This is a genomic window from Pseudomonas sp. HUK17, from assembly GCF_001566765.1.
Genome location: NZ_LSMW01000014.1, coordinates 113955 through 169560, shown reverse-complemented (window position 1 = coordinate 169560; position 55606 = coordinate 113955). Strand labels below are relative to the sequence as shown.

The following is a 55606-nucleotide window of genomic DNA, read 5'->3' as shown; positions in this document are numbered from 1 at the left end:
GAGGAGCGCTGGGTCAGACTCTAGTCTGGGGTAGGATGCTGGGATCATCCCGCGTGAGGATTGTCCCTTTTCCATGACCACACTCTCCGGCGACGGCCTCACCCCGGTCCGGCGCATGAAGCTCATCGCGCTGCTGCTGCTGTTCCTGGCGGCGGCGCTCTACTGCCTGGCCACCGCCCTGGAGGCCCGCCACCCGGCCTGGGGCTACGCCGCCGCCTTCGCCGAGGCGGCCATGGTCGGGGCCATCGCCGACTGGTTCGCGGTGACCGCGCTGTTCCGCCATCCGCTGGGCCTGCCGATTCCCCATACCGCCATCATCCCGCGCAACAAGGCCGGGGTCGGGCGCAAGCTGTCGGACTTCATCTGCCTGCACTTCCTCGCCACGCCCCAGGTGCTGGCCAAGCTGGAAGAACTGGACGCGGCCGGACGCCTGGCCGGCTGGTTGCGCCAGCCGGACAACGCCGCCGCGGTGGCCAGCCAGGCCACTGGTGTCGCCCGCTACTCCCTGGAAGCCCTGCGCGAGGTGCGGGTGCAGGCCTTCATCCGCCGGGTGGCGGTGGAGCGGCTGCAACGCCTGGACGTGGCGGCGCTGTCCGGCGAATTGCTCGACATGCTGACCGCCGACGACCGTCACCAGGCGGTGCTCGACGAGGTGCTGCAGGAGATCGACCGGCTGTTGCAGGACGAGGACACCCAGGCGCTGATCGCCCGCACCATCGGCGGCGAGTTGCGCACCCTCAAGTACCTGGGGCTGGACGAGCGGGTCGGGCGCTGGTCGGCGATCAAGGTGGTGCAGGCGGTGTCGCGCCTGATCGGCGAGATCAGCCACGACCGCGAACACGAGTTACGCCGTCACTTCGATGGCTATCTGGTCGGCTTCATCGAGCGCCTCAAAGAGGACCCGGCCTTTCGCCTGCGCGGCGAGCAACTACGTGATCGACTGCTTGCGCATCCGGCGCTGGCCGGCTATCTGCAGGAGCTGTGGGACGAACTGGTGAACTGGCTGCAGGCCGATCTCGCCGCTCCGGATTCGCGCATCCGCCGCCGCCTGGGCCGGCTGCTGGCCGAGCTGGGCGAGACCCTGAGTCGCGACGAAGCCATGCGGCGCTGGATCAACGAGCAGCTGATGGCGGTGGCACCGCCCTTCATCGACCGCAACCGCCAGCGCATCGGCGACTACATCGCCGCCCGCGTGGCCGCCTGGGATACCGGCGAACTGGTCCAGCAACTGGAGCAGAGCGTCGGCAAGGACCTGCAATTCATCCGCATCAACGGCACTCTGGTGGGCGGCCTGGTGGGACTGGTGCTGCATGCCCTAACGCAGTGGTTCGGGCCGGGGTAGGGCGCAAGAGTGCATCGCGACCAAGGCCGCGATAGACCGTAGGTTGGGTTGAGACAGTTCCATCGTCGAAGCCCAACATTGGCGGCCCCGAGGCGATGTTGGGCTTCGCTGCGCTCAGCCCAACCTACCGCGGCCCGTAGGAGCGGCCGCATCGTCGGACCGCCATGGCCGCAATTGACTCCTCCTCTCCCTCCGGGAGAGGGCCTGGGTGAGGACAAGCCTTGACGCCAAACGCCAAGGCCCCCTCCACCCATCACCCCACCCGCACCCAGGCGGCGCCGCGCGGACTAAAGCCCATAGTCCCTGTCCCGAGCGCCCCATGTATCGAATCGGCTTTGCCTGCATGTACCGTCATCCCGAGCGCAGTCTGTCGCTCAAGGCACTGGAGCAGGTCGAGCGGGCCTTCAACACCCGCACCACCACCCTGCGCTGGCTGGGCAGCGTCGAGCGCGCCGCCGCCGAGGCCAAGTTGCTGGACGTGGTCACTCACAACCTGGATGCCCAGCTGAGATTCGTCGAGCACGTCGCCGACCTGCCGGACAATCTGCGCATGCTGCGCCTGAGCAGCGATCTGCTGCCCTTCTACAGCCACGCCGAATTCGCCTACTTCTATCGTTCCCAGGAGTTGCAGGCGCTGCTGGCCGATCGCTTCGGTCGGCTGGGCGAGCTGGCCCGCCGCCGCGATGTGCGGCTGTCGCTGCATCCCGGGCAATTCTGCGTGCTGGGCTCGGATCGCCCCGAGGTGGTGGAGAACAGCCTGAAGGAGTTCGAGTACCACGCCGACATGATCCGGCTGATGGGCTACGGCCAGAAATTCCAGGACTTCAAGTGCAATGTGCACATCGCCGGCCGCCTGGGCGTGCCTGGCATCCGCGCGATCTGGCCGCGACTCTCCACCGAGGCACGCAACTGCATCACCTTCGAGAACGATGAAAAGACCTACGGTGTCGACGACTGCCTGCAGCTGGCCGATCTTGCTCCGGTGGTACTGGACATCCACCACTGCTGGATCCACGAAGAGGCCTACATCGACCCCTGGGAGCCGCGCGTGGAGCGTATCCTCGACAGCTGGCGCGGGGTGCGTCCGGCCATGCACTACTCCCAGCCGCCGGAAGCCCTGATGGAAATGGGCGTCTCGCCCACCGAGCGGATCGACATCAAGTTTTTGCTGCAGCAGATCAGCAAGCGGGTGCTCTATGCCCACAGCGACATGATGTGGAACGACTGGTGCAACCGCTACGCCTGCCAGTTCCTCGACCGCTTCGACATCATGTTCGAGGCCAAGCACAAGAACGTCACGGTGCGGCATTTCTATGACCGCTACCTGGGCGGCGACGGCAGTCTGCCGCCGGCGGATCACGGCATTCTTTCGTAGGTTGGGCTGAGACGGCTCCATCGTCGAAGCCCAACGGGGGTGCTCGACCTTGGCACTGCTGGGCTTCGCTGCGCTCAACCCAACCTACTGTCTCGTCACGTAGGTTGGGTTGGGACGGCTCTATCGTCGAAGGCCAACGGGGGTGTTCGACCTTGGCACTGTTGGGCTTCGCTGCGCTCAACCCAACCTACGAAAACGGCTCTCACTGCAACATGCCGCAACGAGCCTGGCGGGCGACAGGCTGGAAGAGCCGCTTAACTCAAGGGTCATCCTTTCGAAACGATCGTCGCGAGGCCCGCCATGCCGACCCGTCGCCATTTCCTGCAGACCACCACCGCCCTGGCCGCCGCCGTGACCGCCGCACCCTGGCTATGGCAGAGCGTCCAGGCCGCCGAGCCGCTGCTGACCCGCAAGATCCCCCGCAGTGGCGAGGCCCTGCCCGTCATCGGTCTCGGTACCTCGGGCAATCTCGATGTCGACTTGAACGACGCCGCTCTGGTGCCGCTGCAGGAGGTGCTCAAGGCGCTGCTCGACGGCGGCGGCACCCTCATCGACACCGCGCCCAGCTATGGCAACTCCGAACGGGTGGCCGGCGAGCTGGTGAAGCGGGCCCAGGCCCGGGAGCGGGTCTTTCTCGCCACCAAGGTATCGGCTACCGGCCGCGAGCGCGGCGCGGCGCAACTGGCCGCCAGCTTCAAGGCCCTGCAGACCGATCGCCTGGACCTGGTCCAGGTGCACAACCTGCAGGACACCGCCAACCAGCTGGCCCTACTGCGCGAACAGCAGCAGGCCGGCAGGGTGCGCTATGTCGGCGTCACTCACTATCGCGAGGCGGCACTGGGCGATCTGCTGGCCACGTTGAAGCAGGAAAAGGTCGACTTCGTGCAGTTCAACTATTCGGTGGGGGAGCGCGAGGCGGAAAAGCGCCTGCTGCCCTATTGCCGCGACCAGGGCATCGCCGTGCTGATCAATCGGCCCTTCCAACGCGGCAATCTGCTCTCCGGCACCCGCGGTAAACCCTTGCCGCCGCTGGCTACCGAACTGGGCGCGACCAGTTGGGCACAGCTGCTGCTCAAGTTCATCCTCGCCGACCCGGCGGTGACCGCGGTGATTCCCGCCACCAGCAATCCGCGCTACATGGTCGACAATCTCCAGGCCGGTCGCGGTCGTCTGCCGGATGCGCGCCAGCGTGAGGCCATCGCCGGGCTGTTCGCCTAGATGAAGGACTGGCTCGGTCGCGTCCTCGACGCCCGCGCCGGTGAGTCGTCCGCGGCCCTGGCCGGCTTCGCGCTGTTTCTCTGCCTGTTCGCCGGCTACTTCATGCTGCGGCCGATCCGCGAGGCCATGGGCATCGCCGGTGGCGTGGAGAATCTGCAGTGGCTGTTCACCGCCACCTTCCTGGTGATGCTGCTCGCCGTGCCACTGTTCGCCTGGCTCAATTCGCGGGTGGCGCGGATTCGCTTCGTCGACTGGGTCTACGGCTTCTTCGCCCTCAACCTGCTGGCCTTCGCCGCCTGCTTCGCCAGCTTAGGTGATAGCGTCTGGCTGGCGCGTACCTTCTATGTCTGGATCTCGGTCTACAACCTCTTCGTGGTCTCGGTGGCCTGGAGTCTGATGGCCGATGTCTTCGACGGCGCTCAGGCGCGGCGGCTGTTCGCCTTCATCGCCGCTGGGGCCAGTGTGGGTGGGCTGCTCGGCCCGGTATTGGCCGCCGTCCTGGCCCCGCTGATCGGCGAGGCGGGCCTCGCGCTGCTGGCCGCGGCGTTGCTGCTCTTGGCGCTCAGGCTCAAGGCCTATCTGATGGGCTGGCGCGAGACCCGGGGCGCCGGACGCCCGGGGGCGCCACCGACCGAAAGCCCGCGCCGCCCGGTGGCCGGTAATCCCTTCAGCGGTCTGACCCGGGTGCTGGCCTCGCCCTATCTGCTGGCGGTGAGCGCCTTCGTCATCCTGCTGGCCACGGTCAGCACCTTTCTCTACTTCGAGCAGGCGCGGCTGGTGGCCGAGCTGTTTCCCGATCGCGCCCGTCAGGTGCAGGTGTTCGGCCTGCTGGATTTCGTGGTCCAGGCCGGCGCCCTGGTCAGCCAGGTGCTGATCACCGGTCGCCTGGCCCAGCGGCTCGGGGTACGGGTGCTGTTGGCTGGGGTGCCGCTGCTGATGTGTATCGGCTTCCTCGGACTGGCGCTGCTGCCCACCTTCGCCATGCTGGCCGGGCTGATGATCGTCAGGCGGATCGGTGAATACGCCTTCATCCGCCCGGGGCGCGAGATGCTCTTCGCGCCGCTGGACGCCGAGACTCAGTACAAGGCCAAGAACTTCATCGACACCGTGGTCTATCGCGCCGGTGACGCCGCCAGCGGCTGGGCCAAGAGTCTGCTGGATCTGCTCGGCCACGGCGCCTGGCTGCCGGCCCTCGTCGGTGCCGGTTGCGCGGCGCTCTGGGCCTGCCTGGGTTTCTATCTGGGCCGCCGCGCAGATCAGGCAGCCCTGGCGGACGAAGCGGAGCGGCGCTGAATGCCGGCTGAATCGTTGTAGCCGGAAACAACCCGGGGCTCCGAGGGGCGACCGACGGGGTGCTAAGGTAGGCCCTTCTCCTTGCCTCTGGGCCCTCCATGTTCCGCTCCCGCGCCATGATGTATCTGGTTCTCTTCGCCCTGCATCTGTTCATCGGCCTCAGCGTCATCGGCGATCTCGGGCTGTCGCCCGCTGCGCAGCTGCCGTTCTGGATCTTGCTGCTGCTGTCCTTCGTCCTGGTGCCCCTGGGCTTTCGCTCACGGGACATGAACTCGCGCTTGCTGGCCTGGGCCGCGCTGATCGCCATGGGCGTGTTCTCCAGCCTGGCGGTGTTCAGTCTGCTGCGCGGGCTGGTGGTGGCGCTCGCCAGCCTCGTCGGGCAACCGCTGGACGCCGCCTGGCGTACCGGCAGTGCCTGGGCGGTGCTGGGTCTGGTGCTGCTGGTGGCCCTGCGCAGCGTCTACAACGCCCGCCGCACGGCCAGGGTCAAGGACGTGGAACTGGCCCTGCCGACGCTGCCTGCCGGCCTGGACGGGCTGCGTATCGTCCAGCTCAGTGACCTGCACATCGGCCCCACCATCAAGGCCGGCTACCTGCAGCGCATCGTCGACCGGGTCAACGGCCTGGACGCCGATCTGGTGGCCATCACCGGCGACCTGGTGGATGGCAGCGTGGCCGAGTTGCAGCACGAATTCCTGCCGCTGCAAGGACTCAAGGCGCGCCTGGGCACCTATGCCATCACCGGCAACCACGAATACTATTCCGGCGCCGAGGCCTGGGTGCGCGCCTGGCGCGAGCAGGGCCTGACCCTGCTGCTCGACGAGCATGTGGTACTGCAGCACCAGGGCACGCCCTTCGTGCTGGCCGGCATCACCGACTACTCGGCGCCGCTCTATGTGCCCAGCCACCGCAGCGACGCCGCGGCTGCCTTCGCCGGTGCCCCGGAAGGACTATTCCGCCTGCTGCTGGCCCACCAGCCGCGCTCGGCGCCCAAGGCCGAAGCGGCCGGTGCCGATGTGCAGCTCTCCGGCCACACCCACGGCGGCCAGTTCTGGCCCTGGATGCACTTCGTGCGCCTGCAGCAACCCTGGGTGGCCGGCATCCACCGCCTGGGTCGGCTGACCGTCTACATCAGCCGCGGCACCGGCTACTGGGGGACACCACTGAGATTTGGCGCGCCAAGCGAGATCACCCTGATCAGGTTGCGAAAGGGGTAGCGGCAGGAGAAACGTCAGCAACGGCATTGAGTTCGCCAAGAGTCCCGCACCAGAGGCCCTGCGTTCGGCCAAGCCTCAGTGGAAACCATAAAAAGACAGATAGATGGCCTTTTGCCAGTGCTTGTCCCTTCGAGACAGTTCTCTATCCTCGTCCCTACCTTGACCCGGACGCCCCGGCACCCAAGGACAAACTGCAACACGGATAAGGATGTATCGCCATGACGAGGACAGTGGCTTTCTTGCTGGTCCCCGAGGTGCTGATGCTGGATTTCGCCGGGCCGGTGGAGGTGTTTTCCATCGCCAATCGCTATCTGCCCACGGCCGACCACTATCGCATCGTGACCATCGCCGCGGGGCGGCGGCGGACCCTGCGTTGTTCCAATGGCATGACGATACGCACGGAGCTCACCACCCAACAGCCGCCGGGGAGCTATGACCTGCTGCTGGTGCCCGGTGGGCCGGGGGCCTACCTGGAGCCCCATCCGGACGTCGCGGCCTGGCTGCGGCAGGTGCCCGCGCAGTGCACCCGCTACGGAGCGGTCTGCACCGGCACCTTCCTGCTCGGCAGCGCCGGTCTGCTCGACGGCCGACGGGTCACCACCCACTGGAATTATCGCGAGCGACTGGCGCGACGCTTTCCCCGCGCCCAGGTGACCGCCGATGACATCTACCTGAGCGATGGCCCGCTGCTGAGCTCGGCTGGGGTCACCGCCGGTATCGACCTGGCGTTGGCCCTGGTGGCCGAGGACCATGGCAAGGTCATCGCCCGGGAGGTGGCCAAGGTGCTGGTGGTGGTGACCCAGCGGCAGGGCAAGCAGGCGCAGTTCAGCCCGCTGCTCGACGAGCCGGAAGCCACCACCGCCATCAACCGGGTGCAGCACCATGTGCTGGCCAATATCGACCAGGCCTATTCGATCAGCCGGCTCGCCGAGCTGGCGACCATGGGTACCCGCAACTTCGCCCGGGTGTTCAAGCGCGACACCGGCATGACGCCCCTGGAGTTCGTGCTCAGGGCGCGCATCGATCATGCACGCGAATTGCTGGAGACCAGTGAGCTGCCGCTGAAGACGGTGGCCTTTCGTAGCGGCTTCGCCAGCGACCGCTGCATGCGCGCCGCCTTCCAGAGCCATCTGGGGCTGACTCCGGCGCAATACCGTTACCAATTCAGCTGAAATCGACCTCTGATGGCGGTATCACGCCCATCGATGGCAGCTTCTGGCCGTATATCGTCATACGGCTTTCCTGGGTAGCAGCCAGAATGGTCGTACCTATCGGCAAGGAGAGGCGCACACCGTCGAGGGACTGCGGAGTCTGGTGCCCGCAGAACCCGAGGCAAGGTGGCGCGACACGGTCATGCAAGAGCTCAAGTCCCTGGAAGACGCCAGTGCCTTCCGCTTCTGCGGCCTGGTCCTGGATGCACGTCGGCGCCTGCTGCTGGATGGCGAGCGTGTGCTGCCCCTCGGCGGACGGGCCCTGGACATCCTGCGGGTGCTGCTGCAACACCCCGGCGAACTGGTCGGCAAGCAGACCCTGATGGCCCGGGTCTGGCCTGGCGCGGTCGTCGAGGACATCAACCTGCGGGTGCACATCTCGGCCCTGCGCCGGGTACTGCGCCCCTACAGCGATCGGGATCCCATCCTCAGCGCCCGGCATCGCGGCTACGGCTTCGCCCTGGCGGTGGAGCGCCTGAGCGAGGAAGACCTCGCGCCGCTGGCCGAGACGCCACTGCCCCTGACGCCCCTGGAGGGGCGCGAGACCAGCCTGGTCGAACTACGCCGCTTGCTCGCGCAACGCCGTCTGGTGTCGGTGGTGGGTACCGGCGGTGTCGGCAAGTCGCTGCTGGTCCAGCATCTGCTGCCTGCGCTGGCGGAAGACGTTGCCGACGGGATACAGAGTCTCGATCTCGCGGCACTGGGCCACATGATGGCGCTGGTGGATCGGCTCGCCAGCGACCTGGGACTCGCCAGTGGCAGTGGTTTGCCGGCGCTGCAGGAAGCCCTGGCCACGCGGCGCCTGCTGCTGGTGCTGGACAATGCCGAGCGGCTGATCGAACCCGCGGCCTGGCTGGTGGAAAACCTGCTGCAAGGCTGTCCGCAGCTCAGGGTGCTGGTCACCAGTCGCGAGGCCTTGCGGGTGGAAGGGGAGGCCGTGTTGCGCCTGGCGCCGCTGCCGGTCGTGAATCCACCCACACGGCGGCTGCGCGAGGCCATGCGCCAGCCGGCCTTTCGGCTGTTCGTCCGGCGTGCCCGGGCGCGCCTGCCGGGGCTGCAGTTGCGGCCAGCCGACGTGCAGCTGGTGGGCGAGATCTGCCGCCGCAGCGAAGGCGTGCCCCTGGCGCTGGAGATCCTGGCCGAGCAGGTGGCGGCACTGGGGCTGGCGGGGGTCTTGGCGCAACTCGATGGCGGCTATTACCTGAGCGTGGCCGGGCGGCGCACGGCGGCGCAACGCCAGCGCAGCCTCCGCGCCATGCTCGACTGGAGTCTGCACAGCCTGAGCGAGTCGGAATTCGCCGTGCTGGCGACCCTGGCCGAGGCCGGGGAGCATTTCAGTCGGCAAGAGGCCCTGCGACTGGCGGCGCAGCGCGGGCTGGAGGAGGCGCTGTTCATCCCCCTCCTGGGACAATTGGTGGACAAGTCGCTGATCCTGGTGGAAGGCAGCGGGGTGACCCTAGGCTACCGCCTGCTGGCCATGTTGCGCCTGCACCTGCGCCAGTTCCGCCAGCAACCGCCGCTCCAGGGCCTGCTGCTGCCAGGCCAGCGGCGGGATCCCCACGGCGCGGGTGAATACCCGGCTCAGATGCGCCTGGTCGAAGAAGCCGCATTCCAGGGCGATCGCCGCCAGGGGTAGCCGGCGCTCGGCGAGCAATTGCCGGGCACGGTCGATGCGCTGCTGGCGCAGCCATTCCAGTGGGGCGAGTCCGGCGCTGAGCTTGAACTGGCGGGTGAAGTGACTGCGCGACAGGCCGCAGACGGAGGCGACCTGGCTGACGCTGATGCCGCGCTCCAGATGCTGCAGCAGGACTTCCTTGGCCAGACGTTCCTGCCAGGCGGCCAAGCCGACCAGTCGGGTATTGGATAGAGCCAGGGTGCTATCGACGGTCATGGACATGGCGCTCTCCCTGTCAAACCAGCCGTGTGGCGCGCTGGCCTGGCTGAGAATGATTCCCTGCAGTTGCCTGACGTGCGAGTTGTCTATCGTTAATTAGCGTTAAGCCGGCAACGGCCTAGGCGCAATACTGTCGCGCCGGGCTTGGCCGACCGTGGCGGCGAGCCAGCAGGTGCCAGCCCAGCAGGGCGAGGCCGAGCAGTCCGGCGAGCAGCAGGGGCGCCGGGCCATAGGCCTGGAGTGCGTCGAGCAGGGCCAGGATGTGCGCCTCGAACAACCGCCCCAGGGCCAGGCCGGAGCCGATCCACAGAGTGGCGCCGCCCAGGTCATAGGCCAGGAAGCGCCGCAGGGGCATGGCGCTGGCGCCCGCGCTCAGGGTGGCCAGGGCCGCGGCGCCGGGGATGAACTTGGCCACCAGCAGCAAGCTGGGCAGGCGGGTGGCGGCCGGGACATGCTGGCCAGGCAGATGGCGCAGCAGCCAGGCGCCATGGCGCCGACCGGCCCAGTACCAGAGCAGATCGGCCACGCCGGTGACCGCCACGCTGGCCAGCAGCGCCAGGAGCAACTCGGCTTCATCGGCCGCGGCGCCCATCACCAGTAAAGACGGATAGGCCGGTACCGGCAGGCCCAGCTGTTCGCCAAAGACGTTCAGCGTCAGCCAGAGGGTGGCGTTACCGGCCACCAGGGAAGTCAGGGCTTGGGTGCTCATGGCGCGTTCTCGGCAAGGGGAGGCCGTGGGAGCGGCCTCCTGGCGCAAACGGGGCCTACGATTTCGCGAGCTAGAGCCAAACAAGGCGAAAAGACCTGAGGAAGCGGAGTTTACGAGTGGTAAATGAGCATTCCGAAGGTCTTTTCAACGCAGTTTGGCCGACGCGCAGCAAATCGTAGTCAGGGCATTTGCGGCAGTTCGTTGGGCCGCAGATCGAATACCAGCACCTCGGCATCGGTCCCGTGGGCCAGCTGCAGCTCGCGCTCGCCGCGCAGCCTTGCGCCGTCACCGGCCTGCAGCAGGACGCCATTCAGCTCCAGGCTGCCGCGGGCGACGTGCACATAGGCATGGCGCTCGGGGGCCAGTTGCAGCGCGGCGCTTTCGCTGCCGTCGAACAGACCGGCGTAGACCCGGGCGTCCTGGCGTACTTCCAGCGAGCCCTCGGCGCCGTCCGGCGAGATGATCAGGGCCAGACGACCACGCTTGGCCTCGGCGCTGAAGTGCTGCTGCTGGTAGCGCGGTTCGGCGCGGCGCACGTTGGGCACGATCCAGATCTGCAGGAAATGCACACTCTCGCGCTCGGAGTGGTTGAACTCGCTGTGGCTGACGCCACTGCCGGCGCTCATCAGCTGGACGTCGCCTGGGCGGATCACCGAACCGGTGCCCAGGCTGTCCTGGTGCTCCAGTGCGCCTTCGAGCACATAGGAGAAGATCTCCATGTCGCGGTGCGGGTGCTCGCCGAAGCCCTGGCCCCCGGTCACGGTGTCGTCGTTGATCACCAGCAGGTCGGAGAAGCCCTGTTCCGCCGGATTGCGGTAGCTGGCGAAGGAGAAGGTGTGGAAGGACTTGAGCCAGCCGTGGTTGGCGGCGCCGCGATCGGAAGCTTTACGAATGGCCAGCATGATGAGGCTCCTTGTCTGAGTGGGGCGCGGTCTGTTCCGACGCCATGGAAGTCATCCTACTGTGGCGCCCCGGTTTGATTAACGAGCTGGAAGGAGAATGGTCGTCCTGTTCTGGTTGACGATGCCTTCAGCCAAAGGGCGCCGTGCTGTTTACCGTGATCGTTACTCCAGGCGCGGACGGGCAGGCCAGAGCCGTACCGCCAGGGCCAGCAGGGCGGTCGCCAGCGCCAGGCCGGCGACGCCATTCCAGCCCAGGTGGGCCAGCAGCAGACTGCCCAGCGCCGCGCCGCTGGCCATGCCGATGAACATGCCGGTGAAGAGCACCGCGTTGAGCCGGCTGCGCGCCTCGGGTTCCAGGCCGTAGACCTGGGCCTGGTGGGCGATCAGAGTGGCCTGGACGCCCAGGTCGAAGACCACCGTCGCCAGCGCCAGCAGCACCAGACCGGCCACGCCCGGCAGCCAGGGCAGCAGGAGAAGGCTGGCAAAGGCCGTGGCCGCCAGGCCGATGCCCAGGCGCGTCACCCATTCCGAGCCATGGCGATCCGCCAGGCGGCCGGCCCAGGGCGCGGCCAGGGCACCGGCGGCACCGGCCAGGCCGAAGGCGCCGGCGGCGGCGCTGCCCAACTGGAAGGGCCCGGCATGCAGATAGAGGGCGAGGGTCGACCAGAAGGCACTGAAGCCCACGGACAGCAGCCCTTGCGCCAGGGTCGCCCGGCGCAGGGCGGCATGCTGGCGCCAGAGGGCACCCAGGGAGCCGAGCAGGGCCGGATAGCTGAGTCGGGTGGTGGCGGCGAAGGCCGGCAGACCACGCCAGACCGCCACGGCGATGGCGGCGATGCTGAGGGCGGCGAACAGATAGACCGCGCGCCAGCCCAGCCACTCGCCCACCAGGCCGCTCACCACCCGCGACAGCAGGATGCCCAGCAGCAGCCCCGTCATCACCGTGCCGACGATGCGCCCGCGCTCGGTCGGCGGCGCCAGGGTCGCGGCGGCGGGCACCAGGTCCTGGGCCACGGTGGCGGCCAGGCCGGTGACCAGACTGGCCACCAGCAGCCCGTGCAACCCCGGCGCCAGACTGGCGCCGAGCAGCGCCAGCAGCAGCACGGCCAGCTTGGCCAGGATGATGCGGCGGCGATCGAAGCGATCACCCAGGGGCGCGAGCAGCAGCAGCCCCAGGGCATAGCCGAGTTGGGTGAGGGTGGGGATCAGCCCCACGTCGGCAGCGGGCGCGGGCAGGGCACTGGCCAGGGTACCCAGCAGGGGCTGGCTGTAATAGAGGTTGGCGACGCTGAGGCCGGCGCCGGTGGCCAGCAGGCCAAGCAGGGCAGGGGATAGACTGCCGCGGTGAGGCGAGGTCTGGCTATGCGAGAGTGGAATGTCGGTCATGGCGATTCTCCGGTTGGGAAGACGATGAGCGCATTCTTCGCCAGAGTGTTCGCTGCCTGTAGCCGAACGCGGGGTACAGGGGGTATACGTAAGCCGTATGAACACCACCTTTACCCATGACCGTCTCGACCTGCTGGAAACCTTCGTGCGTATCGTCGAGGCCGGCAGCCTGTCGGCGGCCGCGCGCCAGCTTGGCACCACCCAGCCCACCGTCAGCCGACGTCTGCAAGCGTTGGAGGGGGCGCTGCAGGTGCGCCTGGTACAGCGCTCGACCCACGCCCTGCGCCTGACCGAGGACGGCCAGCGCTGCTATCGCCAGGCCCAGCAACTGCTCGGTGACTGGCAGGCTTTCGCCGCCGCCTTGCATGGTGCCCATGCCGAGCCCGAGGGACGGCTGCGGGTGGTGATGCCCCATGCCTTCGGCCAGGAGCAGTTGCTCGATCCGCTGGAGACCTATCTGCGGCGCTATCCCGGCATGCAGGTGGATTGGGTGCTCAGCGACCGGGCGCCCAATTTCGTCGCCGATGGCGTCGACTGCGCCATCCGGGTGGGGGTGGTGGAGGATCCGGATACCGTGGCGGTGCGCCTGGGTGATGTGCAGCGCATCCTGGTGGCGGCGCCGGAGCTGGCGAGCACGCTGCAAGCACCCGAGGAGCTGGCGGCACTGCCCTGGATCGCCATGACGCAGTTCTACCAGACCGAACTGCGCCTGCAGCTGGGCGCCACTGGCGAAAGCCGACTGATCCCCTTGCGCCCGCGGCTGGCCACCGAGAGTCTCTTCGTCGCCCGTCATGCCGCGGTGCGTGGTCTGGGCTGCGCGGCGCTGTCGCACTGGATGGTGCGCGAGGACGTCGCCGCGGGACGCCTGGTGCACCTGCTGCCGGAATGGCAGGCCGCGCCCCTGCCAATCTATCTCATCTATCCCTACGCCCGGGTCTACCCGGCGCGGCTGCGCCTGTTCCTCGAACTGGTGCGCGAGGCCTGCGCCAGGATGCTGGATGTGACGGCGCCCGCCTGACCTCAAGGATCAGGCGGGCGCCACGAGCGAGGGCGATCAGGCGAGTCGGGCCGCCCGCACCGGCCGCCAACCATCCAGGCTCAGGGCGCCGGCGCCGAAGGCCGCCACCTGCAGCAGACCACCGGCGATGGCGATGTTCTTGAGGAAGTGGATCAGTTGGTTCTGATCGGCGAACTGGCTGTGGAACACCAGGGCGGTCACCAGGGTGAAGGCGGCCATGGCCAGGGCCACCGGGCGAGTGCGGTAGCCGATCAGCAGGAGGCTGGCGAGTCCCAGCTCCACCACCAGGGCGCCCAGGTAGGCGAGGTCCGGGAAGGGCAGGCCCATGGCGGCGATGTAGCCCTTGGTGGCTGCTGGGGCGAGCAGTTTGCCCACGCCGCTGAACAGGAAGAGGCTGGCGAGCAGCAGGCGGCCGGTGGTGGCGGTGAGGGCTTGGGTGTTCATCGTTGACTGTCCTTTTCCAGGTCTGGCATCCGGCTTGGATGCGATAGGGCAAGCTTACTGTCCACTCGATTTCCGAATAAGTAGTGATGGCGCGTTAAACAGTCACCCTCAGGTTGACTATCTTCCCGTTGCTGCAACCTGAATCCTTTCAGCTACACGCCACAGCACAGGCGTACAAAAACCAGCACAGACGTCCAAGGCCGTCCGCCGTCGTCCGGGCGAAAGTTCGCTCCATCGACGGCGCGAGGTCTCTCTCGCAGCCAACTCTTTCATCAGGGGGATGGGTCATGGGAAGCGTGAGGCTGGATCTGGGACTCCTGTTCCTGCGCCTGGGCGGCGCCGGGCTGCTCCTGGCGGTGCATGGTCTGCCCAAGGCGCTGCACTTTCGCCAGCAGCTTGGCCTGATCGAAGACCCGCTGCACCTGGGCGCCTGGCCGACGCTGGGCTTCGCCGTCTTCGCCGAGGTGCTCTGTCCGTTGCTGATCGCCCTGGGCTGGGCGACGCGCCTGGCCTGCCTGCCGATCCTCGGGTTGCTGCTGATCGCCCTGCTGATGGTGCACCCCGAGTGGTCTCTGGAGCAGGGGCAGTTCGGCTGGCTGCTGCTGGTGCTGTTCGGCACCCTGGCGCTCACCGGGCCCGGTCGTTATTCACTGGAAGCCCGGCTGATCAGGCGTCACGCCGCTCAGGGTGGTTTCGCGAGGGCCCTGTCATGAGCGCCACACGCGGGCAGGACCTACATCAGGCGCACAGTCGCATCGTCACCCTGGTGATCCGCCACCAGCCCCTGGCCGGCCAGCAGGACGCCTATCAGCGCTGGCTGCAGCGCGCGGTCACCGCTGCCCGTGAAGCCTGTGGCCATCTCGGTGTGGATGTCATCCCGCCGGCCGAGGCAGGCACCGCCTTCACCACCCTGGTGCGTTTCGCCGACGTCGAGCGGCTGCAGGCCTGGCTGGCTTCGCCGGAACGCCAGGCGCTGATCGCCGAGGTGGCACCGCTGCTGCGCGAGGCCGATGCGCCCGAGGTGCATGCCGACGCCGAGTTCTGGTTCAACCCGCCGCGCCCCGGCGTGCGCCAGCCACCGGCCTGGAAGCAGGCGGTGCTGACCTACCTGGTGATCGCGCCCCTGACGATGCTGATCCCGCCACTGTGGCAGCCGCTGTTCACGCGCTATCCGCTGCTGGCCGGGCCGGTGCCGAGCAACCTGCTGATCACCCTGTGCATCGTGCCGCTGGTGGTGTTCCTGATCATGCCGAGGGTGAGCCGCCTGTGCGCGCCCTGGCTCAACGCCCGCTCGGGCGCCTTTTCCACTCCTTCCACCCTTAGAGGCGAACAACCATGAGCACCTTCACCACCCGCGATGGCGTCGAGATCTATTTCAAGGACTGGGGCAGCGGCAAGCCCGTGCTGTTCAGCCACGGCTGGCCGTTGGACGCCGACATGTGGGATTACCAGATGCATCATCTGGCCAGCCACGGCTATCGCGCCATCGCCTTCGACCGCCGCGGCTTCGGGCGCTCCGGCCAGCCGTGGAATGGCTATGACTACGACACCTTCGCCGACGACATCAAGGAGCTGATCGAACACCTGGATCTGCGCGACGTCACCCTGGTGGGCTTCTCCATGGGCGGTGGCGACGTCAGCCGCTACCTGGCGCGCCACGGCTCGGCGCGGGTCGCCAAGCTGGCGCTGCTCGGCGCCGTCACCCCGCTGTTCGGGCAGAAGCCGGACTTCCCCCAGGGCGTCGACCAGGGCGTCTTCGACGGCATCCGCGGCGGTCTGCTGAAGGACCGCGCCCAGTTCCTCGCCGACTTCGCGCCAGTGTTCTATGGCACCAACCAGGGCCAGCAGGTCTCCGAAGGCGTCTTCACCCAGACCCTCAACATCGCCCTGCTGGCTTCGCTCAAGGGCACGGTCGACTGCGTCACCGCCTTCTCGGAAACCGACTTCCGTCCGGACATGGCCAAGATCGACGTGCCGACCCTGGTGATCCACGGCGACGCCGACCAGGTGGTGCCCTTCGCGACCACCGGCAAGCTGGCGGCCGAGCTGATCCGTGGCGCCGAGCTCAAGGTGTACGCCGGCGCCCCCCACGGCTTCGCGGTGACCCACGCCGCGCAGTTGAACCAGGACCTGCTGGCCTTCGTCGCCCGCTGACCACCCGCCCGGTCAGCAGCAGACGCTGCCCGGGTCGCGAGTACGGTTATGAGCCAAGAACCCCTGGACCCTCAACGCCGCCGCGCCCTCCTGTTGGGCGCCGCCGGCGCGCTCTGGTCCGTCCTGCCCCTGGCCGGACGCGCCGACACTGCCTCTGGAGGCACCATGCAACACGCCGATCTGATCCTGCACAACGGCAAGCTCCACACCGTCGATCCCGAGCGCCCCGCGGCGACCGCGGTCGCCATCAAGGACGGCGTCTTTCTTGCCGTGGGTAGCGATAGCGACGTCATGGCCCATCGCGGCCCGGGCACCCAGGTGGTCGACCTGCGTGGTCGCCGCGCCATCCCGGGCCTCAACGACTCCCACCTGCACCTGATCCGCGGTGGCCTGAACTACAACCTGGAACTGCGCTGGGAGGGCGTGCCCTCGCTGGCCGATGCCCTGCGCATGCTCAAGGACCAGGCCGAGCGTACCCCGGCGCCCCAGTGGGTGCGGGTAGTGGGCGGCTGGAACGAATTCCAGTTCGCCGAGCGCCGGCTGCCGACCCTGGAGGAGCTCAACCAGGCCGCGCCGGACACCCCGGTGTTCATCCTGCACCTTTATGACCGGGCCCTGCTCAACCGCGCCGCCCTGCGTGTCGTGGGCTACACCAAGGACACGCCCAATCCGCCAGGCGGCGAGATCCAGCGCGACGCCCGGGGCGAGCCCACCGGCATGCTCATCGCCCGGCCCAACGCCATGATCCTCTACGCCACCCTGGCCAAGGGGCCCAAGCTGCCGCTGGAATACCAGGTCAACTCCACGCGCCAGTTCATGCGTGAACTCAATCGCCTGGGCCTGACCAGCGCCATCGACGCCGGCGGCGGTTTCCAGAACTATCCGGACGACTACCAGGTCATCCAGGAGCTGGCCGATGCCGACCAGCTCACCGTACGCATCGCCTACAACCTCTTCACCCAGCGGCCCAAGGAAGAGCTGGCCGACTTCAAGAACTGGACCAGCAGCGTCACCCTGCACCAGGGCACCGACTTCCTCCGCCACAACGGCGCCGGCGAGATGCTGGCCTTCTCGGCGGCCGACTTCGAGGATTTCCTCGAACCGCGCCCGGACCTGCCGTCCAGCATGGAAGCCGATCTGGAGCCCGTGGTGCGCCACCTGGTGGAGCAACGCTGGCCGTTCCGCCTGCACGCCACCTACGATGAATCCATCTCGCGCATGCTCGACGTCTTCGAGCGGGTCAATCGCGACGTGCCCTTCAACGGGCTGCCCTGGTTCTTCGACCACGCCGAGACCATCAGTCCGCGCAACATCGAGCGGGTCAAGGCCCTCGGCGGCGGCATCGCCATCCAGGACCGCATGGCCTTCCAGGGCGAATACTTCGTCGACCGCTATGGTGCCAAGGCCGCCGAGCAGACCCCGCCGATCCAGCGGATGCTCGCCGAAGGCGTACCGGTAGGGGCGGGGACCGACGCCACCCGCGTCTCCAGCTACAACCCCTGGACCTCACTGTACTGGATGGTCAGCGGCCGCACCGTCGGCGGCCTGGCGCTCTATCAGGAAGGCCTGCCCCGGGCCACCGCCCTGCAGCTGTTCACCCAGGGCAGCGCCTGGTTCTCCTCGGAGCAGGGCAAGAAGGGCCAGCTGCGGGTCGGCCAGCTGGCCGACGTGGCGGTGCTCTCGGCGGACTTCTTCACGGTCGAGGAAGAGGCCATCAAACACCTGGAGTCGGTGCTGACCGTGGTCGGTGGCCGCATCGTCCATGGCGCCGAGGAATTCGATCGCCTGGGTCCGCCGCCCCTGCCGGTCACTCCGGATTGGTCGCCGGTGGTCAAGGTGCCCGGTCACTGGAAACCCGGTGCGCCCTTGCAGGCCGCCGTGCACCAGTGCGCCGGCGCCTGTTCCGTGCATGGCCATGGCCATGAGCGGGCGCGCCAGAGCCGGGTGCCGGTCAGCGACTTCAGTGGCTTCTGGGGCGCCTTTGGCTGCTCCTGCTTCAGCTTCTGAGGAGCGCCGCCATGACCGCCGCCGCCGTGACTCCCAACGCCGCCTCGCCCTGGCAACCGCTGCGCCAGCGCACCTTCCGCTGGCTGTGGCTGGCCAGCATCGCCTCCAACATCGGTACCTGGATGCACGAGGTGGGCGCCGGCTGGCTGATGACCTCGCTGTCCGCCAGCCCCCTGGCGGTGGCCCTGGTCCAGGTGGCGGGGGCACTGCCGATGTTCCTGCTGGCGCTGCCGGCCGGCGCCCTGGCCGACATCGTCGACCGGCGCCGCTATCTGCTCGGCGTGCAGCTGTGGATGGCCGCCGTGGCCCTGGCCCTGGCCGGCCTGACCCTGGCCGGCTGGATGACCGTTCCGCTGCTGCTGGGGCTGACCCTGGCGATGGGCGTGGGCACCGCGCTGATGCTGCCGGCCTGGTCGGCGCTGACCCCCGAGCTGGTCGACAAGAGCGAGCTGCCCGCGGCCATCGCCCTGTCCAGCCTGGGCATGAATGTGGCCCGTGCGCTCGGCCCGGCCCTGGCCGGGGTGCTGGTCAGCCTGGCCGGTCCCTGGCTGACCTTCGCCCTCAATGCCGTTTCCTTTTTTGCTGTGATCGTCGCGCTCCTGACCTGGCGACGCCAACCTGCAGCCGCCGTGCTGCCCGCGGAGCGCCTGCTGGGCGCCGTCCGGGTCGGCTTCCGCTATGCCCGCAGCTCGCTCCAGCTGCAGGTGGTGCTGGCCCGGACCGCCGCGTTTTTCCTTGGCGCCAGCGCCGGCATGGCCCTGCTACCGCTGCTCGTGCGTCAGGCCCTGCAGGGCACCGCCCTGGATTTCGGCATCCTGCTCGGCTGTGTCGGCCTGGGCGCCATCGGCGGCGCCATGCTCCTGCCGCGCCTGCGTGAAAGACTCTCCAGCGATCTGCTGGTGGCCGGCGCCAGTGCCCTCTATGCGCTGGTCCTGCTCGGCCTGGCCTGGATCCGCGACTTCGCCTGGCTGCTGCCGGTGATGCTGGCCAGCGGCCTGGCCTGGATCGCCGTGCTCTCCAGCCTGCAGGTGGCCGCCCAGACCGCCGTACCCGCCTGGGTGCGCGCCCGCGCCCTGGCCGTCTACATCCTGGTGTTCTTTGGCACCAGCGCCCTGGGCGGCTTCCTCTGGGGCGCCCTGGCCAGTCACTTCTCCCTGAGCGTGGCGCTGAGCGCGGCGGCCGGGGTGCTGCTGGCCGGCATCGGGCTGACCTGGCGTCTGCGCCTGCCGGTCACCCCGGCGGCCGATATCGCCCCTTCGCTGCACTGGCCGGCGCCCATCCTCGACGACTCCCTGGATCGCGAGCGCGGCCCGGTGATGGTCACCCTGGAATACGACATCGCCCCCGAGCACGGCCCGGCCTTTCGCCAGGCCATGCAGGCGGTCGGCGCCATGCGCCGACGCAACGGCGCCTTCTCCTGGGCCCTGCTGCAGGACAGCGCCGAGCCGCGCCGCTGGCAGGAATTCTTCTGCGACGAATCCTGGCTGGAACACCTGCGCCACCACCACCGCGTCACCCAGGGCGAACAGCGCCTGGAAGCGGCGGCGCGCCAGTACCAGACCCCCGGCGTACCCATCGCCATTCGCCATCTCCTGGGCGGCGCCTGATGCCGCCCTTCACCCGCAACCCCCAAACCACTCCCTGAGGACTCCACCATGAGCAAGCCCTACAACCGTCTCGACAAGAACGATGCCGTCGTCCTGCTGATCGACCACCAGGCCGGTCTGATCTCGCTGGTCCAGGATTTCACCCCCAGCGACTTCAAGAACAACGTCCTGGCCCTGGCCAACAGCGCCAAGTTCTTTGGCCTGCCCACTATCCTCACCACCAGCTTCGAGCAGGGCCCCAACGGCCCGCTGGTGCCCGAGCTGGTCGAGCTGTTCCCCGAGGCGCCGTACATCGCCCGGCCCGGCCAGATCAACGCCTGGGACAACGAAGACTTCGTCGCCGCCATCAAGGCCACCGGCCGCAAGCAGCTGATCATCGCCGGCGTGGTGACCGACGTCTGCGTGACCTTCCCGGCCCTGGCGGCCATCGCCGAAGGCTTCGACGTCTTCGTGGTGACCGATGCCTCCGGCACCTTCGACAAGACCGTGCAGCAGGCCGCCTGGGCGCGCATGAGCGCCGCTGGCGTGCAGCTGATGAACTGGTTCAGCGTCGCCTGCGAACTGCACCGCGACTGGCGCAACGACATCGAGGGCCTGGGTGCCCTGCTGTCCAACCACATCCCCAACTACCGCAACCTGATGACCAGCTACGCCAAGCTGTCCGCCAAGTAAGGGGAACGATGGTCCGGCGCCTCCTTCGGCGCCGGACCATCCCTGCCAGACCTTCGCGGAGGGACGCCGTGAACCGCAACGACCTGCGCCGCATCGACCTGCACCTCTTGGTGGTGTTCGAAAGCCTGATGCACGAGCGCAATCTCACCCGCACCGCGGAAAAACTCTTTCTCGGCCAGCCGGCCATCAGCGCCGCCCTGGTGCGCTTGCGGCAATTCTTCGACGATCCGCTGCTGGTGCGCAGTGGCCGCACCATGGAACCCACGCCGCGCGCCCTGGCCATCCTCGCACGCCTGCAACCGGCCCTGGACGGTCTGTCCAATGCCCTCAGCGAGGTCGACGACTTCGATCCCGGTGCCAGCCGTGCGGTCTTTCGCCTGGGCATGTCCGACGATGTCGAATGCGGTCTGCTGCCGCCGCTGCTGGCCCATCTGCGCGAGGTGGCGCCGCACTGCGTGCTGGTGGTGCGCAACGCCAACTTCCTGCTCTTGCCCGGCCTGCTGGCCAGTGGCGAGGTCTCCCTGGGTATCAGCTATACCACCCAGCTGCCGGCCAACGCCAAGTGCCGCACCCTGAGGCACATCCGCGCCCTGGTGGTGCGCGCCGACGCCGATCCCGCGCCCCTGACCCTGGACGACTATTGCGCGCGGCCCCATGTGCTGGTGTCCATGTCCGGCGATCTTTGCGGCAACATCGACGACGACCTGGCGCGCCTCGGGCGTAGCCGCAAGGTGGCCCTGGGCGTGCCCCACTTCAATGGCCTCGGCGCCTTGCTGGCCGGCAGCGACCTGCTCGCCACGGTGCCCGACTACGCCGCCCAAGCCCTGGCCGCCAGTGGCATCCTGCGCATCGAGGAGCCGCCGTTTCCCATCGTCCCGGCCAATCTGTCGCTGGTCTGGCGCGCGGCCCAGGACCAGGATCCCGGCGAGCGCTGGTTGCGCGGCGAGATCGTCAGATTCATGGGCGAGACGTCCTAGCGAACTGGGCTATCAGCCACGTCGATATGCGCTATCCGCCGGTACGATTTATTGGCGAGGGGGTTGGCTTTCTAGGATGGCTGCATGTCTTCCGGAGCCACGCCCATGAACCTCGCCACCTTCCGCAACGCCCTTCGCCTGCTGGCCTGCGCCGGCTTCCTCGCCCTGCTGGGCGGCTGCGCCAACTCCCACAACGCCTACCTCAAGGATGGCAGTACGGCCTACCTGGTGCAGTGCAACGGAGTCTTCGGCCGCTGGTCCGGCTGCGCCGGCGAGGCGGCCGCACGCTGCCCCACCGGCAGCTACCAGGTCCTTGCCCGCAACCACCTGGACGGCGCCAGCGAAGCCCAGGCCGAGGCCAGCGTCGCCGGCCAGTCCTATCCGGTGCGCAACCTGCTGGTGCAGTGTCAGGGCGAACAACTGGCCTGGCGAGTGGGCAACTTCGTGCGCCGGCTGCCGGTGAGCGAGGGGTGAGGGTAGCTCAGCGGACTGCCGCGTTTTCCAGGCTGTGGCGCTGCAGTCAGACCGTAGGTTGGGTTGAGACGGCTCCAGCGTCGAAGCCCAACAGGGATGCTCGGCCTTGGGCAATGTTGGGCTTCGCTGCGCTCAACCCAACCTACGAGGGCGCCGTGGGCGCGGCGCATCGGCGGACCACCAGCGCCGCTATAAAGCGCGCGGACGGCGGTCAGATCGTAGGTTGGATTGAGATGGCTCCAGCGTCGAAGCCCAACAGGGATGTTCAGCCTTAGGCGATGTTGGGCTTCGCTGCGCTCAACCCCACCTGCGCGGGCTATTAGCCGTAGCCGCATCGGCGGACCACCATGCGCGCGGACGGCGGTCAGACCGTAGGTTGGGTTGAGACGGCTCCATCGTCGAAGCCCAACAGGGATGCTCAGCCTTGGGCAATGTTGGGCGTCGATGCGCTCAACCCAACCTACGAGGGCGCCGTAGGCGCGGCCGCAGCGGCGAAGGCTACTCCGCCAGGGCCTCTTCCAGCACCTTGAGGAATTCCCGTGTCGCCGGCGTCGGCAGCGGCGACCAGATGGCATGGACATTACGCTGGGGCGCATCGCTGACCGGCACCCGGGCGAGGCCGGCAAAGGTACTGGCGATACTGTCAGGCACCAGACCGATCGCCAGCCCGCGCCGGACGAAGCGTTCCAGCAACTGCATGTTGCCCGTCTCGAAACGCACCCGGTGGGGCAGACCCAGGGCGGCGAAGGCCTCATCGGTCTGCCGCCGCGCCCCGCTGCCGGCGGGCAGGTCCACCAGCGGCAGATCCACCAGCTCGTACAGCGACAGCCTTTCCCGCCCCGCCAGGGCGTGCGCGGCCGGCAGCACTGCCACCAGTTCCTCGCTGAGCAGCAGGCGGCTGGCCACCGCCTCCAGGGCCACCTGGCGCGACAGGCCGATCAGGGCGAAATCCAGTTGCCGCTCGCGCACCGCCGCCAGCAGCGTCTCGCTCTTGTCCTGGCGCAGGCGGATGTCCACCTGGGGATGGCGGGCATGGAAGGTGGCCAGCAACTCGACGATGTCCAGACGGGGCACCGAAGAGATCAGACCCAGTGTCAGGGTGCCGCGAATGGCGCCGACCGCCGCAGCCACGTCCTGCCGCGCTCTTTCCACCGCCGCCAGCGCCTGGCGCGCCTGGACCAACAGCGCCTCGCCGGCGGGGGTGATGCGCACCTGACGCGGCAGGCGCTCGAACAGGGTGGCGCCCAGCTCGGCTTCCAGCCGGGCGATCTGGTGACTGAGCGCCGACTGCACCACATGACAACGCTCGGCGGCGCGGGTGAAGTGGCGCTCCTCGGCCAGGGCGACAGCGAATTCCAGCTGCTTGAGATTCATGGCGCTATCTTGAAATGAGATCAAGGTCATCTTAACGATTCATTTAAACGATAGCTGCCGTTGTCCGATACTGATCAGCCTCTCTTGCCGGAACCTGCGGATGTCGAACCCCACGCCTCCTCTCAGCCGCTGGCTGACCCTGCTCATGGCCGTCGCCACCGGTATCGCGGTGGCCAGCAACTACTACAACCAGCCGTTGCTGCACACCATCGCCCAGCGCTTCGACCTCAGCTACACCCAGGCCGGCAGCATCGTCACCACCGCCCAGCTCAGCTACGCCGCCGGGCTCCTGCTGCTGGTGCCCCTGGGCGATCTGCTGGAGCGCCGCCGGCTGATCGTCACCATGAGTGTGATCGCCGCCGCCGGCCTGGCCCTGAGTGCCACCGCCACCAGCCTGACCTGGCTGCTAGTGGGCACCGCCATGACCGGACTCTTCTCGGTGGTGGCCCAGGTGCTGGTGCCCTTCGCCGCGACCCTGGCCGCGCCGGAGCAGCGGGGCAGGGCGGTGGGCACCGTCATGAGCGGACTCATCCTCGGCATCCTGCTGGCCCGCACCGTGGCCGGGGCGCTGTCGTCCCTGGGCGACTGGCGTACCGTCTACGCCGTGGCGGCCGGTTTGATGCTGGCCACCGCCCTGGCCCTGCGTCTGGCACTGCCGCGTTATCAGCAGTCGGCGGGCCTGAGCTACCCACGGCTGCTGGGCTCGGTGTTCGTGCTCTTGCGCGACGAACCCCTGCACCGGCTGCGCACCCTGCTGGGCTGTCTGGGCTTCGCCGTCTTCGCGGTGTTCTGGACGCCCCTGGCCTTTCTGCTCGCCGCCGAACCCTATGGCTTCAGCGATGGCACCATCGGCCTGTTCGGTCTCGCCGGGGCAGTGGGGGCGCTGGCCGCCAACCTGGCCGGGCGCATGGCCGACCAGGGCAAGGGTGGTCTCGCCACCAGCATCGGCCTGGCCTCCCTGACACTCGCCTGGCTGCCCCTGGCCTTTGCCCAGCAGTCGCTGGCGGCGCTGCTGGTCGGCATCCTGGTGCTGGATCTCGCCGTGCAGCTCAGCCACGTCAGCAACCAGAACGTGGTCTACCGCCTGCGCCCGGAGGCCCGCAGCCGCCTCAACGCCGGCTACATGACCGGCTACTTCCTCGGCGGCTCCCTGGGTTCGCTGCTGTCGGCGCGGCTGTACGAGCACTTCGGCTGGACCGGCGTCAGTCTGGCCGGCTGCCTGCTGGCGGCCACGGCGCTGGCCGTCTGGTGCCTGTTCCTGCTGCGCCAGCGTCAGGCGCGGGCCTGAGCGCCATCATCAGCGCGGTCGATGATCGCTATCCCGCGGGACGATTTCTAGGCGCGGGGTGGGCTGGCGACAATGAGTCCACACCCACCCGACACAGGTACTAGCCATGAAAGCCCTCACCGCCCTCTTCGCTGCCACCCTGCTCACCACCGCCATCGCCCAATCCGCCCAGGCCGAGGAAAGCGCCCTGCGCCCCCTGGGTTCGCTGATCGAAAAGCACCAGCAGCAGGATCGTACCCTGGCTGAAAACGGTGCCGATCGCAGCCTGCAACCCTCGATCCAGCGCCAGCAGCAGCGCCTCGACCCGCGCCGCGCCCTGGCCGCCGACGGTGCCGAGCGGACCCTGCAGCAGTGGCCCCAGCGTCAACCGACCCGCGGCGCCGTGGCGTGAGTCGGCTGAACCGTCAGGCGGTCGCGCAGATAGTCCGAGAACAGTTGGACGATGCGCGCCGACTGACGATGCTGGGGATAGACCGCATAGACCGCCGCGCTGGGCAGGGCGAAGTCTTCCAGCACCTGCACCAGCGCCCCTGAGGCCAGCGCCGCGCCGATGATGAAGGTCGGCAGCACCGCGATGCCCTGACCGGCAATGGCCGCATCTCGCACCACCTCACCGTTGTTGGCCCGGAGCTGACCCTGCATGGGCAGTACCAGCGGCTTGCCTCCGCGCTGAAAGCGCCATTCCACTTGGCGACCATGGCCATAGAGCAGACAGCTGTGCTCGGTCAGATCCTCCGGTTGCAGCAGCGGCGGCGCCTTCTGCAGATAATCCGGACTGGCACAGGTCACCAGCTGCATCTCGGTCAGTCGCTTGGCGATCAGGCTGGAGTCGGCCAGGGTGCCGATGCGGATCGACATGTCGTAGCCCTCGGCGAGCAGATCCACCGCCCGGTCATTGAGATCCAGCTCCAGGCGGATCTGCGGATAGGCCGAGAGAAAATCCGGCAGCAGGGGACTCAGGTGCAGGGTGCCGAAGGTCATGGGCGCACTGACTCTCAGCACCCCCTGGGGCACCGTCCGCCGGCTGGAGAGCAATTCCTCGGTGTCGTTGACGTCCTCGAGGATCTTCACCGCCCGCTCATAGAGCAGCATTCCCAGTTCGGTCGCCTGCAGGCGTCGCGTGGTGCGATTGAGCAGCCGCACCCCCAGACTTTCCTCCAGTGCCATGGTCCGCCGGCTGACGAACTGCTTGGAGAGCCCCAGCTTGTCGGCGGCGGCGGTGAAGCTGCCCTCGTTCAGGGTGGTGACGAACAGGCGCAGGTCATCGAAATTCATGGCGGCATCCAGGCAGCGGGTCGAGCTTTAGGCGATCGGACGACCGTCATTGTGCCAAATCGACGATCTATGAGCCGTGCCTTTGCGCTGCGACAGTTAATCTCCGCGCAAAAGAAAACCCCCTCGCCACCTTGCGGTGAGGAGGGGGTTCTGGCGTTCGCCGTCGCTTAGACGTTGAAGCGGAAGTGCATGACGTCACCGTCCTTGACGATGTAGTCCTTGCCTTCCAGGCGCCACTTGCCGGCTTCCTTGGCGCCGTTCTCGCCCTTGAAGGCGATGAAGTCGTCATAGGCCACCACTTCGGCGCGGATGAAGCCCTTTTCGAAATCGGTGTGGATGGCGGCGGCCGACTGGGGCGCGGTGGCGCCGACGCTGACGGTCCAGGCGCGGACTTCCTTCACCCCGGCGGTGAAGTAGGTCTGCAGGTTGAGCAATTCGTAGCCGGCGCGGATCACCCGGTTCAGGCCCGGCTCTTCCATGCCCATGGACTCGAGGAACATCTGCTTTTCCTCGTCGTCGTCCAGTTCGGCGATTTCCGCCTCGATCTTGTTGCACACCGGCACCACCACGGCGCCTTCTTCCTCGGCGATGGCGCGGACCACGTCCAGGTGCGGGTTATTCTCGAAGCCGTCTTCGGCGACGTTGGCGATGTACATCACTGGCTTGCTGGTCAGCAGGTGGAAGCTGCGCACCAGGCGCTTCTGCTCCTCGTCCAGCCCCTTCATCAGGCTACGAGCAGGCTTGCCGGCCTCGAAGTGGGGAATCAGCTGTTCCAACAAGGCCTTTTGCGCCAGGGCTTCCTTGTCGCCGCCCTTGGCGTTGCGGGTGACGCGCTGCAGCTGCTTCTCGCAGCTGTCGAGGTCGGCGAAGATCAGCTCCAGGTCGATCACCTCGATGTCCCGCTTGGGATCCACCGAATTCGACACGTGGATGACGTTCTCGTCTTCGAAGCAGCGCACCACATGGGCGATGGCATCGGTCTCGCGAATGTTGGCGAGAAACTTGTTGCCCAGGCCTTCACCCTTGGAGGCACCCGCCACCAGGCCGGCGATATCGACGAACTCCATGGTGGTGGGGATCACCCGCTCGGGCTTGACGATCTCCGCCAGGGCGTTCAGCCGCGCATCGGGCATGGGCACGATGCCGCTGTTGGGCTCGATGGTGCAGAAGGGGAAGTTTTCCGCCGCGATACCGGATTGGGTCAGGGCATTGAACAGGGTGGACTTGCCGACGTTGGGCAGGCCGACGATGCCGCAATTGAATCCCATGGTGTGTGTCCTCGCGGAAGAAAAGGAAGAGGGTAGGGTAGGTCAGGCTTTGCGGCTGTGCAGGCGTTGCATGGCCCGGGTCAGGTCGCCGGAGAGCAGCTCCGGTACCACTTCCAGGGCGGCGTCGATGCTGGTGTCGAGCAGCTCCTGCTCGCTGCGCGGGGCGCGACCCAGCACGAAGTTGGAGACCAGGCTGGCATGCCCCGGATGGCCGATGCCCAGACGTAGACGCTGGAAACCGTTCTGATTGCCGAGCTGGGCGATGATGTCGCGCAGTCCGTTGTGCCCCCCATGGCCGCCGCCGGTCTTGAGGCGGGCGGTGCCGGGTGGCAGGTCGAGTTCGTCATGGGCCACCAAAATGGCCGCCGGCGGGATGCGAAAAAAGCCGGCGAGTGCCGCCACGGCCTGGCCGCTGCGGTTCATATAGGTGGTGGGGATGAGTAGACGAACCTCGTTGCCCGCGTGGCGAAAGCGCCCCACGAGGCCATGATACTTGCGCTCGACAGCCAGGCTCGCACCTTGGGCAGCTGCCAGTCGCTCAACGAAAAGGGCCCCTGCATTATGCCGGGTCTGGTCGTATTCGGGGCCTGGATTACCCAGGCCGACGATCAGTTGAACGGCAGTCATGTCAGGAGCCCTTCTCTTTCAGGCGTGCGCGAACTTACTCGGCAGTGCCTTCTTCGGCAGCGCCGTCTGCAGCTTCTTCACGGATGCGCGGCAGGTGGATGCTGGCAACCGGCAGATCGCTGCCGTGGGCCAGGGACACCAGCTCGACGCCAGCCGGGACGTTTAGGTCGCTCAGGTGCACGATCTGGTCCAGCTCGACCTTGGCCATGTCGACTTCGATGAATTCCGGCAGGTCTTTCGGCAGGCAGGAGACTTCGACTTCGTTGATGGTGTGCAGGATCTCGCCACCCTGTTGCTTCACGCCCACGGAGGTTTCCTGGTTCATGAAGTGCAGGGGCACGTGAGCGGTCAGCTTCTGACCGGCGATGACGCGCAGGAAGTCGGCGTGCATGATGTAACCCTTGGAGGGGTGACGCTGCAGGGCTTTGACCAGCACGCTTTCGTTGCTGCCATCAACCTTCAGGGTGATGACGCTGGCGAAGGCGGCTTCGCTTTCCAGCATCTTGGCCAGGTCTTTGCCGACCAGGGTGATGGACGTCGGAGCCTTGTCGCCACCGTAGATCACGGCGGGAACGTTACCGGCATTACGACGCAGGCGGCGGCTCGCACCTTTCCCCAGGTCGGAACGCACTTCGGCATTCAGAGTGAAATCAGACATTGTGAATCTCCAGGATAAGGAATCGGCAGACCGGGACTTGCGACCAGTTCCACGGCCCTACCGACTAAAAAGCCCCGGTAGACCGTCACGGCCTTCCGGGGCGCTTCCAGAGCGGCTGTTCCTTAACGGAACATCGCGCTGATGGATTCTTCGTTACTGATCCGGCGTACCGCCTCGGCCACCACCGGCGCGATGTCCAGTTGGCGGATACGGCTGCAGGCCTGAGCCGCGGCGGACAGCGGAATGGTGTTGGTCACCACCAGCTCGTCCAGCACGGAGTTGTCGATGTTCTCGATGGCGCGACCCGACAGCACCGGGTGGGTGCAGTAGGCCAGGACCTTGGCGGCGCCGTGTTCCTTCAGCGCCTTGGCCGCATGGCACAGGGTGCCGGCGGTATCGACCATGTCGTCGACCAGCACGCAGGTGCGGTCCTGGATGTCACCGATGATGTGCATCACTTCCGACTGGTTGGCCTTGGGCCGGCGCTTGTCGATGATCGCCAGGTCCACACCCAGGCTCTTGGCCACGGCACGCGCACGCACCACGCCGCCGATGTCCGGGGAGACGATCATCAGATTTTCGAAACGCTGGTCTTCGATGTCATCCACCAGGGCGGGGGAGCCGTAGATGTTGTCCACGGGAATATCGAAGAAGCCTTGGATCTGGTCGGCGTGCAGGTCGACGGTGAGCACGCGATTGATGCCCACCACGGTCAGCATGTCGGCCACGACCTTGGCGCTGATGGCGACCCGCGCAGAACGCGGACGGCGATCCTGGCGCGCATAGCCGAAATAGGGGATGACTGCGGTGATACGAGTCGCCGAGGAGCGGCGGAAGGCATCGGCCATCACCACCAGTTCCATCAGGTTGTCGTTGGTCGGCTCGCAGGTAGGCTGGATGATGAAGACATCCTTGCCCCGTACGTTCTCGTTGATTTCGACGCTGATCTCGCCATCGGAGAATTTTCCGACGGAGACGTCACCGAGAGGGATGTGCAGCTGGCGCACGATGCGCCGTGCCAGATCGGGGTTGGCGTTCCCCGTGAAGACCATCATCTTGGACACGCTGCAGTTCCTGCGGCTTGAGGTGGGTCTTGGAAGGAAAATGGCAGGGGCGGCTGGATTCGAACCAACGCATGGCAGGATCAAAACCTGCTGCCTTACCGCTTGGCGACGCCCCTGTATCTTGCAGAGTACTAGCTGTACTCATTCTCTGGTCAGGCTTGCCAGCGCCCGGTGCAACATGGAAGTGTTGCTGCCTTTGGCTACGAAGCCTGGAAGTGATGCTGGTAGCTGGCTAGCTACTGTATCAGCTTCGGTCTTATTTGGAAAGCTTCCAAATATGCAACCTCCAGTGCCGGTTAATCTAGCTGAAACAAATTTGTTTAGCAAGATCAAAGCGTTACGAATTTCTGGGTAACGCCTTTCGACCGTACTCTGGCAGTCGTTTCGACCTGACCACTTGAGAACGGCGCAAACTTTAATGGCGGGAGTGTCCCGTGTCAATAGCGGATCTGAAAAAATTTCTGCTGTACTTACAGAGACTTGCGGCACCGCCACGAGATACCAGGGTTCCGGCGGCGCGACGGGGGTGAGCTTTTCCCCCACGCCCTCGGCAAAGGCGGCCTGGCCGCGGACGAATACCGGCACGTCAGCGCCCAGGCGCAGCCCTAGTGCCGCCAGGTCGTCGAGGCTGGCGCCCAGGCCCCAGAGATGATTCAGACCGAGCAGGGTGGTGGCGGCATCCGAGCTGCCGCCACCGATGCCGCCACCCATGGGCAGCCGCTTGGTCAGCCAGAAGTCGGCGCCTTGGTGGGTACCGCTTTCCTGCTGCAGCAGCCGGGCGGCGCGCAGGATGAGATTCTGCTCGGGGGCGACGCCCGGCAGGCCATCGTGCAGGTGTAGTTCGCCATCATCGCGCCCGGCGAAGCCCAGGTCGTCGCCCCAGTCGAGAAACTGAAACAGTGTCTGCAGTTCGTGATAGCCGTCCGGACGGCGACCAAGAATGTGCAGGAACAGATTGAGCTTGGCCGGCGCCGGCAGGGTGAAGGCAGGCGCCAGGGTCATTTGCCCAGCTCGCGCGGCTGCCAGGTCTTCACCACCAGGATGACTTCCAGGTCCTTGCCGGTGAGCTTGAGGCGCTCGGGCAGGGTGTAGCCGCTCTGCTCGGTGTAGCGGGTGTACTCGACGGTCCAGCCGTCCTGCACCAGACGTGCCAGGTGGCTGTCGGCGTCCAGGGTCAGCTGGCTGCGACTGTCCGGCGCCGGCAGGCCACGCACCCACCAGAGCAGGTGCGAGACCGGCAGGCGCCAGCCGAGTTGCTGTTCCAGCAGGGCTTCGGGCGAATCGGCCTGATAGCTGCCCTGGCCGGAGACGTCGAGGGTGACGGCGCCCGGACGCCCGGTGAGGCGAGTGGCGCCACGGCCCAGGGGGCCGGCCAGGCGGATATCGTAGTAGTCCTGGCGCTGCAGCCAAAACAGGGTGCCGCTGCCGGAGTCGCGCGGGGCGCGGATGCCGACCTTGCCGTCGATCTGCCAGCCGTCGAGGGCGGCGATACGTTTTTTATGAGCTTGCCATTGGGCGGCGTTGCCCTGGCCTTCCACGGCCTCCTGGCGAGAGGTGCTAGCGCAACCGGCCAGCAGGGCGAGCAACAACAGGGTGACGAAGGTACGGACGCGGATCATCGGAGGGTTTCGCTTCCAGTCAGGCGTTTGAGGGTACTGCGCAGGATGGCGTCGTCGGCGTCGGCGTTGAGGCCCACGCGCCAGACCTTGCGCGCTTCGCTGCGCTTGCCCTGGGCCCAGAGCACCTCGCCCAGGTGGGCCGCCACTTCGGCATCGGGGAAGCGTTCGTAGGCCTGGCGCAGATAGCGCTCGGCGTCGGCCAGCTGGCCCTGGCGATAGCGGATCCAGCCCATGCTGTCGAGGATGGCCGGATCGTCCGGGCTCAACTGGTGGGCCTTGTCGATCAGCTGGCGCGCCTCGTCCAGCCGCGGCGTGCGATCGGCCAGGGTGTAGCCGAGGGCATTGAGCGCCATGGCGTTGTCGGGGTCGTGGGCGATGATGTAGCGCAGATCGCTTTCCAGCTGCCCGAGGTCGCCGCGCTTTTCCGCCAGCATGGAGCGGACATAGAGCAGGTTGAGGTCGTTGGGATACTGCTGCAGGGCCTGCTGCACGGTCTGGTCGGCGAGGGCGGTCTGGTCGGCACTGGCCAGGCCTTCGACTTCCAGCAGATAGAGCGGCACGGCGTATTCGCTCTGGCGCTTGCGCGCCTCGGCCAGGCGTTGACGGGCCTCGGCGATGCGGCCGCTGCCGAGCAGGATTTCCGCCTGACGCTGTTGGGCGGCCAGGTAATCGGTGCCCGGGCCGACCTGGGCGTATTCGGCCAGCGCCTGTTCGGGCTGGTCGAGTTCTTCGTAGCTGCGGCCCAGGTTGAGGTGCGCGGCGTCCACGTGGCTGCCGCGGTCGATCAGTTCTTTCAGATAGATCTGGGCTTCGCGCCAGGCCTGGGCTTCCAGGCAGACCAGCGCCAGGGAGAATCTCAGGTCATCGTCGTCCGGGAACTGAGTGACCAGTTCGGCGAATTCACGCTTGGCCTGGTCCAGGCGATCCAGCTCCACTAGCAGCCGGGCATGGGCCAGGCGCAGGCGGCGGTCTTCCGGATGCTGACGGATGCCGGCTTCGAGCAGCGGCAGGGCCTCGGCGCTGCGGTCCTGGCTCTGCAGCAGGCGCGCGCGCAGGAGCAGGGGCGCGACTTCGCGCTTGGCCGCCGGATTGCGCTCCAGCAATTTCAGCGCCTCGTCGGCGCGGCCGTCCTGTTGCAGCAGCAGGGCCTTGCCGAACAGCAACTGACCGTTGTGCGGATACTTGGCCAGCAGCCGATCGAAGCTCTTGAGCAGCCCGGCGCGGGTGGTCTCGTCGGTTTCCGCCGCGGACAGGGCGAGGAAGTCGAAATGGGTGTCGCCCTGGCCCTGGAGCACCCGCTCCATATAGGCCATGGACTCGTCATAGCGACCGGCGCGGGCCAGCATGATGGCGGCGGCGCGCTGGGCATCCAGGTTGTCGGGGGCGTTGTGCGCCCAGATCTGTGCGGTTTCCAGCGCCGGGGTATCGGCGCCCAGGTATTCGGCGATGCGGAAGGCGCGCTCGGCGATGCCCGGATCCTGGGTCGACTTGGCCTGTTCGACATAGTTGGTCAGGGCGATGTCGAATCGGTTGCGCTGGCCGGCCAACTCGCCGACCAGCAGGTCATAGAGGGTGTCTTCGCGAAAGGAACCGGCCGGTTGCGGCGTGCTGGTCTTGGCGGTGGGCGGCGGGATGGCGGCAGCGGGCGTCGGCTGGCGGCCGAGGTTTTGGCAGCCGGCGAGCAGCAGGGCGGTCGTCAGCAGCGCAAGGTATCTGGTCATAGGGTCGGGGCGGCCTTTTTACAGTCGGTCCATCATGCCACAAGAGTCGCCGTGGCCGCGTTGCGCATGCGCAGCGGCCGGCCGAGAAGTGCGGTGGTCGAGGCTGTTGACGCCTTTTGCCCGGCAAGATTCATTCGCTCAGGCTATGACGGCGATTGTCCGACGTCTCGTCGCTGCTGGTTGTCGCCACCGCCCGCGCGTAGGACAATGTTCGGCTTTCCCAATCCGTTCGACTGCTTGCGTCCATGGCCTTTCTCGCGCTCGGCATCAATCACAAGACCGCCTCGGTTGAGGTGCGCGAACGCGTGGCTTTCACTCCGGAGCAGACGGTCGAGGCCCTGCGCCAGTTGGAGCAGGCCACCCACAGTCGCGAAGCGGCGATTCTCTCCACCTGCAATCGCAGCGAACTCTACCTGGAGCTGGAGCCCAGTCTGGCTGAGGCCGTGCTGGCCTGGCTCGCCCAGTACCACCGGGTGCCCCTGGAAGACCTGCGCGCCAGCATCTACCTGCACCAGGACGAGGCCGCGGTCCGCCACATGATGCGGGTGGCCGCGGGGCTGGATTCCATGGTGCTGGGCGAGCCGCAGATCCTCGGCCAGCTCAAGTCGGCCTATGCCGTGGCGCGTGAGGCCGGCACCGTCGGTCCGCTGCTGGGCCGGCTGTTCCAGGCCACCTTCAATACCGCCAAGGCGGTGCGCACCGACACGGCGATCGGCGAGAATCCGGTATCCGTGGCCTTCGCCGCGGTCAGCCTGGCCAAGCAGATCTTCAGCGACCTCAGCCGCAGCCAGGCGCTGCTGATCGGCGCCGGCGAGACCATCACCCTGGTCGCCCGCCATCTGCACGAGCAGGGCGTGCGGCGCATCGTTGTCGCCAACCGCACCCTGGAGCGCGCCAGTCACCTGGCGGAAGAATTCGGCGCCCATACCGTGCTGCTGGCCGACATTCCCGACGAGCTGGTCAACAGCGACATCGTCATCAGTTCCACCGCCAGCCAGTTGCCCATCCTCGGCAAGGGCGCGGTGGAGCGGGCGCTCAAGCAGCGCCGGCACAAGCCCATCTTCATGGTCGATATCGCCGTGCCGCGCGACATCGAACCGGAGGTGAGCGAGCTGGAAGACGTCTACCTCTATACGGTGGACGACCTGCACGAGGTGGTGGCGGAAAACCTCAAGAGTCGCCAGGGCGCCGCCCAGGCCGCCGAAAAGCTGGTGCTGGCCGGGGTCGAGGACTTCATGCAGCGGCTGCGCGAGCGCGCCGCGGTGGACGTGGTCCGCGCCTATCGCCAGCAGGGCGAGCAGATCCGCGACGACGAACTGGCCCGCGCCCAGCGCCAGCTGGCCAACGGCGCCGATCCCCAGGAAGCCCTGGCGGCCCTGGCGCGCAGCCTCACCAACAAGCTGATGCACGCACCGAGCGTACAGCTCAAGAAACTATCCGCCGAGGGGCGCATCGATGCGCTGACCCTGGCTCAGGAACTCTTCGCCCTCGACGAGGGTTTGGACAAGACATGAAGACCTCTCTGTTGCACAAGCTCGACGGTCTGCAGGACCGCTTCGAGGAGCTGACCGCGCTGTTAGGCGACGCCGAAGTCATCAGCGACCAGACCCAGTTCCGCGCCTATTCCAAGGAATACGCCGAACTCGAGCCGGTCAGCCAGGCGTTCACCGAATACCGCAAGGTGCAGGCCGACCTGGAGGGCGCCCAGGCGCTGCTCAAGGACAGCGATCCGGATCTGCGCGAGATGGCCGAGGAAGAGGTCGCCAGCGCCAAGGCGCGGTTGCAGGAGCTGGAAGACGAGCTGCAGCGCATGATGCTGCCGCGCGATCCCAACGACGGCCGCAACGTCTTCCTGGAAATCCGCGCCGGTACCGGTGGCGACGAGGCGGCGATCTTCGCCGGTGACCTGTTCCGCATGTACTCGCGCTACGCCGAGCGCCAGGGCTGGCGCCTAGAGGTGCTCTCGGAGAACGAAGGCGAGCACGGCGGCTTCAAGGAAGTCATCGCCCGGGTCGAGGGCGACAACGTCTACGCCAAGCTCAAGTTCGAATCCGGTGCGCACCGGGTGCAGCGGGTCCCGGAGACCGAGTCCCAGGGCCGCATCCATACCTCGGCCTGCACCGTGGCGGTGCTGCCCGAGCCTGACGAGCAGCAGGCCATCGAGATCAATCCGGCCGATCTGCGCGTCGACACCTATCGCTCCTCGGGCGCGGGCGGTCAGCACGTCAACAAAACCGACTCCGCGGTGCGCATCACCCACCTGCCCACCGGCATCGTGGTGGAGTGCCAGGAAGAGCGCTCCCAGCACAAGAACCGCGCCAAGGCCATGGCCTGGCTGTCGGCCAAGCTCAACGACCAGCAGGATGCGGCGGCGCACAAGGAAATGTCCGACACCCGCCGGCTGCTGGTGGGTTCGGGTGATCGCTCCGAGCGCATCCGCACCTACAACTTTCCCCAGGGCCGGGTGACCGATCACCGCATCAACCTGACCCTCTATTCCCTGGGCGAGGTGGTCAATGGCGACGTCCAGCAGATCATCGACCCGCTGCTGCAGGAATACCAGGCTGACCAGCTGGCAGCGCTGGGAGACTGAAGCATGGCCACCATCGGCGCCCTGTTGCGCGAAAGCCAGTTGCCGGATTCGCCCAGCGCTCGTCTCGACGTGGAACTGCTGCTGGCCGCCGCTCTGGACAAGCCGCGCAGCTACCTGCGCACCTGGCCGGAAAAACTGGTGCCACGCGAGGCCCTGGCACGTTTCCAGGCCGATCTCGAGCGGCGCCGGCAGGGCGAGCCGGTGGCCTACATTCTTGGGCAGCAAGGCTTCTGGTCGCTGGACCTGGAAGTGAGCGCCGACACCCTGATCCCGCGGCCCGACACCGAGGTGCTGGTGGAAACCGCCCTGGCGCTGCCGCTGGCCGACGAGGTGCGGGTACTGGATCTGGGCACGGGTACCGGCGCCATCGCCCTGGCCCTGGCCCATGAACGGCCACGCTGGCAGGTCAGCGGCGTGGATCGCATCCCGGCGGCGGTGGCGCTGGCCCAGCGCAATGCCCAGCGCCTGCGCCTGGGCAACGTCACCTTTCAGCCCAGTCACTGGTTCGCCGCCCTCGCCGGGCAGCGCTTCGAGCTGATCGTCAGCAATCCCCCCTATATCGCCGGCAGCGATCGCCATCTCGACGAGGGCGATGTGCGCTTCGAGCCACGCAGCGCCCTGGTGGCCGGGGCCGATGGCCTGGACGACATCCGCGAGCTGATCGGGGCGGCGCCCGCGCACCTGCAGCCGGGGGGCTGGCTGTGGCTGGAACACGGCTTCGACCAGGCCGCCGCGGTGCGCGAACTGCTGGTCCGCCAGGGTTTCGCCGAGGTCGAGAGTCGCCAGGACCTGGGCGGTCACGCGCGTATCAGTGGAGGCCGCTGGCCATGCTGAGCGACGGCGAACTGCTGCGCTACAGCCGGCAGATCCTGCTGGCCCAGGTGGATATCGCCGGCCAGCTGCGGCTGAAGGACGCCAAGGTGCTCATCGTCGGCCTCGGTGGGCTGGGTTCGCCGGTGGCGCTCTATCTGGCCGCGGCCGGCGTCGGCGAATTGCACCTGGCCGATTTCGACCGGGTCGACCTGAGCAATCTGCAGCGCCAGGTGCTGCACGACGAGAGTCGCATCGGCCAGGGCAAGGTGGATTCCGCCCTGCAACGCCTGGCAACGCTCAATCCTGAGGTACGCCTGGTGCCGTGGCGCGAGGCGCTGGACGCCGACAGTCTGGCGGCGCGCGTCGCCGCGGTGGATCTGGTGCTGGACTGCTCGGACAACTTCACCACCCGGGCGGCGGTGAATGCCGCCTGCGTGGCCCAGGGGCGGCCGCTGGTGAGTGGCGCCGCCATTCGCCTGGAGGGCCAGCTCAGCGTCTTCGACCCGCGCCGCGCCGACAGTCCCTGCTACCACTGCCTCTATGGCGAGGGCAGCGAGGCCGAACTCAGTTGCAGCGAAGCCGGGGTGCTGGGTCCGGTGGTGGGCCTGGTGGGCAGTCTGCAGGCGCTGGAAGCGCTCAAGCTCCTGGCCGGTTTCGGCGAGCCGCTGGTGGGTCGGCTGCTGCTGGTGGATGCGGCAGGCAGCCGCTTCCGTGAATTGCGGGTCAAGCGCGATCCGGGTTGCCCGGTGTGCGGCGCCCGCCATGGCTGACGAGGCGCCGATCGGGGTCTTCGACTCGGGCGTCGGCGGCTTGTCGGTGCTGGCCGAGATACGGCAGCTGTTGCCGGCGGAAACCCTGCATTACGTCGCCGACTGCGGCCATATCCCCTATGGCGAAAAGACCCCTGCCTTCATCCGCGAGCGCTGCCAGCTGATCGCGGCGCGGCTGCACGCCCAGGGCGCAAAGGCGCTGGTGGTGGCCTGCAACACCGCCACCGTGGCGGCGGTCGCTGATCTGCGCGAACGCTATCCCCAGTGGCCCATCGTCGGCATGGAGCCGGCGGTTAAACCGGCGGCCGCGGCTACCCGCAATGGCCGGGTCGGGGTGCTGGCCACCACCGGTACCCTGCAGAGCGCCAAGTTCGCCGCCCTGCTGGACCGCTTCGCCCTGGGCGTCCAGGTGCTGACCCAGCCCTGTCCGGGACTGGTGGAACAGGTCGAGCGCGGCGATCTGCACGGCCCCGAGACCCGGCGTCTGCTGCAGGGCTTTCTCGAACCGCTGTTGGCGGCGGAGTGCGACACCCTGATCCTGGGCTGCACCCATTATCCCTTCTTGCGGCCCCTGCTGGCCGAGCTAGTGCCGCCGGAAGTCATCCTGGTGGATACCGGCGCCGCCGTGGCGCGGCGCTTGCAAAGTCTGCTGGCGGTGGCTGGACGCCTGGCCAGCGGGCCGGCCGGCCCGACGCGCATCTGGACGTCTGGCCCAGCCACCGAGCTAGGCGCGGTGTTGCCGCAGCTCTGGCCGGCAGGGGCCGAGGTAAAGGCGTTCGTCTGACTTTTCTGCCCGGGTTTCGCTCGCCAAACGGTCGTCCAGCGACTAGCATCCGACCCTGTAGGTAAAAATGTCCAAGGCTGTGAACACCTTCACGTCTTGATGGTCAATGCTGGCAGTTCGTAAAAACTAGAAACATCCATAAGGGCACTTTCATGAACAACAAATTGCTTTCCCTTGCAGTGGCCGCCGCGCTTTCGCTGGGTGGCATGGCGTCGGCACAGGCTGTGGAAATCACCGGGGCAGTCGGAGCCACCAGCCAGAGCGGCATGACCTATCGCATCGGTGCCGGTTGGAATTGGGACAAGAGCTGGTGGCAGAGCTCTACCGGCCGCCTGACCGGTTACTGGGATGCGGGCTACACCTATTGGGAAGGCGACAACGGGCGCTCTTCCGATCAGCATTCGTTGTCCTTCGCCCCGGTATTCGTCTACGAATTCGGCCAGGGTCATGTGAAGCCCTTCGTCGAAGCCGGTATCGGCGTCGCGGTCTTCTCCAGCACCAAGGTCGGCGAGCAGGACCTGGGTTCGGCGTTCAACTTCGAAGACCGTATCGGCCTGGGCCTGAAGATCGGCGACACCCAGCGCGTCGGCATCCGTGCGACCCACTATTCCAACGCCGGCATCAAGCAGCCCAACGATGGCATCGAGTCCTATGCGCTGTTCTACAGCCACATCCTCTGATCCAGGGCTGATATGAAAAAAGCCGGATCTAGTCCGGCTTTTTCGTGTCCGTCTTGCGCGCCATGCCGCGGTAGGTGGCCAGCGCCCGCTGGCGACTTTCGCCAAGGTCCACCAGGGGGGTGAGGTAACGGCCCCCCGGGGTGTGCACGGCCTTGCCCTTGAGCTCGGCCAGTTCCGGTACCCAGGTGCGCACATAGTCGCCGCGGGCATCGATCTTGAGCGCCTGGGTGTGGGGATTGAACACCCGAAAATAGGGCACCGAGTCGGTACCGGTGGAGGCGCTCCACTGCCAGCCACCGTTGTTGGAAGCCAGGTCGCCATCGATGAGATGCTGCATGAACCAGCGCTCGCCTTCGCGCCAGTCGATCAGCAGGTTCTTGCAGAGGAACATGGCGGTCAGCATGCGCATGCGGTTGTGCATCCAGCCGGTCTGCAAGAGCTGGCGCATGGCGGCATCGATGAGGGGGATGCCGGTGCGCCCCTGTTGCCAGGCCGCCAGGCCCTCGGGGTCGTCGCGCCAGGGCAGGGCGGTCAGCTCCCGGTTGAACGGCTGGTGCCGCGATACCCAGGGATAGCCCACCAGCACGTGGCGATAGAATTCGCGCCAGAGCAACTCGGTGATCCAGGTGGCCGCGCCCTGCATGCCGCCGCTGAGCAGGCCATCGTTGGCCCGAACCGCTGCCTGCAGGCACTGCCGCGGCGTCAGCACTCCCGCATTGAGATAGGCCGACAATTGGCTGGTACCGGGTTCTGAGGGGATGTCCCGCGCCTGGTGATAATCGCCCAGATCCTCCTGGATGAAGGCTTCCAGGCGCTGCAGCGCCGCCTCTTCGCCGGCCGGCCACAGCCGTTGCACCTCGAGCGAGGGGGTGACGAAGCCCTCGACCGAGCTGGGCGACTCGTCGGCCTGGAGCGGGCCCTTCCGCTGCTTGCCGGGGGCAGGCAGGGGCGCTGGCAGACCGGTTTCCAGGCGCGCCAGGCAGGTCTTCTTGAATTGGCCGAAGACCTTGAAATAACCCCCGTTCTTGGTCAGTACCGTGCCCGGCGCGAACAGTGTCTGGTCCAGATAGCGATGGGCGGCCAGCCCTGCCGCATCGAAGGCCTCTGCCACGGCGTCATCCCGGGCGGCTTCGTTGACGCCGTATTCGTCGTTGAAGTGCAGGTGTTCGATGCCCAGTTTCCTGGCCAGGTCGAGCAACACCTGGGGTGCCTGCGCCCAGCGCTCGGCGTTGCGGATCAGCAAGGGAATGCCAAGGGACCTGAGCGTCTTGCCCAGGGCGGCGAGATTGCGCAGCCAGAAGTCGACCTTGACCGCGGCCTCGTCGTGCGCCTGCCATTGGGCTGGACTCAGCAGGAACACGGCCGTCACCGGCCCCTGCTCGGCGGCGGCGTGGAGAGCGGGGTGATCGAGGGTGCGCAGGTCGGTACGAAACCAGACGAGCTGGCTCATGCATACCGATCCTGACGCAGCAGCCCAGCACTCTGCAGGCGATCGAAAGCCTCGCCCGGACTGCGCGCCGGGGCGGCGTCGGCGGTGAGGGATTCGCCCAGGGCACCCAGGGTCAGGCAGGGGCGGGCATGGCGATTGGCAAAGGTCTGCAGCTGGCGACGCAATTCGCTGTCGGGACGGCTGTCACGGCAGAGGATCAGCGCCCGCGGGTCGAGCTGCTCGACCAGGCGATCGAGATTAGCCGCGGGAATCGACCATTCCACCACTTCGACGGGACAGTCCGTGGCGCTGATCAGCCAGGCGCAGAGCCACAGCGAGACATTCATCGGCGTCTCGTCGAGATTGAGCAGTACCAGCGGCGCACCGCGCAGGCTGTGCTGACTGTGGTAGATCCGCGCACCCAGCTTGCTGCGCAGCCAGGACTGGAAAAACACCTGTTGCAGGCGACCGTCGTCGGTGGCCTGGCTGAGTCGCTCCAGTTCCCGCAGCAACGGCCACAGCAACTGATCCAGCAGCACCCGCGGCGGATAGAGGGAGGCGGCGCGGTTGTAGGCCTCGTCCAGGACGCGCGAGGCGAGCCGGCCAATGGCGTCCATCATCTCCTGGTGGATGCCCTGCCAGGGCGTATCGCTGGGCACCGCTGCCGGTCGTTGGTCGTCGAGCAGGCCCTTGACCTGGCTGACCGCCACACCGCGGGCGATCCAGGCGAGGATCTGCTGCACCCGAACCACATGGGCCTCGCTGTACAGCCGGTGTCCCTTGGGGGTGCGCTTGGGGACCAGCAGGCCGTAACGCCGCTCCCAGGCCCTCAGGGTCACGGCGTTGACGCCGGTACGCCGGGCGATTTCCCGGATGGGCAGCCAGCCTTCGTGCAAGGCGGACTGATAATCCTGCTCCTCGCCATTCGACGGTGAGGGCAAGGGAATGACGCTAGATGGCATTTCGCAGACTCAGACGTTCAGGGTGCGGTTGGAGATAGGCCTGCTCGTTCACATAACGATCCGGATGCTGGCGGAAGTGGTGCTTGAGCAGCGTCAGGGGCACGACCAGGGGGACGATGCCCTCGTGGTACTGCTCGATCAGCTGCTGCATTTCCTGCTTCTCGCTGTCGCTCAGGACCCGGCGCAGATAACCGAAGAGATGATAGAGCACATTGCAGTGAGTACCACGGGTAGCGCACTTTTTCAGTGCAGCCATCAGGCGGCTGAAATACTCCTGACCCAGCTCGTCCAGATTGCGCTGACCGATGCTGCCGACCAGTTGCCCAAGGGCCCGGGCACGATGGGCATCGTGGGCCATGAGCTGGTACTTGTAGCGCGAATGATAGGACAGGAGCGCCCGCGCCGTCAGACCCTGTTGCAGCAGTTGCTGCCAATGGGCATGGGCGAAAACCCGGGTGACGAAGTTTTCCCGTAGTACCGCATCGTTCAGCCGACCGGCCTCTTCGACCGGCAGGTCCGGGCGTAGACGCATGATGGCGGCGGCGAACAGACCGCGGCCGTCGGTTTCACTGCCTTGGCCATTGGCGTGATAGACCTTGACCCTTTCCATGCCGCAAGAGGGCGACTTCTGCATGAAGATGAAGCCGGACAGGTCGGCGAGCTCGCCCGCCATCTTTTCCCCGTAGGCGGTCAGGGCGGCGGTCACGTCCAGGCTGGGATTCAAGGTGCCGACGGCACGCGGCGCCTGGGAATCGCCCACCAGGCGGATGGGCTCGCGCGGCGTACCGAGGCCGATGGCCATCTCCGGGCAGACCCGGACGAAATCGAAATGCTCGGCGAAGGTCTGGCTGCAGAGCCGGGATTCCTTATGCCCACCGTTGTAGCGGACTTCGTCACCCAGCAGGCAGGCACTGATGCCGAGGCGTGGACGGGGCAGGCTGGAAGAGGCGTTGGCAAGCATGGAGATCCCCTGTCGTGTATTTTCTTGTACAAGGATTTTTACTTTGTACAAGTTTGGTGCAACTTTCGACAGGGGGCTTCGGCAAAAGATTCGTCTCAGGTTACAGACGGTATGCGCTTCGTCGCTTAGTCCAGACTACCCAGGAGCTGCTGCGCGGCCTCATGACCACTCAACCAGGCACCTTCCACGCGTCCGCTGGAGCACCAGTCGCCACAGACGAAGACGCCCATGTCGGGATCGGCCAGGGCGCCCCATTGGTGGGGTTGCGCGGGTCGCGCATAGAGCCAGCGATGGGCCAGGGTAAAGCTCGGCGCCGGCAGCGGGCAGCCGATCAACTCGGCGAAGGCGCCATGCAGCCGTTCGATCACCTCTTCCTTGGAGGCGTCGAGATGCGCCTTGCTCCAGGCGCTGGTGGCGTGCAGTACCCAGGTGTCCAGGGTGGTGTCGCGTTCGGGCTTGCAGCGATTGCGCGCCAGCCAGTCCAGTTCGCTGTCCTGCACGAAGCAGCCTTCCACCGGGGTTTGCAGGGGCGTGGCGAAGGCCAGGGCCACCGACCAGGTCGGCTCCATGCTGACGCCGGCCACGGTGGCCGCCAGCTTGGGCACGCTGGAGAGCAGCGCCGTGGCCTGAGGCGCCGGCATGGCGATGACGACCTGGGCGAAAGGCCCGTGGGTCTCGCCGCTGGCGTCCAGCAGGTGCCAGTGCTGGGCCCCGCGAAAGACCTCGGTGATACGGCAGTCGAAGGTGACCGGCAGGTCGCCCAACAGATGGCGGGTGATGGCGCTCATGCGCGGTACCCCGACCCAGCGTGGCTGCTCGTCCTGGGACGGACTCAGGCGCCCGTCGCGATACTGGTAGAGCACCGGATTCCATTCGGCCGCGCAACCGGCCCGCCGCCATTCGTTGAGGGCGTCGATGAAGCGGCGATCGCGGGCGGTGAAATACTGGGCGCCCAGGTCCAGGGCCCCGGCTTCGCTTCTCTTGCTGGCCATGCGGCCGCCGCTGCCGCGGCTCTTGTCGAAGATCTGGACCTGCTGCCCGGCGCGAATCAGCGTCTGGGCTGCGGCAAGTCCGGCTATTCCTGCGCCAACGATGGCGATGGGGGCAGTCATGATGGACCTCGCTTGTCTGACGATTCGCCCTTGTCGAACGTTTGCGCGTGCAAGGGCTCTACGGCTACGACTGGCAACCGTTCTGGATCTTTCGACCCACGACCATACCAAACAATCCTCTTCCCTTCGTTCAGATGCATCCGGGCGGCAGGGCAATACGAGAAGGAAGTGACGACATGCATATCCTGCTGACAGGTGGCACCGGATTGATCGGCCGTGCGCTGTGCCGCCAATGGGCGGCCGCCGGGCACCAACTCACCGTGCTCAGCCGCGACCCGGCACGGGTGGCGCGTGAGTGCGGACCCGACGTGCGCGGCATCGCTCAATTGGAGGCGCTGGGCGACGAGCACCTGGATGCGGTGGTCAATCTGGCCGGCGCGCCCATCGCCGACAAGCCCTGGACCCGCAGTCGCAAGGCCGAACTCTGGCAGAGCCGCATCGGCACCACCGAGCGGTTGATCGAATGGCTGCGTGGGCGCAGCCAGAAGCCCGCGGTGCTGCTGTCGGGCTCGGCCACCGGCTTCTATGGCGACAGCGGCGAGAAGCCGGTGAGCGAAGCGGACAGCCTGGCCGGCGCCGACTTCGCCGGCGAGCTGTGCCTGGCCTGGGAGCAGATCGCCAACGAGGCCGAGCAACTGGGTATCCGCGTGGTCAACCTGCGCACCGGTCTGGTGCTGGCCGCCGACGATGGCTTCCTGTTGCGCCTGTTGCCGCCGTTCCGCTTCGGCCTGGGCGCGCGCCTGGGTAACGGACGCCAATGGATGCCCTGGATTCATTTACAGGATCAAATCGGGGCCATCGATTTTCTTCTCAACCGCAGCGACGCCCAGGGTCCTTATAATCTCTGTGCCCCCGAGCCAGTGCGCAACCGGGACTTCACCGAGGCGCTGGGACGGGCCTTGCGGCGCCCGGCGCGATTGCTGATTCCCGCCTTCGCCCTGCGCCTGATGGGAGAGCTGTCCATCCTCTTGCTGGGTGGTCAGCGCGCCCGGCCCGAGCGCCTGCTCGCTGCCGGGTATGTCTTTCGCTATCCCGAGCTGGATGCGGCCCTGGCCGACCTGCTCGCCGCCAAGGATTCACGATGACTACCAACGCTCTGCTGCTCGCCAATCTGGGTTCGCCCGATTCGCCCCACGTCCCCGACGTGAAGCGCTATCTGAACCAGTTCCTGATGGATCCCTATGTGGTCGATCTGCCCTGGCCACTGCGTCGGCTGCTGGTGTCGCTGGTGCTGATCAAGCGGCCCGCCGCCTCGGCCGAGGCCTATGAGTCGATCTGGTGGGACGATGGCTCACCGCTGATCGTGCTCAGCCGCCGGCTGCAGGAGGCCGTGCGGCCCCTCTGGCGCCATGGTCCGGTGGAGTTGTGCATGAGATACGGCGAGCCCTCGGTGGAGTCGGTGCTCAAGCGCCTGGCCAGCCAGGGCATCCGCGAGGTGACCTATGCGCCGCTCTATCCGCAATTCGCCGACAGCACCACCACCACCGCCATCGTCGAGGCGCGGCGGGTGATCGAGGCCCATCAGCTGCCGCTGACGCTGAAGATCCTGCCGCCGTTCTACGATCGCCCGGAGTACCAGGCGGCGCTGGCGGCCAGCGTCGAGCCCTATCTCGAGGAGCCCTACGACCACCTGCTGCTGTCCTTCCACGGCCTGCCCGAGCGGCATATCCGCAAGCTGGTCAAGGATCGCAGCCACGACCTGCGCGCGCCCGACAGCAGCAAGGTCACCGCCAAGGCGCTGGCCGTCTGCTACCGCAGCCAATGCCAGCGCACCGCCGAACTGGTGACCAAGCGCCTGGGCATTCCCGCTGGCAAGTGGTCGGTGTCCTTCCAGTCGCGGCTGGGCAAGGACAAGTGGATCGAGCCCTATACCGAGGCGCGGCTGGACGAGCTGGCCAAGGCCGGGGTCAAGCGCCTGCTGGTGATGTGCCCGGCGTTCGTCGCCGACTGCATCGAGACGCTGGAAGAGATCGGCGATCGCGGCCGCGAACAGTTCATCGAAGCCGGTGGCCGGGAGCTGGTGCTGATTCCCTGCGTCAACGACGACCCGGCCTGGGCCCGGGCGCTGGTGGCACTGTGCGAAGAGGTGGCGGAACTGCCGCCGCAGCCCATTGAGCAGCCCAGGATGCCGGCGTAACGGCATCCTGAGCTGGCCGTCAGAGCAGCGGACGCTCTGGCGGTTCGGCATCCTTCTTCCAGGCGTTGTGCCCGGGCAGGACCAGGTTGAGGCCGATGGCGATCAGGCCGCAGAGGGAGATGCCCTTTAGGCCGATCTCGCCGTTGCCGAAGACGATGCCGCCAATGCCGAACACCAGGGTCACCGAGACGATCACCAGGTTGCGCGCCTCGGACAGGTCCACCTGATGGCGGATCAGGATGTTGAGGCCCACCACCGCGATGGAGCCGAACAGCAGGCAGAGGATGCCACCCATGACCGGCACCGGGATGGTCTGCAGCGCCGCGCCGAACTTGCCGACGAACGCCAGCACCATGGCGAAGCCCGCCGCCCACAGCATGACCCGCGGATTGTGGTTCTTGGTCAGCATCACCGCGCCGGTCACCTCGGCGTAGGTGGTGTTGGGCGGCCCGCCGAACAGCCCGGCGGAGGAGGTGGCCAGGCCATCGCCCAGCAGGGTGCGGTGCAGACCGGGCTGCTTGAGGTAGTTCTTGCCGGTCACTCCGCCCACCGCGATCACCCCGCCGACATGCTCGATGGCTGGCGCCAGGGCCACCGGCACCATGAACAGGATGGCGCCCCAGTGGAATTCCGGCGCGACGAAGGCCGGGATCGCCAGCCAGGGCGCGGCGGCTATCCCCTCGGTATGGACGATGCCGAAGACGAAGGCCAGCGCGTAGCCGACGAAGACGCCCGCCAGAATGGGCACCAGGCGGAACATGCCCTTGCCGTAGATGGCCACCAGCAGGGTGGTGACCAGCGCCGGCATGGAGATCAGCATCGCCGTGGCATAGGGAACCAGCTGGGCGCTGCCGTCACCAGCCTTGCCCATGGCCATGTTGGCCGCCACCGGCGACAGACCGAGGCCGATGGAGATGATCACCGGGGCGATCACCACCGGCGGCAGCAGGCGGTCGATGAAGCCCACGCCGCGCACCTTCACCGCCAGGCCGAGGAAGGTGTAGACGAAGCCGGCCGCCACCACCCCGCCGAGCACCGCCGGCAGACCGAATTCAGCCTTGGCGGCGATGATCGGGGCGATGAAGGCGAAGCTCGATGCCAGGAACACCGGTACCTGACGGCCGGTGACCAGATGGAACAGCAGGGTGCCGAAGCCTGCGGTGAACAGGGCCACATTGGGGTCCATGCCGGTGATCAGCGGCATCAGCACCAGGGCGCCAAAGGCCACGAAGAGCATCTGGGCGCCCACCACGATCTCCCGCCAGAGCGGTTCCCGCGCGGTCACGCTCAGGCGTCCTTCTGCTTGGTGCCGAAGATCTTGTCACCGGCATCGCCCAGCCCCGGCAGGATGTAGCCGTGCTCGTTGAGGCGCTCGTCGATGGAGGCGGTGTAGAGGCGCACGTCCGGATGGGCTTCCTCGACCGCGGCGATGCCTTCGGGCGCCGCCACCAGCACCAGGGCGCGGATTTCCTTGGCCCCGGCCTTTTTCAGCAGGTCGATGGTGGCGATCATGGAGCCGCCGGTGGCCAGCATGGGGTCGATGATCATGGCCATCCGCTGGTCCAGTTCACCCACCAGCTTTTCCAGGTAGGTGTGGGCCTGCAGGGTGGATTCGTTGCGGGCGAGGCCGACCACGCTGACCCGGGCGCTGGGGATCAGGCTGAGCACGCCGTCGAGCATGCCGATGCCGGCACGCAGGATGGGCACCACGGTGACCTTCTTGCCGGAGATCTTTTCCACCTTGACGGTGCCGCACCAGCCCTCGATGTCCACCTCTTCCACCGGCAGGTCCTTGGTCGCCTCGTAGGTGAGCAGGGCACCGACTTCCTGGGCCAGTTCGCGAAAGTTCTTGGTGCTGATGTCGGCGCGCCGCATCAGGCCGAGCTTGTGACGGATGAGCGGATGGCGGATTTCGTGAACGGGCATGGGATTCTCCAGAGACGGTAGGGCAGCGGATCGAGGACGGTTTCGGTACGACCGGCGGCCCGAAGGCCTGCCGCAGGAAGGGCAGGCGCACAAAAAAACCGCGGTACATTAAAGCATCCGACCCGAGGTGGGCAGTACCCTGCGACAATAGTAGCCGCCTGGCGGCGCTTGAGATCGGTCCGCGGTGTCTGTACCTTTGCCGCCTTTTATCCGCGCCAACCATCAGGCCGGCGCCCCGTCCCCCCGGAGAAGCCCCATGTCCGCCGATCTCGCCCACATCCGCCAGGTCATGCAGGAAGCCGATTGCCTGTATGACGAAGCCCAGGTCGAAGCGGCCATCGACCGGCTCGCCGCGTCCATCACCGCCGATCTCGCCGAGCGTAATCCGGTGGTCTTCTGCGTCATGAACGGCGGCTTGATCCTGACCGGCAAGCTGGCCACCCGGCTGAATTTCCCGCTGGAGATGTCCTATCTGCACGCTACCCGCTATCGCAACGAGACCACCGGCGGCGAGCTGTTCTGGAAGGCCAAGCCCGAGGTGTCCTTCATCGATCGCGACGTGCTGATCGTCGACGACATCTTCGACGAGGGCCACACCCTCAAGGCCATCATCGACTTCTGCCGCCACGCCGGCGCCCGCGAGGTCCATACCGCCGTGTTGATCGACAAGACCCACGACCGCAAGGTCAAGGGCCTGGAGGCCACCTACGTCGGCCTGCCCTGCATCGATCGCTACATCTTCGGCTATGGCATGGACTACAAGGGCTACTGGCGCAACGCGCCCGGCATCTACGCCGTGAAGGGGCTGTGACCGCTCAGCTGTTCGATCAGGCGCTGTTCGCCGACCTGCTCCGGCAGGCGGCGGCCAGCCCGCGACGGCGCGCCCATCACAACCTGCACAGCATGGATGAGCCATGCCATCGCCTGGTGGTGGGGATGTGCGAAGACAGCTACATACCGCCCCACCGCCATCTGGATCCGCGCAAGGCCGAGAGTCTGCTGGTGCTGCAGGGCCGGCTGGGGCTGCTGACCTTCAGCGACGAGGGGCAGGTGCTGGTGCGCCGCGAATTGTCCCAGCGCGCCGGTTGCCCGGGCGTCGATCTCGCCCCCGGGCACTACCATGCGCTGGTGGCCCTGGACGGCGACTGCCTGTTCTTCGAATGCAAGGCCGGGCCCTTCGTGCCGCTGGGCGAGGGTGAACGACCGGCCTGGGCCCCGCTGGAGGGCGTACCCGACGCCGAGCGCTATCGCAGCTGGATGCGCGCTCAATTCGATTGAACTTTCGACCAGGGTCGCGGTATCACCATGGTTTGTCACTGGCGGGCAGGCGAGGGGCAGGGTTAGAATCGGTCCTCCTTTTCTCCAAAGAATCCCCCAGCACAGGTAGCCAAAGGATGCGCAAGGATAAAAAGCAGGTCATCGGTGAAGCGATCAGCGACGAGCAGATCAGGCTGTTCCTCGATGTCGAACCGGCGGACGATACCCCCGCGTCTCTGCACAAGCTGGTCAAGGCCTATCGCGGCCTGCGTCCGGACGATTTCGAGCGCTTCGTCGGCTTCTTCGTCGAGGCTGGCTACGACCTGGATGCCCGCAACGACCAGGGCGAGGACTTCATCGAACTGATCCGCAGCCATCGTCAGGCCGAGCCCTATATCGACGCCCTGCGCGCCGCCCACGCCTGATTCGGTTGATAAGTGCCTGCGCTCGGTCATGCTGCGTTAAAAACCGGCTCGGAATGCTCATTTACCCTGTGTAAACTCCGCTTCCTCGCCGATTTTTGCCTTGCCTGACCTTCGCTCGGCCACTTCTCAAGCAAGCCTAAAAAAGAAACCCCGCCATGGCGGGGTTTCTTTTTGCCTGGTGAACGGGCCGCCTGAGCGGCCCGTCGGCCATCAGGCGTCGCGGTTGCGGGTCAGCAGCGCGGGCTTCTCGCTGCGGGGCCGGCTTGGCATCTCTTCCAGCTGCTCCAGGGTCGGCAGGCGATCGGCACGCGACGGCTTGTGCACGATCTTCGGCTGCGGCTTGTTCGACGCCCGCTCTTCCGTGGCATAGGCGCGTGGCTCGCTGGGCGCGGCTTCATAGGGCCGGGCGGCACGGGGCTGGCCGTTCTGACCACGACGCTTGCCGGGCTGCTGCTGTTGCTGGCTGCGCGGACCGCGGGCAGCGCCCTGGCCTTGACCCTGGCGGGGCTGGCCCTGGCCGCCGGTCGTGGCGGCGCGCGGCGCGTTGCCGCCGTTGCCACTACGCGGACCCTTGCGGCCCTTGCCCTGGTAGGGGCTCACGTAGTCGACGCTATTGCCGAAGTTGTCGTAGGCGTCATCCAGAAATTCTTCCGGATCACGATTGCGCGGCTGCTGCACAACGGCCTGGCCGGGTTGCGCATTGGCCTGACCGGCGTCATCGCGATCGCGGCGGTCGCGACGATTGCGGGAACGACCCTTGCGCTCGCCCTGGGGCTGGGCGCCGGACTGCTCGCTACCGGCGGCCTTGCCCTGGTTCTGGCCCTGATTCTGGCCTTTGCCTTCGCTGCGCGCCGGCTTGTCGGCCTTCTTCTGACGATTCTGCTGCGGCTTGCCACGGGGTTCGCGCGGGGCGCGCACTTCCGGCTGCTCGGGCGGCACGGACTGCGGATCGAAGCCCTGCATGTCGCCATCCGGAATGCTCTGCTTGGTCAGGCGCTCGATGGCCTTGAGCAGCTTCTCTTCGTCCGGCGCCACCAGCGAGATGGCTTCGCCACTGCGACCGGCCCGGCCGGTACGGCCGATGCGGTGCACATAGTCTTCCTCGACATTGGGCAGCTCGAAGTTGACCACGTGGGGCAACTGGTCGATGTCCAGGCCGCGGGCGGCGATGTCGGTGGCGACGAGGACGCGAACCTCGTTGCTCTTGAAGTCGGCCAGGGCCTTGGTGCGGGCATTCTGGCTCTTGTTGCCATGGATCGGCGCGGCCGGCAGGCCATGCTTGTTCAGGTACTCGGCGAGACGGTTGGCGCCGTGCTTGGTGCGGGTGAACACCAGCACCTGTTCCCAGGCACCCAGGGTGATCAGGTGGGCGAGCAGGGCGCGCTTCTGGTTGGCCGGAATGCGGAACAGCCGCTGTTCGATGCGCTCGACGGTGGTGTTCGGCGGGGTGACCTCGATCCGCTCGGGATCCTGCAGCAACTTGCCGGCGAGGTCGGTGATGTCCTTGGAGAAGGTGGCCGAGAACAGCAGATTCTGGCGCTGCGCCGGCAGGCGGGCCAGGACCTTCTTCACGTCATGGATGAAGCCCATGTCGAGCATGCGGTCGGCTTCGTCCAGCACCAACACCTCGACGGCGGACAGATCGACGCTTTGCTGGCCGGCGAGGTCCAGCAGCCGACCCGGGCAGGCGACGAGGACATCGACACCCTTGGCCAGGGCGGTGACCTGCGGCTTGAGGCCGACGCCACCGAAGACGCAGGCGCTGCGCATGGGCAGGTCGCGGGCATAGACCTTGAAGCTGTCGTGCACCTGAGCCGCCAGTTCGCGGGTCGGCGTCAGTACCAGCACGCGGGGCTGCTTGGCCACATAGTGGTGACCATCGGGATGACCGTTGGGGAACAGGCGCTCGAGCACCGGCAGCGCGAAGCCGCCGGTCTTGCCGGTGCCGGTCTGGGCAGCCACCATCAGATCGCGACCCTGCAGGACGGCCGGAATGGCGCGTTGCTGAACAGGCGTGGGATTCGTGTAGCCAGCGTCTTCCACGGCGCGGGCAAGGGCCTCGGAGAGACCGAGGGAAATGAAGGACATGCGGGGTTCCTGTCTCTGTCGGCGTCCCGCCGACGTGGGGGCGCGGTTGCGCTGCCGGTTGACGTCCGAAAGGTTTCGGACGTCTCGCCCACCCTCATCATCCTGCGCTGGATGAAGAGTCGGGCGATGACCGGTAGCGGTAATCACGATTGGGCGAAGTCGCCGCCAGTTCGCCTGGCCGACTTCAAAAACCGAGGTTTCGCCAGATGGCGATACACGGCTCCGCTTGGTTCAGGGTGTAGAAGTGCACACCAGGTGCCCCGCCTTCGAGCAGTCGCTCGCAGAGGGCGGTCATGACTTCTTCGCCAAAGGCCTGGATGCTCTGGGTATCGTCACCGTAGGCTTCCAGTTGCTTCCGCAGCCAGCGTGGCAGTTCAGCGCCACAGGCATCGGAGAAGCGTGCCAACTTGCTGTAGTTGGTGATCGGCATGATGCCAGGGATCACCGGGGCTTCGACTCCCAGTTTGCGGACACGTTCCACAAAATGGAAGTAGCAGTCGGCGTTGAAGAAGTACTGGGTGACCGCGCGGTCAGCACCGGCCTCCATCTTGTACACGAAATTGCGCACGTCGTCCGTAAAGCTGCGCGCCTGCGGATGGGTTTCCGGATAGGCGGCGACTTCGATATGGAAGTGATCGCCGGTCTCCTCGCGGATGAAGGCGACCAGATCGCTGGCATAGCGCAATTCGCCACCGCCGGACAGGCCCATGCCGGACGGCAGGTCGCCGCGCAGGGCGACGATGCGGTTGATGCCGGCTTCCTGGTACTGCTGCAGCAACTCGCGCAGCTTGGCCTTGCTGTCGCCGACGCAGGACAGATGCGGCGCGGTCGGTACCCCGACCTCGTCGTTGAGCTGGCGCACGGTGCGATAGGTGCCGTCGCGGGTGGAACCGCCGGCGCCGTAGGTGCAGGAAAAGAACTCCGGCCCGTGGCCAGCCAGCTGCCGCGCCGTGGCGATCAGCTTCTCGTGGCCCGCTTCGGTCTTGCAGGGAAAGAATTCGAAACTCAGACTGGGTTTCACGGCGTCTCTCTCGTGAGCAGCCTCCCGCTCCGGGGAGCGGGAGGCTTGGCCATCAGTAACGGTAGCTGTCGGGCTTGAAGGGGCCTTCCTGGGTCACGCCGATGTACTTGGCCTGAGCCTCGGTCAGGCGGGTCACCACGCCACCGAAGCCCTTGACCATTTCCAGCGCCACCTCTTCGTCGAGCTTCTTGGGCAGGACCATGACGGTGACGTTGGCGGTCTTCTCGGCGACCGGCAGGTCGGCGAACTTCTCCTGGTACAGGTGGATCTGCGCCAGCACCTGGTTGGCGAAGGAACCGTCCATGATGCGGCTGGGATGGCCGGTGGCATTGCCCAGGTTCACCAGACGGCCTTCGGCCAGCAGGATCAGGTAGTCGTCGTTGGTCGGATCGACGGTCAGGCCGGTGCGGTGGATCTTGTGCACCTGCGGCTTCACCTCTTCCCAGCCCCAGTGCTGGCGCATGAAGGCGGTGTCGATCTCGTTGTCGAAGTGACCGATGTTGCACACCAGGGCACGCTTCTTCAGTGCCTTGAGCATGTTGGCGTCACAGACGTTGACGTTGCCGGTAGTGGTGACGATCAGGTCGATCTTGCCCAGCAGGGCGCGATCCACGGAGGCTTCGGTGCCGTCGTTCAGACCGTCGACATAGGGCGAGACCAGCTCGTAGCCGTCCATGCAGGCCTGCATGGCGCAGATCGGGTCGACTTCCGAGACCTTGACGATCATGCCTTCCTGGCGCAGCGAGGCAGCCGAACCCTTGCCCACGTCGCCGTAGCCGATCACCAGCGCCTGCTTGCCGGACAGCAGGTGGTCGGTGGCACGCTTGATGGCGTCGTTGAGGCTGTGGCGGCAGCCGTACTTGTTGTCGTTCTTGCTCTTGGTGACCGAGTCGTTGACGTTGATCGCCGGGACCTTGAGGGAGCCGTCCTTGAGCATGTCCAGCAGGCGGTGCACGCCGGTGGTGGTCTCTTCGGTGATGCCGTGCACGCGTTCCAGCACCTGGGGGTACTTGTCGTGCAGGATCTGGGTCAGGTCACCGCCGTCGTCCAGCACCATGTTGGCGTCCCAGGGCTGGCCATCCTTGAGGATGGTCTGCTCGATGCACCACTCGTATTCGGCTTCGGTCTCGCCCTTCCAAGCGAACACCGGGATGCCGGCGGCGGCGATGGCGGCGGCGGCCTGGTCCTGGGTGGAGAAGATGTTGCAGCTGGACCAGCGCACTTCGGCGCCCAGGGCCACCAGGGTCTCGATGAGCACGGCGGTCTGGATGGTCATGTGGATGCAGCCGAGGATCTTGGCGCCGGCCAGGGGTTGTTCACCGGCGTACTTGCGCCGCAGACCCATCAGGGCGGGCATTTCCGATTCGGCGATGATGACTTCGCGACGACCCCAGTCAGCCAGGGAGATGTCGGCGACCTTGAAATCGTTGAAAGCGGCAGGCGTGAGGACAGCGCTCATTGAAGAGTCTCCATTCGTTAGGTGCGAATGGGCGCCGTTGATGCGTTCTGATAACGCTCCGCTCGAGCCTGACAACGTCTGGCGTCATGCCCGCCGAGGGTCCGCGCCAGCGGCGGGTCGGCTAGGATGGGATAACGCAGCGTGCTGCAGCGCCCCTCGAACGGAAGGCGGAGCGGCCTGGTGGCCGCGATGCGCGGGCAGTATAACGAGGATCGCGATAAACCCAAAGGGTGGCGCTCTGCCTCAGGTCCGGCGGAATCTACCGCGCGCACCCCGATCTGATGCTCAAACCCCCCGGAAATTCAAGGAGCCCTGATGAACTTCCATACCCGCAAGTGGGTGAAACCCGAAGACCTCAACGCCAATGGCACCCTGTTCGGCGGCAGCCTGCTCAAGTGGATCGACGAGGAGGCGGCGATCTACGCCATCGTGCAGCTGGAAAATCCCAAGGTGGTGACCAAGTACATCTCGGAGATCAATTTCATCAGCGCCTCGCGTCAGGGCGACATCATCGAACTGGGCATCACCGCCACCGAGTTCGGTCGTACCTCGATCACCCTGAGATGCGAGGTGCGCAACAAGATCACCCGCAAGAGCATCCTCACCATCGACAAGATCGTCTTCGTCAACCTGGACGAGGAAGGCAATCCGGTGCCCCACGGCAAGACCCGGATCACCTACGTCGAGGACAGGTTCAAGGACTCGCCCTGAGCCCCCCACGGGTCACGTCCAGTCGGCGCCGCTCGGCCCAGTAGAGCAGCAGCTCGCGCAGCTGGGAGAGTTCGATCGGTTTGCCCATGTGGCCGTCCATGCCGGCCTCCTGGGCGCGATCCTTGTGCTCGGCGAGGATATGGGCGGTCAGGGCCACCACCGGGGTGCGCGAGCGGTGATTCTGCTGTTCCCAGGCGCGTAGCCGGCGGGTGGCGCCGAAGCCGTCCAGCAAGGGCATCTCGCAGTCCATCAGGATGAGGTCGTAGGTGTTCTGCTGGAGCTTCTCGAAGGCCTCCAGGCCGTTGCTCACGGTGTCAGGTTCGACCCCGAGTTTCTTGAGCATGCCGCGGATCACCTTGACCGAGATGCTGTTGTCTTCGGCCACCAGCACGCGGAAGTCGCTGGGAATGCCGCTGGGCTGTTCCTGGGGCTCGGGTTCGCTGGCCCGCTGGCCACGGCGCGACAGCTCGTCGGCCAGGGTGGCCCTGAGGGTATAGCCGGCCACCGGCTTGGCCAGCACCCGCTTGATGCCGGCGTTGCGGGCGATGACCTTGCTCGGCGCATTGCTCAGGCCGGTGAGCATGATCAGCAGCAGGTCGTGGTTGAGATTCTCGTCTTCGTTGATGCGCGCGGCGAGCTGCATGCCGGTCATGCCCGGCATCTGCTGATCGAGCAGCACCACGTCGAAGTATTCCCGCAGGTGCGACTGGGTGCGCAGCAGGGCCAGGGCCTCGCGCCCGGAGGCGGCGGTGACCGCCTGCATGCCCCAGGCGCTGCACTGCTGCTGCAGGACCTTGCGGCACAGTTCGTTGTCATCGACCACCAGCACCCGCACGTCCTGCAGCGGATAGTCGCTGTCGCCGCGCGACAGCACCAGGGCCTGGGCCGGGATGGGCAGGCTGATCCAGAAGCTCGACCCCCCCTCGGCGTTGTTCTGGATGCCGAAGTCGCCCTGCATCAACAGCACCAGCTGGCGAGCGATGATCAGGCCGAAATCCAGGCTGTCGGTATCGCCGGTGAGGAAGTCGCGGCTGTTGAGGTGGGTGGACAGCAGCTGGCGACTCAGCGCCGCGTCCAGCGGGGTGCCGCTGTCCTGCACCGAGATGCGCAGGCGCGGCGCCTGGCCGGTGGCCTCTTCCAGGGAGATCACCAGCAGGATCTCGCCTTCTTCGGTGCGCTGGAAGGCGTTTTCTAGCAGGTTGAGCAGGATCTGGCGCAGGCGGGTGGGATCGCCGATGAAGCGCCGGGGTACCTGGGGCTGGATGAAGCTGAGCAATTCGACGCGGTGTTCCTCGGCGCGGGGCCGGAAGATGTCCAGGCAGTCGTCGAGCAGGGCATTGAGGTCGAAGGTGACCTCTTCCAGTTCGATCTGGCCGCTTTCCAGGCGGGTGATGTCGATGATCTCGTTGATCAGATTGAGCAGCTCGGCGCCGGCGCTGTGAATGGTCTGCACATAGTCGCGCTGCTTGGCCGACAGAGCGGTGCCCTGCAGCAATTCGGTCATGCCCAGCACGCCGTTCATGGGGGTGCGGATCTCGTGGCTGATGCGCGAGAGGAATTCGGCCTTGCCCTTGAGCTCCGCATGGTTGGCCACGCGATCACGGGTACGGGTGAAGTGCTCTTCGCGCAGGTAGCGGCGGCGCTCCTCCAGGGCCAGGGTGAGCAGGATGCCGCTGAACATGCA

The 55606-nt window shown here is 66.8% G+C and carries 54 protein-coding genes, 1 tRNA gene, 1 pseudogene and 1 riboswitch (2 of these 57 only partly in view); of the genes and pseudogenes, 31 read left to right on the top strand and 25 right to left on the bottom strand.

Annotation, left to right across the window (positions count from 1 at the left end):
* The 8 genes and pseudogenes from AX284_RS10165 to AX284_RS12175 all read left to right on the top strand — a co-directional run.
* Positions 1–24, top strand: partial view of a Gfo/Idh/MocA family protein gene (locus tag AX284_RS10165; RefSeq protein ID WP_068385076.1) — the end only. 1086 nt of this gene lie to the left of the window's left edge; only the last 24 of its 1110 coding nucleotides appear in the window; the start codon falls outside the window, past its left edge; the stop codon is at positions 22–24.
* A gap of 49 nt (positions 25–73) precedes the next feature.
* Positions 74–1342 (top strand): DUF445 domain-containing protein, encoded by a 1269-nt coding sequence (locus tag AX284_RS10160; RefSeq protein WP_068385072.1) that lies wholly within the window; start codon positions 74–76, stop codon positions 1340–1342.
* A 319-nt stretch (positions 1343–1661) separates the two neighbouring features.
* Complete coding sequence (uvsE, locus tag AX284_RS10155) at positions 1662–2717, top strand: UV DNA damage repair endonuclease UvsE (RefSeq protein WP_017641122.1); 1056 nt, start codon at positions 1662–1664, stop codon at positions 2715–2717.
* Between the two features lie 300 nt (positions 2718–3017).
* Positions 3018–3935 carry an aldo/keto reductase gene (locus AX284_RS10150; protein ID WP_068385070.1) on the top strand — a complete coding sequence of 306 codons (918 nt, stop codon included), beginning with the start codon at positions 3018–3020 and terminating at the stop codon, positions 3933–3935.
* On the top strand, positions 3936–5228 hold the full coding sequence (locus AX284_RS10145) for an NTP/NDP exchange transporter (protein WP_068385067.1): 1293 nt from the start codon (positions 3936–3938) through the stop codon (positions 5226–5228).
* A gap of 98 nt (positions 5229–5326) precedes the next feature.
* On the top strand, positions 5327–6445 hold the full coding sequence (locus AX284_RS10140) for a metallophosphoesterase (protein WP_068385064.1): 1119 nt from the start codon (positions 5327–5329) through the stop codon (positions 6443–6445).
* Between the two features lie 218 nt (positions 6446–6663).
* Positions 6664–7617, top strand: a complete 954-nt coding sequence (locus AX284_RS10135; protein WP_177323664.1) for a GlxA family transcriptional regulator — start codon at positions 6664–6666, stop codon at positions 7615–7617.
* A 181-nt stretch (positions 7618–7798) separates the two neighbouring features.
* Positions 7799–8491: pseudogene (locus tag AX284_RS12175) on the top strand (winged helix-turn-helix domain-containing protein); the annotation flags it as partial.
* Positions 8492–9112: 621 nt separating this feature from the next.
* On the opposite strand, the gene AX284_RS11760 reads toward AX284_RS12175, so the two are convergent.
* The 4 genes from AX284_RS11760 to AX284_RS10115 form a co-directional block, all read right to left on the bottom strand.
* Positions 9113–9553: a helix-turn-helix domain-containing protein gene (locus tag AX284_RS11760; protein ID WP_026083850.1), complete on the bottom strand. Its 441-nt coding sequence runs from the start codon at positions 9551–9553 to the stop codon at positions 9113–9115.
* A gap of 115 nt (positions 9554–9668) precedes the next feature.
* Positions 9669–10259: a DedA family protein gene (locus AX284_RS10125; protein WP_017641115.1), complete on the bottom strand. Its 591-nt coding sequence runs from the start codon at positions 10257–10259 to the stop codon at positions 9669–9671.
* Positions 10260–10438: 179 nt separating this feature from the next.
* Positions 10439–11161 (bottom strand): pirin family protein, encoded by a 723-nt coding sequence (locus AX284_RS10120; protein WP_017641114.1) that lies wholly within the window; start codon positions 11159–11161, stop codon positions 10439–10441.
* Positions 11162–11323: 162 nt separating this feature from the next.
* The gene (locus tag AX284_RS10115; protein WP_068385058.1) at positions 11324–12547 is read right to left on the bottom strand and encodes an MFS transporter; all 1224 of its coding nucleotides are present in this window, start codon (positions 12545–12547) and stop codon (positions 11324–11326) included.
* A 97-nt stretch (positions 12548–12644) separates the two neighbouring features.
* On the opposite strand from AX284_RS10115, the gene AX284_RS10110 reads away from it, so the two are divergent.
* Positions 12645–13565 (top strand): LysR family transcriptional regulator, encoded by a 921-nt coding sequence (locus AX284_RS10110; protein ID WP_068385054.1) that lies wholly within the window; start codon positions 12645–12647, stop codon positions 13563–13565.
* Between the two features lie 36 nt (positions 13566–13601).
* Here AX284_RS10110 and AX284_RS10105 read toward each other — a convergent pair whose 3' ends face one another.
* On the bottom strand, positions 13602–14009 hold the full coding sequence (locus tag AX284_RS10105) for a DoxX family protein (protein ID WP_064309324.1): 408 nt from the start codon (positions 14007–14009) through the stop codon (positions 13602–13604).
* 287 nt (positions 14010–14296) lie between these two features.
* Here AX284_RS10105 and AX284_RS10100 point away from each other — a divergent pair, with 287 nt between their 5' ends.
* The 8 genes from AX284_RS10100 to AX284_RS10065 all read left to right on the top strand — a co-directional run bounded on the left by AX284_RS10100 (position 14297) and on the right by AX284_RS10065 (position 21900).
* Positions 14297–14722, top strand: coding sequence for a DoxX family protein (locus AX284_RS10100; protein ID WP_068385051.1), 426 nt, complete (start codon positions 14297–14299; stop codon positions 14720–14722).
* Entirely contained in the window at positions 14719–15348 is a 630-nt protein-coding gene (locus tag AX284_RS10095; RefSeq protein WP_068385048.1) for an antibiotic biosynthesis monooxygenase, read from the top strand. Before AX284_RS10100 ends, AX284_RS10095 begins: the two co-directional genes overlap by 4 nt.
* Positions 15345–16163 carry an alpha/beta fold hydrolase gene (locus tag AX284_RS10090; RefSeq protein WP_068385046.1) on the top strand — a complete coding sequence of 273 codons (819 nt, stop codon included), beginning with the start codon at positions 15345–15347 and terminating at the stop codon, positions 16161–16163. Before AX284_RS10095 ends, AX284_RS10090 begins: the two co-directional genes overlap by 4 nt.
* 165 nt (positions 16164–16328) lie before the next feature.
* Entirely contained in the window at positions 16329–18170 is a 1842-nt protein-coding gene (locus AX284_RS10085) for an amidohydrolase (protein ID WP_177329658.1), read from the top strand.
* Between the two features lie 11 nt (positions 18171–18181).
* Positions 18182–19777, top strand: coding sequence for an MFS transporter (locus AX284_RS10080; RefSeq protein ID WP_042136558.1), 1596 nt, complete (start codon positions 18182–18184; stop codon positions 19775–19777).
* 48 nt (positions 19778–19825) lie between these two features.
* Complete coding sequence (gene ycaC / locus AX284_RS10075) at positions 19826–20449, top strand: isochorismate family cysteine hydrolase YcaC (protein ID WP_017641105.1); 624 nt, start codon at positions 19826–19828, stop codon at positions 20447–20449.
* A 68-nt stretch (positions 20450–20517) separates the two neighbouring features.
* On the top strand, positions 20518–21426 hold the full coding sequence (locus AX284_RS10070; protein ID WP_068385042.1) for a LysR family transcriptional regulator: 909 nt from the start codon (positions 20518–20520) through the stop codon (positions 21424–21426).
* 84 nt (positions 21427–21510) lie between these two features.
* Entirely contained in the window at positions 21511–21900 is a 390-nt protein-coding gene (locus tag AX284_RS10065; RefSeq protein ID WP_177329657.1) for a hypothetical protein, read from the top strand.
* Positions 21901–22398: 498 nt separating this feature from the next.
* Here the strand turns inward: AX284_RS10065 and AX284_RS10060 are convergent, their stop codons facing one another.
* The gene (locus tag AX284_RS10060) at positions 22399–23274 is read right to left on the bottom strand and encodes a LysR substrate-binding domain-containing protein (RefSeq protein ID WP_068385038.1); all 876 of its coding nucleotides are present in this window, start codon (positions 23272–23274) and stop codon (positions 22399–22401) included.
* A 100-nt stretch (positions 23275–23374) separates the two neighbouring features.
* Here AX284_RS10060 and AX284_RS10055 point away from each other — a divergent pair, with 100 nt between their 5' ends.
* Together AX284_RS10055 and AX284_RS10050 are read left to right on the top strand one after the other, a co-directional pair.
* Positions 23375–24562, top strand: coding sequence for an MFS transporter (locus tag AX284_RS10055; RefSeq protein ID WP_017641101.1), 1188 nt, complete (start codon positions 23375–23377; stop codon positions 24560–24562).
* 106 nt (positions 24563–24668) lie between these two features.
* The gene (locus AX284_RS10050; protein ID WP_064309315.1) at positions 24669–24953 is read left to right on the top strand and encodes a hypothetical protein; all 285 of its coding nucleotides are present in this window, start codon (positions 24669–24671) and stop codon (positions 24951–24953) included.
* Here AX284_RS10050 and AX284_RS10045 read toward each other — a convergent pair.
* The 9 genes from AX284_RS10045 to AX284_RS10005 form a co-directional block, all read right to left on the bottom strand.
* Complete coding sequence (locus AX284_RS10045) at positions 24926–25837, bottom strand: LysR family transcriptional regulator (RefSeq protein WP_068385036.1); 912 nt, start codon at positions 25835–25837, stop codon at positions 24926–24928. The genes AX284_RS10050 and AX284_RS10045 overlap by 28 nt on opposite strands.
* A gap of 167 nt (positions 25838–26004) precedes the next feature.
* Entirely contained in the window at positions 26005–27105 is a 1101-nt protein-coding gene (ychF, locus tag AX284_RS10040) for a redox-regulated ATPase YchF (RefSeq protein WP_068385034.1), read from the bottom strand.
* Positions 27106–27147: 42 nt separating this feature from the next.
* Positions 27148–27732: an aminoacyl-tRNA hydrolase gene (pth, locus tag AX284_RS10035; protein ID WP_017641091.1), complete on the bottom strand. Its 585-nt coding sequence runs from the start codon at positions 27730–27732 to the stop codon at positions 27148–27150.
* 34 nt (positions 27733–27766) lie between these two features.
* On the bottom strand, positions 27767–28390 hold the full coding sequence (locus AX284_RS10030) for a 50S ribosomal protein L25/general stress protein Ctc (protein WP_068385030.1): 624 nt from the start codon (positions 28388–28390) through the stop codon (positions 27767–27769).
* A gap of 122 nt (positions 28391–28512) precedes the next feature.
* Positions 28513–29454, bottom strand: a complete 942-nt coding sequence (locus AX284_RS10025; RefSeq protein WP_017641089.1) for a ribose-phosphate pyrophosphokinase — start codon at positions 29452–29454, stop codon at positions 28513–28515.
* 41 nt (positions 29455–29495) lie between these two features.
* Positions 29496–29570 (bottom strand) — tRNA-Gln (locus AX284_RS10020).
* 25 nt (positions 29571–29595) lie between these two features.
* Positions 29596–30456, bottom strand: a complete 861-nt coding sequence (gene ispE, locus AX284_RS11755) for a 4-(cytidine 5'-diphospho)-2-C-methyl-D-erythritol kinase (RefSeq protein WP_414205690.1) — start codon at positions 30454–30456, stop codon at positions 29596–29598.
* The gene (gene lolB, locus AX284_RS10010; protein ID WP_064309306.1) at positions 30453–31073 is read right to left on the bottom strand and encodes a lipoprotein insertase outer membrane protein LolB; all 621 of its coding nucleotides are present in this window, start codon (positions 31071–31073) and stop codon (positions 30453–30455) included. Before lolB ends, ispE begins: the two co-directional genes overlap by 4 nt.
* Entirely contained in the window at positions 31070–32794 is a 1725-nt protein-coding gene (locus AX284_RS10005) for a tetratricopeptide repeat protein (RefSeq protein WP_068385024.1), read from the bottom strand. The genes lolB and AX284_RS10005 overlap by 4 nt, the downstream gene beginning before the upstream one ends.
* A 245-nt stretch (positions 32795–33039) precedes the next feature.
* Here AX284_RS10005 and hemA point away from each other — a divergent pair, with 245 nt between their 5' ends.
* The 6 genes from hemA to AX284_RS09975 all read left to right on the top strand — a co-directional run bounded on the left by hemA (position 33040) and on the right by AX284_RS09975 (position 38434).
* A complete protein-coding gene (gene hemA, locus AX284_RS10000) occupies positions 33040–34308 on the top strand; it encodes a glutamyl-tRNA reductase (protein ID WP_017641085.1) in 1269 nt (422 codons plus the stop codon).
* On the top strand, positions 34305–35387 hold the full coding sequence (gene prfA / locus AX284_RS09995; protein ID WP_017641084.1) for a peptide chain release factor 1: 1083 nt from the start codon (positions 34305–34307) through the stop codon (positions 35385–35387). Before hemA ends, prfA begins: the two co-directional genes overlap by 4 nt.
* A 3-nt stretch (positions 35388–35390) precedes the next feature.
* Positions 35391–36221 (top strand): peptide chain release factor N(5)-glutamine methyltransferase, encoded by an 831-nt coding sequence (prmC, locus tag AX284_RS09990; protein ID WP_017641083.1) that lies wholly within the window; start codon positions 35391–35393, stop codon positions 36219–36221.
* Positions 36215–36970 carry a molybdopterin-synthase adenylyltransferase MoeB gene (locus tag AX284_RS09985; RefSeq protein WP_017641082.1) on the top strand — a complete coding sequence of 252 codons (756 nt, stop codon included), beginning with the start codon at positions 36215–36217 and terminating at the stop codon, positions 36968–36970. Before prmC ends, AX284_RS09985 begins: the two co-directional genes overlap by 7 nt.
* Entirely contained in the window at positions 36963–37754 is a 792-nt protein-coding gene (gene murI, locus AX284_RS09980) for a glutamate racemase (RefSeq protein ID WP_068385019.1), read from the top strand. Before AX284_RS09985 ends, murI begins: the two co-directional genes overlap by 8 nt.
* 152 nt (positions 37755–37906) lie before the next feature.
* Entirely contained in the window at positions 37907–38434 is a 528-nt protein-coding gene (locus AX284_RS09975; protein ID WP_068385016.1) for an acyloxyacyl hydrolase, read from the top strand.
* Positions 38435–38462: 28 nt separating this feature from the next.
* Here AX284_RS09975 and AX284_RS09970 read toward each other — a convergent pair whose 3' ends face one another.
* From AX284_RS09970 to AX284_RS09955, 4 genes are all read right to left on the bottom strand, one after another.
* A complete protein-coding gene (locus tag AX284_RS09970; RefSeq protein ID WP_068385013.1) occupies positions 38463–39884 on the bottom strand; it encodes a cryptochrome/photolyase family protein in 1422 nt (473 codons plus the stop codon).
* Positions 39881–40825, bottom strand: coding sequence for a MerR family transcriptional regulator (locus AX284_RS09965; RefSeq protein WP_236712160.1), 945 nt, complete (start codon positions 40823–40825; stop codon positions 39881–39883). Before AX284_RS09965 ends, AX284_RS09970 begins: the two co-directional genes overlap by 4 nt.
* Positions 40815–41786 carry a YbgA family protein gene (locus AX284_RS09960; RefSeq protein WP_068385006.1) on the bottom strand — a complete coding sequence of 324 codons (972 nt, stop codon included), beginning with the start codon at positions 41784–41786 and terminating at the stop codon, positions 40815–40817. Before AX284_RS09960 ends, AX284_RS09965 begins: the two co-directional genes overlap by 11 nt.
* A gap of 125 nt (positions 41787–41911) precedes the next feature.
* Positions 41912–43009: an NAD(P)/FAD-dependent oxidoreductase gene (locus tag AX284_RS09955; RefSeq protein WP_143075259.1), complete on the bottom strand. Its 1098-nt coding sequence runs from the start codon at positions 43007–43009 to the stop codon at positions 41912–41914.
* A 65-nt stretch (positions 43010–43074) separates the two neighbouring features.
* Here AX284_RS09955 and AX284_RS09950 point away from each other — a divergent pair, with 65 nt between their 5' ends.
* Both AX284_RS09950 and AX284_RS09945 read left to right on the top strand, forming a co-directional pair.
* Positions 43075–43983, top strand: a complete 909-nt coding sequence (locus tag AX284_RS09950; RefSeq protein WP_068385000.1) for a TIGR01777 family oxidoreductase — start codon at positions 43075–43077, stop codon at positions 43981–43983.
* Positions 43980–45035, top strand: coding sequence for a ferrochelatase (locus AX284_RS09945; protein ID WP_068384998.1), 1056 nt, complete (start codon positions 43980–43982; stop codon positions 45033–45035). Before AX284_RS09950 ends, AX284_RS09945 begins: the two co-directional genes overlap by 4 nt.
* 19 nt (positions 45036–45054) lie before the next feature.
* Here AX284_RS09945 and AX284_RS09940 read toward each other — a convergent pair whose 3' ends face one another.
* Positions 45055–46320, bottom strand: coding sequence for a uracil-xanthine permease family protein (locus AX284_RS09940; RefSeq protein WP_017641073.1), 1266 nt, complete (start codon positions 46318–46320; stop codon positions 45055–45057).
* A 2-nt stretch (positions 46321–46322) separates the two neighbouring features.
* The gene (gene upp, locus AX284_RS09935; protein WP_017641072.1) at positions 46323–46961 is read right to left on the bottom strand and encodes a uracil phosphoribosyltransferase; all 639 of its coding nucleotides are present in this window, start codon (positions 46959–46961) and stop codon (positions 46323–46325) included.
* Positions 46962–47217: 256 nt separating this feature from the next.
* On the opposite strand from upp, the gene AX284_RS09930 reads away from it, so the two are divergent.
* The 3 genes from AX284_RS09930 (at position 47218) to AX284_RS09920 (ending at position 48643) form a co-directional block, all read left to right on the top strand.
* Entirely contained in the window at positions 47218–47772 is a 555-nt protein-coding gene (locus AX284_RS09930; RefSeq protein ID WP_017641071.1) for a hypoxanthine-guanine phosphoribosyltransferase, read from the top strand.
* Positions 47769–48239 carry a WbuC family cupin fold metalloprotein gene (locus AX284_RS09925; RefSeq protein WP_068384994.1) on the top strand — a complete coding sequence of 157 codons (471 nt, stop codon included), beginning with the start codon at positions 47769–47771 and terminating at the stop codon, positions 48237–48239. Before AX284_RS09930 ends, AX284_RS09925 begins: the two co-directional genes overlap by 4 nt.
* 116 nt (positions 48240–48355) lie before the next feature.
* Entirely contained in the window at positions 48356–48643 is a 288-nt protein-coding gene (locus AX284_RS09920) for a PA4642 family protein (protein ID WP_017641069.1), read from the top strand.
* Between the two features lie 210 nt (positions 48644–48853).
* Here AX284_RS09920 and AX284_RS09915 read toward each other — a convergent pair whose 3' ends face one another.
* From AX284_RS09915 to ahcY, 3 genes are all read right to left on the bottom strand, one after another.
* A complete protein-coding gene (locus AX284_RS09915) occupies positions 48854–50731 on the bottom strand; it encodes a DEAD/DEAH box helicase (RefSeq protein ID WP_017641068.1) in 1878 nt (625 codons plus the stop codon).
* 184 nt (positions 50732–50915) lie between these two features.
* Positions 50916–51752, bottom strand: a complete 837-nt coding sequence (gene metF / locus AX284_RS09910; protein ID WP_017641067.1) for a methylenetetrahydrofolate reductase [NAD(P)H] — start codon at positions 51750–51752, stop codon at positions 50916–50918.
* Positions 51753–51804: 52 nt separating this feature from the next.
* Entirely contained in the window at positions 51805–53211 is a 1407-nt protein-coding gene (gene ahcY, locus AX284_RS09905; protein ID WP_017641066.1) for an adenosylhomocysteinase, read from the bottom strand.
* 22 nt (positions 53212–53233) lie between these two features.
* A riboswitch (S-adenosyl-L-homocysteine riboswitch) is annotated at positions 53234–53375 on the bottom strand.
* Positions 53376–53526: 151 nt separating this feature from the next.
* Here ahcY and AX284_RS09900 point away from each other — a divergent pair.
* Positions 53527–53922, top strand: coding sequence for an acyl-CoA thioesterase (locus tag AX284_RS09900; protein ID WP_017641065.1), 396 nt, complete (start codon positions 53527–53529; stop codon positions 53920–53922).
* Here the strand turns inward: AX284_RS09900 and AX284_RS09895 are convergent.
* A protein-coding gene (locus AX284_RS09895; protein ID WP_068384992.1) for a hybrid sensor histidine kinase/response regulator crosses the window boundary here: on the bottom strand, positions 53906–55606 show its 3' portion. 1074 nt of this gene lie beyond the right edge of the window; 1701 of the gene's 2775 nt are visible here — the last part of the coding sequence; its start codon lies off the right edge, out of view; it ends in the stop codon at positions 53906–53908. The genes AX284_RS09900 and AX284_RS09895 overlap by 17 nt on opposite strands.

Excerpts from the sequence above, each read along its gene's own strand:
- AX284_RS10160 (WP_068385072.1), top strand. The coding sequence starts at position 74 with ATGACCACACTCTCCGGCGACGGCCTCACCCCGGTCCGGCGCATGAAG.
- uvsE (WP_017641122.1), top strand. The coding sequence starts at position 1,662 with ATGTATCGAATCGGCTTTGCCTGCATGTACCGTCATCCCGAGCGCAGT.
- AX284_RS10150 (WP_068385070.1), top strand. The coding sequence starts at position 3,018 with ATGCCGACCCGTCGCCATTTCCTGCAGACCACCACCGCCCTGGCCGCC.
- AX284_RS10145 (WP_068385067.1), top strand. The coding sequence starts at position 3,936 with ATGAAGGACTGGCTCGGTCGCGTCCTCGACGCCCGCGCCGGTGAGTCG.
- AX284_RS10140 (WP_068385064.1), top strand. The coding sequence starts at position 5,327 with ATGTTCCGCTCCCGCGCCATGATGTATCTGGTTCTCTTCGCCCTGCAT.
- AX284_RS10135 (WP_177323664.1), top strand. The coding sequence starts at position 6,664 with ATGACGAGGACAGTGGCTTTCTTGCTGGTCCCCGAGGTGCTGATGCTG.
- AX284_RS11760 (WP_026083850.1), bottom strand. The coding sequence starts at position 9,553 with ATGTCCATGACCGTCGATAGCACCCTGGCTCTATCCAATACCCGACTG.
- AX284_RS10125 (WP_017641115.1), bottom strand. The coding sequence starts at position 10,259 with ATGAGCACCCAAGCCCTGACTTCCCTGGTGGCCGGTAACGCCACCCTC.
- AX284_RS10120 (WP_017641114.1), bottom strand. The coding sequence starts at position 11,161 with ATGCTGGCCATTCGTAAAGCTTCCGATCGCGGCGCCGCCAACCACGGC.
- AX284_RS10115 (WP_068385058.1), bottom strand. The coding sequence starts at position 12,547 with ATGACCGACATTCCACTCTCGCATAGCCAGACCTCGCCTCACCGCGGC.
- AX284_RS10110 (WP_068385054.1), top strand. The coding sequence starts at position 12,645 with ATGAACACCACCTTTACCCATGACCGTCTCGACCTGCTGGAAACCTTC.
- AX284_RS10105 (WP_064309324.1), bottom strand. The coding sequence starts at position 14,009 with ATGAACACCCAAGCCCTCACCGCCACCACCGGCCGCCTGCTGCTCGCC.
- AX284_RS10100 (WP_068385051.1), top strand. The coding sequence starts at position 14,297 with ATGGGAAGCGTGAGGCTGGATCTGGGACTCCTGTTCCTGCGCCTGGGC.
- AX284_RS10095 (WP_068385048.1), top strand. The coding sequence starts at position 14,719 with ATGAGCGCCACACGCGGGCAGGACCTACATCAGGCGCACAGTCGCATC.
- AX284_RS10090 (WP_068385046.1), top strand. The coding sequence starts at position 15,345 with ATGAGCACCTTCACCACCCGCGATGGCGTCGAGATCTATTTCAAGGAC.
- AX284_RS10085 (WP_177329658.1), top strand. The coding sequence starts at position 16,329 with ATGCAACACGCCGATCTGATCCTGCACAACGGCAAGCTCCACACCGTC.
- AX284_RS10080 (WP_042136558.1), top strand. The coding sequence starts at position 18,182 with ATGACCGCCGCCGCCGTGACTCCCAACGCCGCCTCGCCCTGGCAACCG.
- ycaC (WP_017641105.1), top strand. The coding sequence starts at position 19,826 with ATGAGCAAGCCCTACAACCGTCTCGACAAGAACGATGCCGTCGTCCTG.
- AX284_RS10065 (WP_177329657.1), top strand. The coding sequence starts at position 21,511 with ATGTCTTCCGGAGCCACGCCCATGAACCTCGCCACCTTCCGCAACGCC.
- AX284_RS10060 (WP_068385038.1), bottom strand. The coding sequence starts at position 23,274 with ATGAATCTCAAGCAGCTGGAATTCGCTGTCGCCCTGGCCGAGGAGCGC.
- AX284_RS10055 (WP_017641101.1), top strand. The coding sequence starts at position 23,375 with ATGTCGAACCCCACGCCTCCTCTCAGCCGCTGGCTGACCCTGCTCATG.
- AX284_RS10050 (WP_064309315.1), top strand. The coding sequence starts at position 24,669 with ATGAAAGCCCTCACCGCCCTCTTCGCTGCCACCCTGCTCACCACCGCC.
- AX284_RS10045 (WP_068385036.1), bottom strand. The coding sequence starts at position 25,837 with ATGAATTTCGATGACCTGCGCCTGTTCGTCACCACCCTGAACGAGGGC.
- ychF (WP_068385034.1), bottom strand. The coding sequence starts at position 27,105 with ATGGGATTCAATTGCGGCATCGTCGGCCTGCCCAACGTCGGCAAGTCC.
- pth (WP_017641091.1), bottom strand. The coding sequence starts at position 27,732 with ATGACTGCCGTTCAACTGATCGTCGGCCTGGGTAATCCAGGCCCCGAA.
- AX284_RS10030 (WP_068385030.1), bottom strand. The coding sequence starts at position 28,390 with ATGTCTGATTTCACTCTGAATGCCGAAGTGCGTTCCGACCTGGGGAAA.
- ispE (WP_414205690.1), bottom strand. The coding sequence starts at position 30,456 with ATGACCCTGGCGCCTGCCTTCACCCTGCCGGCGCCGGCCAAGCTCAAT.
- lolB (WP_064309306.1), bottom strand. The coding sequence starts at position 31,073 with ATGATCCGCGTCCGTACCTTCGTCACCCTGTTGTTGCTCGCCCTGCTG.
- AX284_RS10005 (WP_068385024.1), bottom strand. The coding sequence starts at position 32,794 with ATGACCAGATACCTTGCGCTGCTGACGACCGCCCTGCTGCTCGCCGGC.
- hemA (WP_017641085.1), top strand. The coding sequence starts at position 33,040 with ATGGCCTTTCTCGCGCTCGGCATCAATCACAAGACCGCCTCGGTTGAG.
- prfA (WP_017641084.1), top strand. The coding sequence starts at position 34,305 with ATGAAGACCTCTCTGTTGCACAAGCTCGACGGTCTGCAGGACCGCTTC.
- prmC (WP_017641083.1), top strand. The coding sequence starts at position 35,391 with ATGGCCACCATCGGCGCCCTGTTGCGCGAAAGCCAGTTGCCGGATTCG.
- AX284_RS09985 (WP_017641082.1), top strand. The coding sequence starts at position 36,215 with ATGCTGAGCGACGGCGAACTGCTGCGCTACAGCCGGCAGATCCTGCTG.
- murI (WP_068385019.1), top strand. The coding sequence starts at position 36,963 with ATGGCTGACGAGGCGCCGATCGGGGTCTTCGACTCGGGCGTCGGCGGC.
- AX284_RS09975 (WP_068385016.1), top strand. The coding sequence starts at position 37,907 with ATGAACAACAAATTGCTTTCCCTTGCAGTGGCCGCCGCGCTTTCGCTG.
- AX284_RS09970 (WP_068385013.1), bottom strand. The coding sequence starts at position 39,884 with ATGAGCCAGCTCGTCTGGTTTCGTACCGACCTGCGCACCCTCGATCAC.
- AX284_RS09965 (WP_236712160.1), bottom strand. The coding sequence starts at position 40,825 with ATGCCATCTAGCGTCATTCCCTTGCCCTCACCGTCGAATGGCGAGGAG.
- AX284_RS09960 (WP_068385006.1), bottom strand. The coding sequence starts at position 41,786 with ATGCTTGCCAACGCCTCTTCCAGCCTGCCCCGTCCACGCCTCGGCATC.
- AX284_RS09950 (WP_068385000.1), top strand. The coding sequence starts at position 43,075 with ATGCATATCCTGCTGACAGGTGGCACCGGATTGATCGGCCGTGCGCTG.
- AX284_RS09945 (WP_068384998.1), top strand. The coding sequence starts at position 43,980 with ATGACTACCAACGCTCTGCTGCTCGCCAATCTGGGTTCGCCCGATTCG.
- upp (WP_017641072.1), bottom strand. The coding sequence starts at position 46,961 with ATGCCCGTTCACGAAATCCGCCATCCGCTCATCCGTCACAAGCTCGGC.
- AX284_RS09930 (WP_017641071.1), top strand. The coding sequence starts at position 47,218 with ATGTCCGCCGATCTCGCCCACATCCGCCAGGTCATGCAGGAAGCCGAT.
- AX284_RS09920 (WP_017641069.1), top strand. The coding sequence starts at position 48,356 with ATGCGCAAGGATAAAAAGCAGGTCATCGGTGAAGCGATCAGCGACGAG.
- AX284_RS09915 (WP_017641068.1), bottom strand. The coding sequence starts at position 50,731 with ATGTCCTTCATTTCCCTCGGTCTCTCCGAGGCCCTTGCCCGCGCCGTG.
- ahcY (WP_017641066.1), bottom strand. The coding sequence starts at position 53,211 with ATGAGCGCTGTCCTCACGCCTGCCGCTTTCAACGATTTCAAGGTCGCC.
- AX284_RS09900 (WP_017641065.1), top strand. The coding sequence starts at position 53,527 with ATGAACTTCCATACCCGCAAGTGGGTGAAACCCGAAGACCTCAACGCC.